This is a genomic window from Brevundimonas sp. (assembly GCF_016463485.1).
Taxonomy (GTDB): domain Bacteria; phylum Pseudomonadota; class Alphaproteobacteria; order Caulobacterales; family Caulobacteraceae; genus Brevundimonas.
The window spans coordinates 1-57,671 of sequence record NZ_JAEMRD010000006.1; the positions used below are offsets into that span (position 1 = coordinate 1).

General features: G+C 64.8%; 47 protein-coding genes and 4 pseudogenes (1 of these 51 running past the window's edge). 28 read left to right on the top strand and 23 right to left on the bottom strand.

Going from position 1 to position 57,671, the window contains the following annotated elements:
• Positions 1 to 12: 12 nt before the first annotated feature.
• Positions 13 to 420, bottom strand: coding sequence for a nuclear transport factor 2 family protein (locus JHC99_RS02105; protein WP_292151816.1), 408 nt, complete (start codon positions 418 to 420; stop codon positions 13 to 15).
• Positions 421 to 489: 69 nt separating this feature from the next.
• Complete coding sequence (locus JHC99_RS02110) at positions 490 to 729, bottom strand: helix-turn-helix transcriptional regulator (protein WP_366927699.1); 240 nt, start codon at positions 727 to 729, stop codon at positions 490 to 492.
• Between the two features lie 519 nt (positions 730 to 1,248).
• On the opposite strand from JHC99_RS02110, the gene JHC99_RS02115 reads away from it, so the two are divergent.
• From JHC99_RS02115 to JHC99_RS18715, 4 genes are all read left to right on the top strand, one after another.
• Positions 1,249 to 1,731 (top strand): RNA polymerase sigma factor, encoded by a 483-nt coding sequence (locus JHC99_RS02115; protein WP_292151864.1) that lies wholly within the window; start codon positions 1,249 to 1,251, stop codon positions 1,729 to 1,731.
• 10 nt (positions 1,732 to 1,741) lie between these two features.
• A complete protein-coding gene (locus tag JHC99_RS02120; RefSeq protein ID WP_292151817.1) occupies positions 1,742 to 2,737 on the top strand; it encodes a FecR domain-containing protein in 996 nt (331 codons plus the stop codon).
• 71 nt (positions 2,738 to 2,808) lie between these two features.
• Positions 2,809 to 5,763 carry a TonB-dependent receptor gene (locus JHC99_RS02125; protein WP_292151818.1) on the top strand — a complete coding sequence of 985 codons (2,955 nt, stop codon included), beginning with the start codon at positions 2,809 to 2,811 and terminating at the stop codon, positions 5,761 to 5,763.
• Entirely contained in the window at positions 5,763 to 8,255 is a 2,493-nt protein-coding gene (locus JHC99_RS18715) for a prolyl oligopeptidase family serine peptidase (RefSeq protein ID WP_366927700.1), read from the top strand. The genes JHC99_RS02125 and JHC99_RS18715 overlap by 1 nt, the downstream gene beginning before the upstream one ends.
• Before the next feature lie 9 nt (positions 8,256 to 8,264).
• Here JHC99_RS18715 and JHC99_RS02135 read toward each other — a convergent pair.
• From JHC99_RS02135 to JHC99_RS02150, 4 genes and pseudogenes are all read right to left on the bottom strand, one after another.
• Positions 8,265 to 9,884: pseudogene (locus tag JHC99_RS02135) on the bottom strand (asparagine synthase-related protein); the annotation flags it as partial.
• Positions 9,881 to 10,513, bottom strand: coding sequence for a lasso peptide biosynthesis B2 protein (locus JHC99_RS02140; protein WP_292151820.1), 633 nt, complete (start codon positions 10,511 to 10,513; stop codon positions 9,881 to 9,883). The pseudogene JHC99_RS02135 and the gene JHC99_RS02140, both read right to left, overlap by 4 nt.
• Before the next feature lie 281 nt (positions 10,514 to 10,794).
• The gene (locus JHC99_RS02145; RefSeq protein ID WP_292151821.1) at positions 10,795 to 11,037 is read right to left on the bottom strand and encodes a hypothetical protein; all 243 of its coding nucleotides are present in this window, start codon (positions 11,035 to 11,037) and stop codon (positions 10,795 to 10,797) included.
• Positions 11,038 to 11,125: 88 nt separating this feature from the next.
• Complete coding sequence (locus tag JHC99_RS02150) at positions 11,126 to 11,779, bottom strand: GntR family transcriptional regulator (RefSeq protein ID WP_292151822.1); 654 nt, start codon at positions 11,777 to 11,779, stop codon at positions 11,126 to 11,128.
• Positions 11,780 to 11,987: 208 nt separating this feature from the next.
• On the opposite strand from JHC99_RS02150, the gene JHC99_RS02155 reads away from it, so the two are divergent.
• The 15 genes from JHC99_RS02155 (at position 11,988) to JHC99_RS02225 (ending at position 24,965) form a co-directional block, all read left to right on the top strand.
• A complete protein-coding gene (locus tag JHC99_RS02155) occupies positions 11,988 to 12,470 on the top strand; it encodes a helix-turn-helix transcriptional regulator (RefSeq protein WP_292151823.1) in 483 nt (160 codons plus the stop codon).
• Between the two features lie 84 nt (positions 12,471 to 12,554).
• Positions 12,555 to 12,824 (top strand): helix-turn-helix transcriptional regulator, encoded by a 270-nt coding sequence (locus JHC99_RS02160; protein WP_292151824.1) that lies wholly within the window; start codon positions 12,555 to 12,557, stop codon positions 12,822 to 12,824.
• Between the two features lie 77 nt (positions 12,825 to 12,901).
• Positions 12,902 to 13,552 (top strand): lytic transglycosylase domain-containing protein, encoded by a 651-nt coding sequence (locus JHC99_RS02165; RefSeq protein WP_292151825.1) that lies wholly within the window; start codon positions 12,902 to 12,904, stop codon positions 13,550 to 13,552.
• Entirely contained in the window at positions 13,549 to 13,848 is a 300-nt protein-coding gene (locus JHC99_RS02170; protein ID WP_292151826.1) for a TrbC/VirB2 family protein, read from the top strand. The genes JHC99_RS02165 and JHC99_RS02170 overlap by 4 nt, the downstream gene beginning before the upstream one ends.
• Positions 13,848 to 14,027: a hypothetical protein gene (locus JHC99_RS02175; protein WP_292151827.1), complete on the top strand. Its 180-nt coding sequence runs from the start codon at positions 13,848 to 13,850 to the stop codon at positions 14,025 to 14,027. Before JHC99_RS02170 ends, JHC99_RS02175 begins: the two co-directional genes overlap by 1 nt.
• Positions 14,028 to 14,034: 7 nt before the next feature.
• Positions 14,035 to 14,355, top strand: a complete 321-nt coding sequence (locus JHC99_RS02180; RefSeq protein ID WP_292151828.1) for a type IV secretion system protein VirB3 — start codon at positions 14,035 to 14,037, stop codon at positions 14,353 to 14,355.
• Positions 14,348 to 16,720 carry a VirB4 family type IV secretion/conjugal transfer ATPase gene (locus JHC99_RS02185; RefSeq protein WP_292151829.1) on the top strand — a complete coding sequence of 791 codons (2,373 nt, stop codon included), beginning with the start codon at positions 14,348 to 14,350 and terminating at the stop codon, positions 16,718 to 16,720. The genes JHC99_RS02180 and JHC99_RS02185 overlap by 8 nt, the downstream gene beginning before the upstream one ends.
• On the top strand, positions 16,717 to 17,433 hold the full coding sequence (locus tag JHC99_RS02190; protein WP_292151830.1) for a type IV secretion system protein: 717 nt from the start codon (positions 16,717 to 16,719) through the stop codon (positions 17,431 to 17,433). Before JHC99_RS02185 ends, JHC99_RS02190 begins: the two co-directional genes overlap by 4 nt.
• A 217-nt stretch (positions 17,434 to 17,650) precedes the next feature.
• The gene (locus JHC99_RS02195; RefSeq protein WP_292151831.1) at positions 17,651 to 18,574 is read left to right on the top strand and encodes a type IV secretion system protein; all 924 of its coding nucleotides are present in this window, start codon (positions 17,651 to 17,653) and stop codon (positions 18,572 to 18,574) included.
• Between the two features lie 232 nt (positions 18,575 to 18,806).
• A complete protein-coding gene (locus tag JHC99_RS02200) occupies positions 18,807 to 19,490 on the top strand; it encodes a virB8 family protein (protein WP_292151832.1) in 684 nt (227 codons plus the stop codon).
• On the top strand, positions 19,487 to 20,317 hold the full coding sequence (locus JHC99_RS02205) for a TrbG/VirB9 family P-type conjugative transfer protein (RefSeq protein ID WP_292151833.1): 831 nt from the start codon (positions 19,487 to 19,489) through the stop codon (positions 20,315 to 20,317). Before JHC99_RS02200 ends, JHC99_RS02205 begins: the two co-directional genes overlap by 4 nt.
• A gap of 308 nt (positions 20,318 to 20,625) precedes the next feature.
• Positions 20,626 to 21,483 (top strand): type IV secretion system protein VirB10, encoded by an 858-nt coding sequence (gene virB10 / locus JHC99_RS02210; RefSeq protein WP_292151865.1) that lies wholly within the window; start codon positions 20,626 to 20,628, stop codon positions 21,481 to 21,483.
• On the top strand, positions 21,480 to 22,487 hold the full coding sequence (virB11, locus tag JHC99_RS02215) for a P-type DNA transfer ATPase VirB11 (RefSeq protein WP_292151834.1): 1,008 nt from the start codon (positions 21,480 to 21,482) through the stop codon (positions 22,485 to 22,487). The genes virB10 and virB11 overlap by 4 nt, the downstream gene beginning before the upstream one ends.
• Complete coding sequence (locus JHC99_RS02220) at positions 22,453 to 24,327, top strand: type IV secretory system conjugative DNA transfer family protein (protein ID WP_292151835.1); 1,875 nt, start codon at positions 22,453 to 22,455, stop codon at positions 24,325 to 24,327. The genes virB11 and JHC99_RS02220 overlap by 35 nt, the downstream gene beginning before the upstream one ends.
• Positions 24,328 to 24,341: 14 nt before the next feature.
• The gene (locus JHC99_RS02225) at positions 24,342 to 24,965 is read left to right on the top strand and encodes an LPD7 domain-containing protein (RefSeq protein WP_292151866.1); all 624 of its coding nucleotides are present in this window, start codon (positions 24,342 to 24,344) and stop codon (positions 24,963 to 24,965) included.
• 98 nt (positions 24,966 to 25,063) lie between these two features.
• Here JHC99_RS02225 and JHC99_RS02230 read toward each other — a convergent pair whose 3' ends face one another.
• From JHC99_RS02230 to mobC, 5 genes are all read right to left on the bottom strand, one after another.
• Positions 25,064 to 26,653, bottom strand: coding sequence for a tannase/feruloyl esterase family alpha/beta hydrolase (locus JHC99_RS02230; RefSeq protein ID WP_292151836.1), 1,590 nt, complete (start codon positions 26,651 to 26,653; stop codon positions 25,064 to 25,066).
• Between the two features lie 10 nt (positions 26,654 to 26,663).
• A complete protein-coding gene (locus JHC99_RS02235; RefSeq protein WP_292151837.1) occupies positions 26,664 to 28,772 on the bottom strand; it encodes a TonB-dependent receptor in 2,109 nt (702 codons plus the stop codon).
• 63 nt (positions 28,773 to 28,835) lie between these two features.
• On the bottom strand, positions 28,836 to 29,237 hold the full coding sequence (locus JHC99_RS18720; protein WP_366927701.1) for a DUF2946 family protein: 402 nt from the start codon (positions 29,235 to 29,237) through the stop codon (positions 28,836 to 28,838).
• Positions 29,238 to 29,422: 185 nt separating this feature from the next.
• On the bottom strand, positions 29,423 to 30,436 hold the full coding sequence (locus tag JHC99_RS02240; protein WP_292151838.1) for a relaxase/mobilization nuclease domain-containing protein: 1,014 nt from the start codon (positions 30,434 to 30,436) through the stop codon (positions 29,423 to 29,425).
• Positions 30,436 to 30,954 (bottom strand): plasmid mobilization relaxosome protein MobC, encoded by a 519-nt coding sequence (gene mobC, locus JHC99_RS02245; protein WP_292151839.1) that lies wholly within the window; start codon positions 30,952 to 30,954, stop codon positions 30,436 to 30,438. The genes JHC99_RS02240 and mobC overlap by 1 nt, the downstream gene beginning before the upstream one ends.
• A gap of 232 nt (positions 30,955 to 31,186) precedes the next feature.
• On the opposite strand from mobC, the pseudogene JHC99_RS02250 reads away from it, so the two are divergent.
• Positions 31,187 to 32,058: pseudogene (locus tag JHC99_RS02250) on the top strand (SDR family NAD(P)-dependent oxidoreductase).
• Between the two features lie 19 nt (positions 32,059 to 32,077).
• On the opposite strand, the gene JHC99_RS02255 reads toward JHC99_RS02250, so the two are convergent.
• From JHC99_RS02255 to JHC99_RS02265, 3 genes are all read right to left on the bottom strand, one after another.
• Positions 32,078 to 32,971, bottom strand: a complete 894-nt coding sequence (locus tag JHC99_RS02255; protein ID WP_292151840.1) for a zincin-like metallopeptidase domain-containing protein — start codon at positions 32,969 to 32,971, stop codon at positions 32,078 to 32,080.
• A 65-nt stretch (positions 32,972 to 33,036) separates the two neighbouring features.
• Positions 33,037 to 33,330, bottom strand: coding sequence for a DUF736 domain-containing protein (locus tag JHC99_RS02260; protein ID WP_292151841.1), 294 nt, complete (start codon positions 33,328 to 33,330; stop codon positions 33,037 to 33,039).
• A gap of 333 nt (positions 33,331 to 33,663) precedes the next feature.
• A complete protein-coding gene (locus tag JHC99_RS02265) occupies positions 33,664 to 34,242 on the bottom strand; it encodes an SOS response-associated peptidase (protein ID WP_292151842.1) in 579 nt (192 codons plus the stop codon).
• A 217-nt stretch (positions 34,243 to 34,459) separates the two neighbouring features.
• Here JHC99_RS02265 and JHC99_RS02270 point away from each other — a divergent pair, with 217 nt between their 5' ends.
• From JHC99_RS02270 to JHC99_RS02300, 7 genes and pseudogenes are all read left to right on the top strand, one after another.
• Complete coding sequence (locus JHC99_RS02270) at positions 34,460 to 35,218, top strand: damage-inducible protein (RefSeq protein WP_292151843.1); 759 nt, start codon at positions 34,460 to 34,462, stop codon at positions 35,216 to 35,218.
• Positions 35,133 to 35,837 (top strand): hypothetical protein, encoded by a 705-nt coding sequence (locus JHC99_RS02275; RefSeq protein WP_292151844.1) that lies wholly within the window; start codon positions 35,133 to 35,135, stop codon positions 35,835 to 35,837. Before JHC99_RS02270 ends, JHC99_RS02275 begins: the two co-directional genes overlap by 86 nt.
• Positions 35,719 to 38,709: pseudogene (locus JHC99_RS02280) on the top strand (error-prone DNA polymerase); the annotation flags it as partial. The gene JHC99_RS02275 and the pseudogene JHC99_RS02280, both read left to right, overlap by 119 nt.
• A gap of 118 nt (positions 38,710 to 38,827) precedes the next feature.
• A complete protein-coding gene (locus JHC99_RS02285; protein ID WP_292151845.1) occupies positions 38,828 to 40,054 on the top strand; it encodes a cysteine desulfurase family protein in 1,227 nt (408 codons plus the stop codon).
• Entirely contained in the window at positions 40,029 to 40,958 is a 930-nt protein-coding gene (locus tag JHC99_RS02290) for a DUF4007 family protein (RefSeq protein WP_292151846.1), read from the top strand. Before JHC99_RS02285 ends, JHC99_RS02290 begins: the two co-directional genes overlap by 26 nt.
• Positions 40,955 to 44,290, top strand: a complete 3,336-nt coding sequence (locus JHC99_RS02295) for an ATP-binding protein (RefSeq protein ID WP_292151847.1) — start codon at positions 40,955 to 40,957, stop codon at positions 44,288 to 44,290. The genes JHC99_RS02290 and JHC99_RS02295 overlap by 4 nt, the downstream gene beginning before the upstream one ends.
• Positions 44,287 to 45,135: a phosphoadenosine phosphosulfate reductase family protein gene (locus tag JHC99_RS02300; protein ID WP_292151848.1), complete on the top strand. Its 849-nt coding sequence runs from the start codon at positions 44,287 to 44,289 to the stop codon at positions 45,133 to 45,135. The genes JHC99_RS02295 and JHC99_RS02300 overlap by 4 nt, the downstream gene beginning before the upstream one ends.
• Here JHC99_RS02300 and JHC99_RS02305 read toward each other — a convergent pair whose 3' ends face one another.
• From JHC99_RS02305 to JHC99_RS02340, 8 genes and pseudogenes are all read right to left on the bottom strand, one after another.
• Complete coding sequence (locus JHC99_RS02305) at positions 45,136 to 47,451, bottom strand: DUF262 domain-containing HNH endonuclease family protein (protein ID WP_292151849.1); 2,316 nt, start codon at positions 47,449 to 47,451, stop codon at positions 45,136 to 45,138.
• Between the two features lie 110 nt (positions 47,452 to 47,561).
• Positions 47,562 to 49,553: a hypothetical protein gene (locus JHC99_RS02310; protein WP_292151850.1), complete on the bottom strand. Its 1,992-nt coding sequence runs from the start codon at positions 49,551 to 49,553 to the stop codon at positions 47,562 to 47,564.
• Positions 49,550 to 51,931 (bottom strand): sensor histidine kinase, encoded by a 2,382-nt coding sequence (locus tag JHC99_RS02315; RefSeq protein ID WP_292151851.1) that lies wholly within the window; start codon positions 51,929 to 51,931, stop codon positions 49,550 to 49,552. The genes JHC99_RS02310 and JHC99_RS02315 overlap by 4 nt, the downstream gene beginning before the upstream one ends.
• Positions 51,932 to 52,036: 105 nt before the next feature.
• Positions 52,037 to 52,690, bottom strand: a complete 654-nt coding sequence (locus JHC99_RS02320; RefSeq protein WP_292151852.1) for a hypothetical protein — start codon at positions 52,688 to 52,690, stop codon at positions 52,037 to 52,039.
• 49 nt (positions 52,691 to 52,739) lie between these two features.
• The gene (locus tag JHC99_RS02325) at positions 52,740 to 53,651 is read right to left on the bottom strand and encodes a HEPN domain-containing protein (RefSeq protein WP_292151853.1); all 912 of its coding nucleotides are present in this window, start codon (positions 53,649 to 53,651) and stop codon (positions 52,740 to 52,742) included.
• A gap of 61 nt (positions 53,652 to 53,712) precedes the next feature.
• Positions 53,713 to 54,189 (bottom strand): thermonuclease family protein, encoded by a 477-nt coding sequence (locus JHC99_RS02330; RefSeq protein ID WP_292151854.1) that lies wholly within the window; start codon positions 54,187 to 54,189, stop codon positions 53,713 to 53,715.
• Between the two features lie 151 nt (positions 54,190 to 54,340).
• Complete coding sequence (locus tag JHC99_RS02335; protein WP_292151855.1) at positions 54,341 to 56,431, bottom strand: ParB/RepB/Spo0J family partition protein; 2,091 nt, start codon at positions 56,429 to 56,431, stop codon at positions 54,341 to 54,343.
• A gap of 264 nt (positions 56,432 to 56,695) precedes the next feature.
• Positions 56,696 to 56,947, bottom strand: a pseudogene (locus JHC99_RS02340) (hypothetical protein); the annotation flags it as partial.
• A 218-nt stretch (positions 56,948 to 57,165) separates the two neighbouring features.
• Between JHC99_RS02340 and JHC99_RS02345 the strand changes: the two are divergent.
• A complete protein-coding gene (locus JHC99_RS02345; protein WP_292151856.1) occupies positions 57,166 to 57,450 on the top strand; it encodes a hypothetical protein in 285 nt (94 codons plus the stop codon).
• Between the two features lie 30 nt (positions 57,451 to 57,480).
• On the opposite strand, the gene JHC99_RS02350 is transcribed toward JHC99_RS02345, so the two are convergent.
• Positions 57,481 to 57,671, bottom strand: partial view of a MucR family transcriptional regulator gene (locus JHC99_RS02350; protein WP_292151857.1) — the 3' end only. It continues 277 nt past the right edge of the window; 191 of the gene's 468 nt are visible here — the last part of the coding sequence; the start codon falls outside the window, past its right edge; its stop codon occupies positions 57,481 to 57,483.

Below are 57,671 nucleotides of genomic sequence, written 5' to 3' on the forward strand. Positions count from 1 at the left end.
TCTCGCAAAAGCTCACCAACGCGCGGAGCCTAGCCGTCTCCACCGATCCGTTTCGGACGCCGGCACCTCGCTCAGATCAGCGTGGTCGCGCCACAGAGTGATCGCGCCCGCCTCGACCTCGAAGACCGAGATCGCCTTGACGGGCAAAACGCCGCCACGGCGGCCGCCAAGCAGATAGACGCTTTCAGCGAGCACCAAGTTGTCCTCGATAATGGTCCTGACGATGTGAAGCTCGAAGAGGACGTAGCTTTGGAAGAGCCGGCGCCAGAAGGCCAGGAGTGCGGGGCGACCGGACAGCTCGCCGGCGACGTCAAACCTCGCCGCGACGTGATCCGCCAAATAGGATTCCAGTCGGCGAACATCGCGGGCGGCGATCTCCCCCGCGAAAGCTTTGATGATGTCTCCAGCGTTTTGCGACATGATCACCGTTCAGTTAGCAACCATGCTCCGATTCTCGCTACGATATCGCGCCCAACGTGTGAGCCAGGTTCACTCTATGTCGATGATGCCGGTTCGCACCGCCAAAGCGACCGCTTCGATACGGGTCCGGACGCGAAGTTTAGCGCAGACCTTCTCGAGGTAGCTGTCGACGGTCCGAGGCGAGAGCCCCAGGATATCGCCGATATCGCCGGAGCTTTTGCCACGGCTGACCCAAGCGAGGCACTCGAGCTCGCGAGGGCTCAGCGTCGAGGCTTGCGAAGTCATCTTAATCTGAGCGCTTGAGGTCATGTTTTCCCCGGGTTTGCGATCCCCACGCTGCGCCGGAGGCCCCGCCCCCGCAATGCCAGGATCCTGCGGACAGTCCGCAAGAAACTTGCGCAGTTTCCGGTGATGCCACCCGCTTCGGCCGAAGATCGCCACCCCGCTTACGGCTTGCCTTCCCCGTCCTCTATCCGTAGATCAACGCGGGTCGGGCGCCGCCATATAGGGGCGGAGCGAGAGCCGGGGGTCCGTCATCGGCGGAGGCGGCGCTTCACCCTGAAGTAGCGGGCCTCTTCGCGGAGGATTCCTCGCCCGACCCCTCCACCTTGCACCGCGCCGCCGTTTGATTCATGCTTCGACTGTCGGCGCTTGCGTCGATAGGGGCCGGGAATCCCCTGTGCGAAGCTCACCTTTACGACCGCGCCCTTAAAGCGCGGCGTTCGTTCGCGGTCATGCGCGGCGCGCCCTTCGGCGCGCGCGTGTAATCTCGGGCGCGCGCCCGGATTCCCTCCGCCCCAGAACCGGCTGGAGGTCGCCTTGAGCGATGTGAAGGAGATGGACACGGGCGCTGCGGCGAGTCTCAACGGGCTCTACCGTCGCTACTCGGGATGGCTGGGAAAGCGGCTTCGCGCCCGCGTGGACGCCGACGAGGCCGCCGATGTCGTCCAGGAGACCTATCTGCGCATAACCCCCTACCTTCTGGACGACATCCGCCACCCCAAGGCCTTGCTGCTGCGGGTCGCCCTCAACCTGGTTCGTGACGAGCGTCGGCGTCTGATGCTGAGAGACAGGGCGCTCCAGCAGTCAGCGCCGATGCCGCAACCAAGCGCGGTCACCGCGGTGGATCGCATCCATCTCAAACAGATTCTGCAGACCATGCCGCCGCTATACCGTGACGTCTTCGTCTTGAGCCGGTTTGACGGTATGACATACTCCGAGATTGCTCTCGCTCACGGGATCAGCCTGGCGACGGTGGAACGGCGCATGGCCAAGGCCGTCGAGCACTGCATGGCGCAACTGGACGTCTAAGGCACGCACGATGACTGCCGACACCGATCTGGACGTAAGACGACGCGAGGCCGCGTCCTGGTTCGCCACCCTCAACCAGAAGCGGGTGGCGGCTGCGGATATCACCGCCTTCAGTCAATGGCGCCGGAAACCCGAGAACGCCGACGCCTACGCCCGGATCGAGACGATGTGGGAAGCGGCGGGAACGCTGCGCGGCGATGCGGACATTGCGGAGTTGACGCAAGGCGCCCGCGCGAGGGCGGATGCGTCACGCAAGAGCCGTACGCGGTCGTCGAAAATGCTTGTTCCGATCGCAGCGGTGGCGACGGTTGCAGCGCTCAGCGTGGGCGGCGTCCTCTGGTCGGTGCGAACTCCAGCGTATGAGACCGCACTGGGCGAGCGGCGGGTCATCGTTCTGGCCGACGGCTCAAGGGTGACCCTGGACACCGAGTCGCGCATCACCGTGAAGCTGACCGGGAGCCGCCGCATGGTCACTTTGACCGAGGGTCAGGCCTTCTTCGAGGTGAAGGGCGACCGCGCTCGCCCGTTCGTTGTCACGGCGGGAGGCACAGACGTCACCGCCATCGGGACGCGGTTCGATGTCCGACGCTCCGGCGACGGCGCCCAGGTGACGCTCGTTGAGGGCAAGATCGACGTCAGCTCGCGCACAGACGGCGCGCCGCGCTGGTCGCTTGTTCCGGGAGAGCAGATCGTCACGACCGCGCATCGACCGGCGGTCAAGGCCGTGGACGCAGCGTCTGAAACGAGCTGGACCGGAGGGCGACTGATCTTCGCCGGCGACACGGTCGAGGCGGCAGTCTTCGAGGTCAACCGCTACAGCCGCGCCAAGATCGTCCTGCGGGCGCCAGCGATCGCCAATATCGCGGTGAGCGGTGCGTTCAATACCGGCGACGTCGACGGGTTCGTGTCCGCCCTCACAGAACTCTACCCAGTCGTCGCGGTTCGGACAGCGGTCGATGAGATCGTCATTCGTGACGCGCCCTCGAAAAATGTGGCCGTGCGCTGAGGGGTTTTATCGCGCCCCTTCGTCTCTTCCCCGACCCGCGTCTGTGCGGATATCCATATCGGGGGATTTTTATGCGTTTCGGTCTCTGTTCTTCTGCGCTTGGGGCGCTCGCTCTCGCGGCGGCCACGCCTGTCGTGGCGCAGTCCCAAGCCCCGTCGATCCAGTTTCGGGTGCCCGCCGGCCCACTCAACGCCGCCCTTCCGCTGTTCGCCGCACAGAGCGGCGAGCAGATCCTCTATTCGACCGATCTGGTCGCCGGTCGGCAATCTCCCGGCGTCAGCGGCGCTCTGGGCACCGATCAGGCTCTGACCGCTCTGCTGCAGGGGACGGGCCTGAGGGCGCGCCGATCCAGCCCGAACACTCTCGTGGTTTTCGATCCCGGGGCACGGGCCGAGACGTCGGATGACGCCACTCAACTCGCAGAAATCGTCGTCACGGGAAGCCTGATCCGCGGGGTGGGCGACGGGCCTTCCCCGGTCATCACGGTGACGCGCGACGACATTGATCGCCAAGGGCACGGGACGGTGGCGCAGGCGCTGGCCGCCCTGCCCCAGAGTTTCGGCGGTACGGGCAATGACGCCGCAATGAGCAACGGCGGCGACAGGACCGGCACAAACAGTTTCTACGCCTCGGGCGTCAATCTGCGCGGGCTGGGCAGTGACGCGACCCTTGTGCTGGTGAACGGTCGCCGCATGGCAGGCACAGGAAACAAGGGCGATTTCGCCGACGTCTCCACCATTCCAACCAGCGCCGTGGCCCGGATCGACGTCCTACTCGACGGCGCGTCAGCCTTGTATGGTGCGGATGCTGTGGGTGGCGTGGTCAACATCATCCTGCGCGATGACTACGAGGGTGCGGAAACCCGCGTCAGATATGGCGCGACTTCAGACGGCGCGAGCGATGAAGTCCAGATCGCCCAGACCTTCGGCCGCCGCTGGACCTCAGGGTCGATCCTGGGCACCTACGAGTTCAATGATCGCAGTCGTCTGTTGGCCTCCGAGCGTGATCGGGCGAGCGATGCGGACTTGCGCAGGTTTGGCGGCTCCGACCGGCGCCGGATCTTCAGCAACCCCGGCAATATCGTCGTGTTTGACGCCGCTGCGGGCGGCTACGTCCCGACCTACGCGATCCCACGAGGTCAGAACGGGGTCGGCCTTCGGCCCACCGACTTTGTGGCCGGCCAAGGCAATCTCTACAATCACCGCGAGGGCCTGAACGTCATACCGGAGCAGACGCGGCACAGCGCCTATCTGGTCCTCAACCAGGACCTTGGCGACCGGGTCTCCGTCAACGCAGATGTCCGCTATGGCCTTCGCGATTTCGAAGCGGTTTCCCAAGGCTTCCCGACGACCTTTACGGTAACCTCGGCAAATCCGTTCTTCGTCTCTCCGACAGGGGCGAGCTCGCATATCATCGCCTATAATTTCGGGCAGGATCTCGGCAATCCGAGAATTAAGGGACGCGCCGAGAGCCTAGGGGCTTCGGTCGGCGCCAAGATCGACCTGGTCGGAAGCTGGCGGCTCGACACCTACGCCGCCTATGCGCGCGAGCACGGCGAGAACGACAGCAGCAACCAGCTGAACTCCACATTCCTCCGCGAGGCGCTGGGCGCCATCGCCGACAACCCGGCAACCCCATACAGCGCGCCCCGCGACGGGTATTTCAACCCGTTCGCCGACGGCTCGAACAGTTCGCCCGCTGCTCTGGCGTTCATCGGCTCCGGCTGGTCACGCGGTGTGGGTGAGACAACGATCTCGTCCATCAATGCTCTGGCGGACGGCTCCCTGTTCACGCTGCCCGCCGGCGAGGTCAAATTGGCCGTTGGCGCGGCTTTCCGTCGCGAAACCTTCGAGAGACAGGACACGAGCTTTACGTCGGGCGTCGCGCCCTCGGTCGGCGCACCCGTCGCCTTCGACCGCGAAGTCGCTTCCGCCTTTGCCGAGCTCCGCATTCCCCTCTTCGGTGCGGAGAACCGCCGCGCCGGGTTCGAACGGCTGGAGCTCTCCATTGCGGGACGCTTCGAGGAGTATTCAGACGCCGGGCAACCCACCAGTCCAAAGGTCGGGATCCTGTGGCAGCCCTATTCCGAGCTGGTGCTCCGCGCCAACTACGGCGAGTCCTTTCGCGCGCCTGCGCTTCGCGAACTTCATGAAACCGCAGATCAGAGCCCGAGCTTCCTGCCTCGCGGATCTCAGCAAGTGCTCACCGAGATTCTCTACGGCGGCAATCCCGATCTGGAGCCCGAACAGGCCAGGAGCTGGACGCTCGGCGGAGACTATCGGCCAGACGCCGTCCCGGGTCTTCGTTTAGGCCTCAATCTGTTCCGGATCGAATTCGACAACCAGATCGGCCAGCCTGCCTTCACCGCCATCACCACAGCGCTCACCAACCCTGCGTTGGCGGACTTCGTGCGGATCATCGATCCGATCAACAATGCGCAGGACCGCGAAGACATGCAGGCTCTGCTGGATTTGCCGACAACGGCTCTCGCGGACCTGTTCCCGGCCGAAGCCTATGGCGCGATTGTCGATGCGCGCTTCGTGAACACCTCCAGCGTCCTGCTCGAGGGAATAGACGCCAATCTCGGCTACGCGTTCGACCTCGGCGATCACGCCTTCGAGCTGGATGCCAACCTGACCTATATGGACCGGTTCGATACCCAGGCGACGCCCACCGCTCCTGTGCAGTCCGGGATTAACGGCCCCAACCTCCCCGTCGATCTGAGGGGGCGTGCATCGGCGAGCTGGAGCCGTCTCGACTGGGGGGCCTCAGCCGCCCTCAACTATGTCGACGGCTACCCTGACGTCACGGGACGCCCGATCGGATCCTGGACGACGGCGGACGTCCAGGTCCGCTATGCGCCGACCCACGGGCCGCTTGAAGGCACGACCCTGACGCTCAATGTGCAGAACCTTCTGAATACGGATCCGCCATTCTACGATGCGCCCGAAGGCGTCGCCTATGACGCAGCCAACACCAATGTTCTCGGCCGGTTTGTCTCCATCCAGCTAACCCGGAGCTGGTGATGAAAAATCTTGTCGGCCTTTTGGCTGCGGCGACCGTTCTGGTCGCCGCAAGCCCGGTCCTGTGCCAGACGGCTGCGCCGCCCGACGCCCCAGGCCCCTTCACACTCGATGACCTGCTCGGTCAGGAGGATGTCGGCAATATCCGTATTTCTCCGGACAGCCGCTGGGTCGTGCTTGAGCGACAGACTGCGTGGAACACGGCGAGCACGTACAAATACGACTACCAGACCGAGACCCTGTTGCGCCGACTGGAGGTGTTCACTTCGGCAGACGGCGTCCGTCGGCACACCCTTGCAAATCCCGGCCACTCGGAGGGATTTGCTTCGGGCCCATTCTCCCCGAGCGGCACGCAGATGGTTGTCTACCGACTGTCAGAGGCTGGATGGAGCATGGGCGTCATGACGCTCTCCACCGGCTCGGTGCTATGGCTCGATCTCTCACCGGAGTTGGCGCGCTTTGGCGAGACCGTGACGTGGTGCTCGGAGAAAGAGCTTCTGGTCGTGGCCCGCCGAAACGGTGCGCTTCCCTACATCATCGGGGTCTATGCCCAATCGGTCGAAAAGCAGATCGACCTCTGGCGACGTGCCGAGAGCGGCCATTCGCCGTCGTCGATCTCCGTGCCCAGCGGCTCGGCGCGCGATAGTCGCGACAAGGGGACATCGCTCCAGCTCGTCAGGGTCAATCTGACGACCGGCCGCGAGACCATCCTCCTCGAGGGCGCGATCATTGACATCGCGCTCTCGCCGGACGGCCGCTCGGCCGCCGCGTTGCTGGACGGTCCCGACATCCAGTATGGTCTCGATACGGTAATGTTCACCGGCACGCCAAAACGGGTACGCCGCGTAGTCCTGGCCGATCTGGAAACGGGCACGACCGTCGAACCCCTGCCCGACCAGGATTTCACTTCGCACCTGCTGTCCTGGTCGCCGCACTCCGACCGCTTGATCACCTTCGCACGCCCGCTTGGCGGGCGTTTCGAGGCTGGGCGATTCTGGCTGCTGAATCGGTCGGGCTCCGCTACCGCCATCGATCTGGGCGACGCTGAGCCGTGGATCGATGGAGACAGCCAAACCATTCCCATCGCCAGAGCCAGCTGGAACGCCGATCGGCCCGTCATCCAGGTCCGCTTGGGCAATGGGTCGAAAGCTTGGATGTCGATGGATCGCGGGGGACATCGCCAGACGGTGGCCCAGGTCGAGGATGGAGAAGCTCTCGTCCGCTTCGACGGCGCAGCATTCCTCAACCGCAGCAGCGGCTTGGTTCCCTTCCAGAACCATAGCAAGTTTGGCGGTCTCCGGGGCCGCCTCATCGATGCCGGGACATCCGCTGACCTCGGTGCGCGTGGCGCTCAAAACCCGACAGCGGAACGTTTTGGTCAAACCGTCTTGCTCGATCCGGAAGGTTGCGTACGACCGTCCAGCGGTTCGCCGCACTGCTTCGGCCCACTTCCTGCCAACGAAACGATCGTGGCTGCCAGCCCTGACGCCACCGCGATCGTGAGTCGGGGACGCTCTCCGGGCGGCGCGACGCAGGTTCGACTTCGAACCCCGGTCGGAAGCTTCGATCTGGCGACCGTCAATGAGGAGCTTGATCATCGCGCATGGGGCGATGTCGTCCCAGTCGAGACTACAGGATCGGACGGCCGGCCGCTGCGAAGCTGGCTGCTGCTACCCTCACGCCCCGCTTCCGGTCCTCCTCCAGTGGCCGTCATCGCCTACCCTGGCAGGGTGTTTCAGACCCCGCCTGCACGATTGCTGCCTGGCTCGCTGCAGCTGCACATCAACGCGGCCATCCTTTCTGCTGCGGGCTACGCGGTGCTCATGCCCAGCTTGCCTGAGCAGGCCTCTTCGTCTTCGGATCTGGGGAACCTCGGTCCGGAACTCGCGGCCATCGTCCGGGCGGCCTGCGCCGACTCCCGGTGTGACGCCGAGCGCGCGGCCCTCATTGGACACAGCTTCGGCGGCTATGGCGTCCTGCTGGCGGCGACGCAGACCGGAGCTTTCAAAGCCATCGTCGCTTCGAACGGCTACGGCGATCTCAGCGAAGCGTACGAGCCCAGGCTATACTCCAGCTTGAGCGGAGAAGCCGGCGTCTCCATCCAAAGCGGCTGGCTAGAAGGCGGTCAGGGTGGCCTCGGCGTCCCATTGGGCATGGAACCACGCCGTTACGTCGAGCGGAGCCCGCTTTATGCGGTCGACAGGATCCATACACCGACCCTGCTCATCCAGAGCGACTTCGACGGGTCCCGTTTCGACTCGATCTTCGGCGCTCTCTACCGCTTGAATCGGGAGGCGGAACTGGTGACCTATCTCGGCGAAAGCCACGAGTTTGTCAGTCCCGCCAATATCAGAGACCTGCATCTACGGATTCTCGGCTGGCTCGACCGCTACCTTGGCCCGCCGCACCCGCTCGATGCGAACCTCCCAGGTCAGGGCCCAGACCTCGAGGGCGCAGAGGATCAGGAAGCGGTTGGTCGCGGGATCCCAAATTAGCCGCGAGTCCGCGAGATCCTGATCAAACCCCCGGGTGTCGATCAGGCCGTTCGCCGCCAACCGACCGCCCACGAGCAGCGTCTTGACGACATCCACGCTCTGCCGCACGACCATGGCGTAGAAGCGACTGAGGTCGCCCTTGTCCCGTCGCTCGGCGATGACCGGCGGCAGACGCTCCTTGAAAGCCGACCGCGCCAGCCCGCGATCCCTCGCCCCCAGAGTAAGGCGATCGGTGGGAATGGAGAGGCAATGTTCCATCACCGGCTGGGTCAGAAGCGGATGAAGCAGGGTCGCCGAGCGGGCGCGAAGGCAGTCGCTCCAGTATGTCTGGCAGTTGGCGAGCTGCAAAACCTGGCGCGCCTTGGCCGGCGGCAGCGTCTCCGCTCCAGCGAGCCATTGGTGTCGTCTGGTTGTCGACGGCGGGCGAGGCTTGGGAAACAGACTGTGTCTTGCGATTGTCCAGACCGAGTGTCGTGTCCAGCGCGCCACCGACGCCACGTAGATAGGGTCCAGCCCCTTTAGCCCTTCCCGTCGGACCCGGTCCGCCACCACCAAGGGGTCCGGCGACTGGAAGAAGACGGCGTCTCCGCCCTGTCCCGTCAACAGACCGGTTGCCCGCCTTTCTCGCGCCCGACCGGCCATGTCGGCGTCATAGACCATGTCGATGCCGTGGAGCGCAGGGCGGACACCCTGGCCGAGCGGATCGAACTGGCGACGGCTCACAGGTGCGATCGGCTTGTGGATCTCCTCAAGATCGACGCCGAGCCGAGCCGCGGCTGCGCGCGCAAAAGGCCGTTCGTCACCCTCGGGCTGGTCATCGTAATAGTTGATGTACCGCGACTTCGCGCCTCCGCCGTTCCCAATGAGGCTGGCGGCAACGATCGCCGAGTCCAGACCGCCCGAAATTTCGGTGACGATCCGGTCGTGGTCAGCCACCAGCACCGACACAGCGCGATCGACGACCTCGACCAAAGCCTCGGGTCTGTCGTCCCAGTCGCGGGCATCCGCTGCATACAGCGTCGGCGTCCAGACGGCCTCCTGTGTCACCGCTGTGCCCACCCGCGCCAGACTTCCCGGCATCACAGCGCTGAGCCCGGTCAGGGCCAATCTATCCGAGGCCAGATTCACGGCGCCGACGATCTCGCCGAGAACCGTCCAGTCGATGGCGAGATCGTCCGGCAGGATGCCGTTCAGCGCCTCGGGCGGTTGGCTGGACGCCAGAGCGGCGGACCCGGAGCGCCAACAGATGCAATCGAGCGCGCCGCTGGGATCACGCAACAGCCTCAGATCGCCGTCATCATCCCGCCAGATAAAGACGTAGCGGCCCCAACCATGGGACACGACTGCTCGCGCCAGTGCACCGGCTGAGCGGTGAAGCGCGACAAGGGTCGACAAGAACGTGCCGTCCGCCTGCCAGTCGCCGATCAGAATGTGTCGGCGGTGCACCTGGGTAGCCTTTAGCGGAGAGTCAGGACCGAGGTAGACGCTCAGTCCCTCGACCTCCAATGCCTTGCGCCAACCTGCGGCGAGCAGCCTCCGGACCGCGTCGGCCAGATATCCGGACGGTGCTTCCGCTCCGTGCTCGTCGATGACGACATAGCCCCGAAGGTCGGGTGTGGTGACGGTCATCGGCAATAGATCGGCGTGTAGGCCGCGAGCCGCTCGACATCGTCGTTGAGACAGACATCGTCGATCTGAACCCAGCAATGCGCCGAGAACGGCCAGAGACGGATACCGAAGACCCAGTCGGCCGACAGACCACTTCGCCGCAGATAGCTCATAAGCAAAGCCGACCGCACGAGGCATTCGCCTTCTTGCGGGAGCCAAGGCGCGATCCGCCAGAAAGCTCGGGCCGCGTCTGCGACCTTCCCGGCGATTGCCGCATTATCTCGGGCTGGAGCGACAGCAAGGATCGGATGCAGTCCCGTACTGCGTAGCGCGCGACGGACATCCCACACAGCCCCACAGCCCTTCACGATCTGACCGAACGAAACTCTCGTCGGCGTATCGTGGATGATGGTCTTCACGGGCAAGGGCGGCGGGATCCTCGCCGGGGCGCGGCCGCGATCCGCGGTCAGACCTGCTTCAACGATGGCAGCCTCCGTCGGACCGCTTAGTTGCAGGACGGCGCCATTCTCGGTGCGAACACCGACTGCACCGCCTGGAAGGCACAAATACGCGTCTGCATCGAGATCGATCAGGGCAAGGTCCTCGCCCACCACCACCGCATGCACGCCGCTCTTGAGGAACGACCCCATTTCAAATCCCCTGGGTGAATTATATGCGCAGCCTTTGGCTGTGCCGCCTGCGGTCGAAGAGAGTTCAGGCGCGTCGATGCCTGCTCACTTGAAAGTTTCCCTCAAGCCGGTCGGCAAGCTGTAGAAGCTGGGCGGGATCAGCTCGACCCGACTGCCGCAATCGCACGCGCGCGTTGTCCGTCGGACGGAGCCGCAGACGACAAGGTTTGACACGATGAACTTCATGGTGATCTCCGTCGGCGAACGGAGCCCACGGCGGTGCCGTAGGCTCCGCCGACCGCTCAGCTGAGGCGGACTTCCGCGTTGGTGTAGCGGAGCTCGGGAACGAGCTCGGCCCGCTTGCCGTCCTCGACCGCCCGCGTCTCGTCCCGGGCCGACCCCAGGCGGGTGACCTCGGCGCCCACGCCGGCCTTGGTGTAGAACTGGCCGCCGATGAGCTCCATGTGGGTCCCACCGGAGTCCGCGCGGGTTTCACGCCGCGCAGAGCCCAGTGCGATCAGGCTCGACATCGTTTTCTTCAGCATGGCTTACCTCCTTCTTCCGACCGGAATGGCCGGTACTGACAGAAGGAAACAGGCGCACCGTATTTTCAAACTATATTTGAAATATACTTCATGCCGACTGACGCATCACAGCTTCAAGCGATTGAGATGCCGCATATCTGCTTTCGTGATAGGCCAAGAGCGCCTCGCCGAGCTCATCAGGCCGGCCCTTTGTGCTGATGCGTTCAATTTCGAGCACAATGTCCAATCCCGTATTTTGTAGCAGCGCTTCAATGCGGCGGATCGGTCTCAGCCGAGCAGAGACACGGCGATAGGCCTCGACGACTGCGCTGTTCTTCCCCTGCCCCGCGAGGTGATCGAACACCGCCTCAATCTGGAGGATTTCGTCAGTCGGATCGTCTCCGGCCGGCCACTCCACAATGACGACAGGGCGTGAGGACCATCGGAGAAACTGCTCGTGCAGCTCGTAAAGTCCAACGATATCAGCCGCCGTTGGGCTAGGCGCGAAATAGCCCCGACCGGGCCGATGCTCGACAATCCCTTCACCGGCGAGATGGGCCAGCGCTTCGCGGACCGGCGTCGGGCTAAGGCCGAGCTCCGCGGCGAGGCTGGTGGCGACCAACGGATGGCCCCAACCGAACCGCCCGGCGGCCGCATAGCCGGACAGGGCCTTTCTGGCGACAGCGAAGTGATCCCTTTCGCGCATCACAGAACGACCCAGCAGGCGCGCCGCGCAACCGGCTGCCGGACCGGAGCGCGGCATCCGCGCAAGTCGCTATCTGAGCGAGTAACCCTAAGGCAAAGGTCAGTTTTCATACAAGAACCGCATGTTCTTTGCGCACTTTACGCAAGACTCGGGACACCGTGAGCTTCCCGTCTTCCATTTGATGCTCAACTGCCCCATTTTTCAACCACCGGGAGTACGGCGTAGGGAATCGCGTTGACCTCCACAACCCGAGGCAGCCGAGCTGATGGAAAGCGATCGTCCCCGCTCTCAAAACGAAATCCTGGGCGCGGCCCTGAGATTGATCCGCCTGCACAGGCGAATGAAGCCGGCTGAAGTCGCCGACGCCATGGGCATGGCCAAGCGGTCCTACGAGCATTTCGAGGCCGGAAAAGGAAAGGTCAACCTAGAGCGAATCCACCGGTTCGCCGAGGCCACGGACAGCGATCCCTACGCGATCATCGACTGCATGGCGCTCGGGTCTCCTGAGTTCGCGGTCAGATGCGCAGACAACAAGGCGATGCTGGCGATGCGGGTCGTCACCCAGGAGTTTGACGAGGAGGTCGGCGACGCCATCATGGAGCTCGACACGCGATCGATCATCAACGCGTTCACCAGGACGCTGAAGGACCTCGGGATGCAGGCCGTGCGACGCGACGACGCGGCGAAGGAGTGGCTGGAAGAGCGGATCGGGCGACTGGTCAAGCCGTCGGCGGACGACGAAACCTGAGGGCAGGACTGACTCACACCGTAAATCTTCGACCGAAAACTTGCGGACTTGCCGCAAACTCAGATCCGGGTCTGGCTTGAGTCCATGTCCCAGTCCCCTCCCCCCCGTGCTGACCAGGACCATGTCGGACTCGCCGACCGGCTGTCCACACGGCAGTCCGATTGCCTCCGCCTGGCCGCAAAAGGTCTGTCTTCACGCGAGATCGGCCAACGTCTGAACCTCTCGGCTCGAACGGTGGACGACCACATCCTGCTCGGATGCCGGCTCCTCGGCGTCAGAACCCGGGTGCAGGCCGTCGCCCGACTGGCTCGCGATGATCGCCGCGCGCCGGAGCCCCGGTCCTTCACACCGTAGTCCTCCGGTGGCGCCCTAGCGGATCGAATGCCGACCTCTGATCCGCTTTTCTGAAGGCTCCCGAATGGAGCCTTGCCTTGCTCGATCTTGCTCTTGTCCTCGCGCTCTCGACCCAATGCGCGCCCGGCGTGTCACCCCGGACGATGGCCGCCATCGCCCATGCCGAAAGCCGGTTCGACCCGCTCGCGATCGGGGTCAACGGCAGGAGTGCGGTGCGCCAGCCCCGCACGCGCGACGAGGCGATCAACACCGCGCGGCACCTGATCGATTCCGGGGCCAGCATCGATCTCGGGCTCGCGCAGATCAACAGCGCCAATCTCGCTTGGCTAGGCTTGACGGTTGAAGACACGTTCGACCCGTGTCGCAATCTGGCCGCCGCGGCGACCGTTCTGCGGGCGGGGTTCCGGCCGGCTTCAGACCGCGTCGACGACCGTCAACATGCGCTTCGCGTCGCCCTGTCCCGGTACAATACGGGCCACCCGGAGCGCGGCTTCCGCAACGGCTATGTCGCTCGCGTCGAAGCGTCGGGTGTTCGTCTCGGTCTCTCTGACCCGACGGTCGCCGTCGGGTCAGGGCCGGAAGGTCCGGTGGAACCTGTGATGCTGGCCGCCGGACGCTCGCCGCAAGCCGCGCCGCCCGCCTGGGACGTGTTCGCCCGAGCGGCCGTGAGCCCCGCCACCGCCTTTCCCCCCGCTGCCCAGAACCAGACCAGGAGCGTTGTCCCATGACCCTGTCCGTTGATCACCGCCGCCGCGGCGCAACCGTCGCCATAGCCGTGGCTGCGACCTTCATGAGCGTTCAACCGGCGTTCGCCTCAGCGAACGTCGAGGGCCTCCTGCAGAATGTCGTGGACATGCTGACCGGCAATACGGCTCGCCTGCTGGCGATCCTCGCCGTTGTGGTGGTCGGGATCCTCTGGATGTTCGGCCTGTTCGACCTGCGTCGCGCGGCCATCGTCATTCTCGGCATCGTGGTGGTTTTCGGCGCGGCGGAGATCGTCGGCCTCATCACTGGCGGCGCCTGATGAGCCGGTCCGACCACCTGGTTATGATCGCTGGCGCCACGGGCGTTGCGGCATTGGCGTTGATGCTCGGCCGCCGGCTGATTTCGCCGACCCGGTTCGCCCAGGCGCTCGCCGCCGGATTGGTCAGCCTGGGTCTGGCCAGGCTGGCTCTCGCCCTGAGCGGCACCGACCATGTCTGAGGAACGCTTGATCGAGGACCCGCTGTTCCTCGCCTGCACACGCCCCGCGATGATCATGGGGGTGCCGATGGAGGCCATGGGGGTCAATGTTATGATCTCGGGTCTGGCCTTCCTCGTCGGCGGAAGCCTTCTCTACCTGCTCATCGCGCCGGTCCTGCACCTCGTCTTCCGCGCCGTCTGCAAGGTCGATCACAACGCATTTCGCCTGCTGCTGGTGTTTGTCGACACCAAGGGCCGTGCGCGCAACGGCGCCCTCTGGGGCGGCAGCTCACCCACCCCGCTGCCGGTCATTCGCCGATACACGCTCGGGGAGGTCGCCCGTGGCTGAGACTCACGCAACGTCGCGCCTGCGCAAGGAGCCGGACGCAAGGTCCGGCCTTCCCTACGCCCGCCATGCCAGCGATGACCTCGTCGTCCTCGACAGCGGCGCGTTGATGATGGCGTTCCAGATCCAGGGCGCCGCGTTCGAAACCGCCGATCTGCGCGACCTCAACGACTGGCATGTGAAGCTGAATCAGGCCTGGAGGAATCTGGCCGATGATCGGCTCGCCGTCTGGCATCATATCGTCCGACGCGAGGTTATTCCGGCCACGGCATCGGGTTTCCGGTCCGCGTTCGCAACGACGCTGACCGCAGCCTATGAGGCCCGTCTCAGCGGCCGTCGGATGTTCGTCAACGAGCTCTACGTCACCCTGATCCTCCACCCGGGCCGAGATCCCGGCGATCGCGCGGCGGCGCTGATGCGACGGCTGAGGTCGGCGAGGCGGACCGATGAGGAGGTCTCGCTCGAGGCGATCAAACGTCTGACGGATGCGGGACGTGATCTCGAACAGTATCTCGGCCGCTATCAACCTCGACGCCTTGCCCTTTACGAGCACCGCGGAGTCTGGTGCTCCGAACCCATGGAGCTTGTCCGGCTGATCCTCACGGGCCAGCCGGGCCGGGTTCCGATCGTTCACGGCCATCTGGGATCCGCAGCGTACACCGTGCGCGCGATCTTCGGCAGGGAGACGCTGGAGATCCGGGACGTGGACGGCGCCCGTTTCGCGGGCATTCTCGCGATCAAGGAATACCCCGCGACCACCCGCCCCGGGTTATGGAACGCCTTGCTGAGCGCGCCCTTCGGGTTTGTCGTTACCCAGTCCTTCGCCTTCCTGTCGAAGGCGGCCGCGCGCGCGGTCATGGAGCGAAAGCAGAACCAGATGGTGTCGGCGCGGGATCGCGCGGCGTCACAGATCGACGGGCTCTCCCAAGCCCTGGACGACCTCGTCAGCAACCGGTTCGTTCTCGGCGAACACCAGGCCTCGGTTCTCGTTTATGGCGACGACCCGTCGCAGCTGGCAGATCACCTGTCCAAGACGCGCGCGCATCTGGCCGATTCCGGCCTCGTCGTCGCCCGTGAAGATCTCGGTCTCGAGGCGGCGTTCTGGTCGCAGTTTCCGGGCGGATTTTCGCGACGCACCCGACCGGCGGCGATTACCTCGCGAAACTTCGCCGCGCTGGCGCCCTTCCATGCCTTCCCGGTCGGCCAGCCTCACGGAAATCACTGGGGCCCTTCCGTTGCGACCCTGCGAACTTCGGCGGGCTCACCCTTCTATTTCAACTTCCATGTCGCCGACCTCGGCCACACCTTCATCTGCGGCCCTTCGGGATCCGGCAAGACCGTCGTCCAGAACTTCATGCTGGCGCAGCTCGAGCGGTTCGACGCCCAGCAGCTGTTCATCGACAAGGACCGCGGCGCCGAGATCTTCGTGCGCGCCTGCGGAGGGACCTACCTCGCCCTTCGGAACGGCGAACCGACCGGCTTTGCCCCCTTTAAGGCTCTGGAGCCCTCCGCCGCCAATCGCGCCTTCCTGAGCCGGCTGGTGCGCGCCCTGGTGATGCGTCCTGACGAAACCCTGTCGGTCCCTGAGACCCGAGCGATCGATGAGGCCGTGGCGGCGCTGGAAGCCTTGCCGCGTGATCGCCGCTCCCTGACCGCGCTGCGTAGTCTGCTCGGTCAATCCGACGGCGCGGGCGTGGGGGCGAGGCTGGAACGGTGGACGCGAAGCGGCCCCCTCGGCTGGGCGCTCGATGGGGAGGATGACGCCCTGTCTCTGGACGCCCGTTTCGCCGGCTTCGACATGACCGACGTCCTGGATCATCCCGAGGTTCGCAACCCGATGATGCTCTACCTCTTCCACCGGATCGCACAACGCGTGGACGGCCGCAGGCTGGTCCTCGACATCGACGAGTTCTGGAAGGTCCTCGGCGATCCCGCCTTTACCGATCTGGCGCAGGACGGGTTGAAGACCTGGCGCAAGCAGAACGCCTTGATGGTGTTCGGCACCCAGTCGCCTGCGGACGCCCTGCGCTCCCCGATCGCCCACACCATCCTCGAGCAATGCGCGACCAAGATCTTCCTGCCCAATGCACACGCCCAGGCACGCGACTACGTCGACGGCTTCGGCCTGAGCCAGGAGGAGTTCCGGCTGATCCGTGACGAACTGACGCCCGAGTCCCGGCGGTTTCTCGTCAAACAGGGCCACGACAGCGTGGTGGTCGAGCTCGATCTCAAGGGCTTGGATGACGAGCTCGCCGTCCTGTCCGGACGCACTGAAACCGTCGCCTTGCTGGACCGGCTCAGGACGGAGTTCGGCGACGACTACGCCGACTGGCGGGGCCCATTCCAAAACCAGAGGAGACTGACATGAGAGCGACATTCTTCGCCCTGAGCGCCGCACTGAGCGCCATACTGGCCACTGCCGTGGGGGCGCCGGCCCACGCGCAACAGGTGGTCTACGACCCGACCGCCTTCGCCCAGATGGTCAAGGACGCCCGCACGGCGATCGACCAGCTGGACGCCATGAAGACCCAGGTCCAGCAGGGCGCCGAACTCTTCGAGAGCCTCAACGAGCTGTCGAACGTCAACGCGATTGCAGAGCGTCTGGGATTGCCGGAAATCCGCAATCCGCTCCCGGACATGGCGACGCTGAGATCCGCAGCCAGCGGCGATCTTTCCGCGCTCGGCGATCTGGCCGAGCGCGCAGACGCCATCCGGCGCGACACCCGGCTTTATACAGCTGACGAAGAGACGGCGTCTTCGGCGGCGCTGGAGAGATCCGGCGCGCTGGCGGCCCGTGACCTCGCGATCGGAGAGACCATCGACCGGGCGGCGGCCGACCGGCTCGAGGGTCTGGAGACGCTGCGACGCGCGCTCGACACCGCGCCGAACGCACGCGCAGTCATGGACCTGGAAGCCCGGCTTACAGCGGAGCAGGCGATCATCCAGAACGAGCAGGTGCGCCTTCAGGGGCTTGCCCTGACGCAGGCGGCTGAAGCCCGGCTGGAAGAGCAGCGCGCCCGGGAGCGCGCTGAGGCCAGTCGCTCGACCCGCATGGACGCCTATCGCCAGGCCTTCCAGTGAACCGGCTTCTGATCAGCCTTTGCCTTCTGGCCGGCGGCTGCGACGCGCCCGAACAGACGGACCGCCGCCCGGAGCACGAGCGACTCCGGTCCGTCGTCGCCGCTTGCGACCGGGGCGCACAGCGACCTGACTGCGATGCCGCGCGCCGATCCCTCGCCGAGGTCCGGCGCGAGGATCGGATGTCCGCCTACCGCGAAGCGTTCTGAGGGAGGGCGGGATGTCGTTCAGGGTCTTCGAGCCGGCCTACAATTTCCTCGACGAACGACTGAACGCCTTCCTCGGTGATCGGCTCGGCTCGGTGATCGCGGAGGTCGAGGGACCGCTGCGGGTCGCACTCGTTCTCTATGTCGTCCTCTACGGCTTCGCGATCTTCAGGGGCGCCATCAGCGAACCGATCATGGATTTCGCGATCCGGGCGATCAAGCTCCTCTTCATCTACGTCCTGGCGACCACCCCCGCCTATTCAGACTTCGTCACCGAACCCCTGTTCCGTGATCTGCCCAACTTCCTCGCGCGCGCCGTGAGCGGCTCTGAGACCCCGAACGTGGGCGCGGCCTTCGACCAGTTCCTCGCCTATGCGGGCTATCTCGGGGAGAAGATCGGGCGCGAGGGGACCGCCTTCGATCTGGCTCCGTTCATCGTATCGGCGGTCGTCTTCCTCGTCGGCGCCCTGGCTTGCGCCCTCGGCTTCGGGGTCGTGCTCGTCGCCAAGCTCGCGCTCGCCCTTCTCGTCACCCTGGGGCCCATCTTCATCGCCTGCGCCCTGTTCGACGCGACCCGTCGGTTCTTCTTCGGATGGCTGTCGCAGGCGGTGAACTACCTCGTCCTGTTCGCCCTGATCATCACGATCTTCCAGCTCGTCCTTTCGCTGGTCCGCGATCAGTGGGGCGCCATCGAGGGCGGGGATCCGATGGTTGGCGGGCTCATCTTCATTGCGCTCTGCTTGCTCGGCGCGATTTTCTTTCTCCAGACACCGGCGATCGCCGCCGGCATCGCCGGCGGGGCCAGCGCCGGCCTGGCGGACTTCGCCAATGCCGCCTCGCTGGGGTCGAGCCCCTCCGGCGCCGCGCGTGGTCCACTCGAAGCCAGCCGCCAGCCTCCCAAGGGCGGCGGATCCATTCGCCCCACAGGAGCTCGCTGATGCCCGCCCATCGAAGTTTCAGAACTGCCTTGCTGACGGCTGCCATCCTTCAAGGTCTGTCGGCATGCGCCAGTCTGCGATCTGAAGAACCACCCGTCTGCGATGGCCGGCATCGCCGTCCCGCCAACCCCTACGGATCGGTCCTGGTTGCGCCGCAGCAGGCGCAGCCCCCGATCTCCACCCCGCCCGGCGGCGCAGCCGAAGTTGAGGCCGACGGCGCGGGAGGCTGCGCATGACCGGCGTCCCATACTCCGACCTCAAGACCTATTTCACCGAGGCACGCCGCTGGGATCAGGACAGGCTCGCCACAGCGATCCGATCCAGACGCCTCGCCTGGACCGTAGCCGGCGTAGCCTCCGGCCTCGCGGCGGCCTCTGTCGTCGCGGTCATTCTCCTGACGCCCCTTAAGACAACAGAACCCTTTGTCGTGCGGGTGGACCGCTCGACGGGGGCGGTGGATGTGGTTCGGGGACTGTCTTCTACAGAAGGGCCCGCGACCTACGATGAGGCGGTCAGCAAATACTTCCTCGGCCAATACGTCCGCGCCCGGGAAGGCTATCTGGATCCTGCGGCCGAAGAGAGCTTCGCCCTCGTGTCGATCCTGTCGAACGGCTCCGAGCAGAGGCGTTGGGCGGAGGCGTATCGGGGCTCCAATCCCCAGAGCCCGCAGAACCTCTACGGTTCCGACGCGGAAGCGGTCGTCTCGATCCGGGCGATCGGCTTCATCAATGAAGGCGTCGCCAACGTCAGATTCCACCGCACCGTTCGGATGGCCCAGCAGGTCACCGAGAGCGACTGGATCGCCACGATCGCCTTTACCTACACCCGCGCGCCGATGTCGGAGCCGGATCGCCTGCGCAATCCGCTGGGCTTTCAGGTCACCTCCTATCGCGCCGATCCGGAGGTCGTCCGATGAAAACATTTCTGCTCGCAGCCGGCGCGGCGCTCGCCCTGGCGCTCGCTCACCCCGTGTTCGCCCAGTCCGGACCCGACCCGCGCATGATCGAAGTCGATTACGCGCCGGGTGCGGTCTATCGGCTTTCCGGCGCCTACCGCACCGCGACCCAGATCGTCTTCGGCGCCGACGAGGTCATTCGCCACGTCGCGGTGGGCGATAGCGTCAGCTGGGAAATCGCCGCCGAAGGCTCGGTTCTGTTTCTGAAGCCACGCGAACGGCTGCAGGCGACCAACCTGCTGGTGGTCACGGACCGCCGCGGCCTGTCGCGTCATTACGCTTTTGAACTGGCGGCCCGCGATCCCGGTGACCGGTCTGCGATCGCCTACCAGATGCGTTTTCGCTATCCGGCGGACGTGCAGGCGGCAGCGGTCGCCTCACTTCAAATCGCCGCCGAGGCGATCGAGAGCCGTCTCGTCGATCTGGCGCTCGAACAGGGCGCTGTCGAGGGGCCTCGTAATCTCGCCTACAGCGTCCAGGGCGCGACAGAGCTCCAGCCCAGCGAGGTCAGCGACAACGGCCGCTTCACCGTCCTCAGGTTTCCCGCGTCCCAGCCCATCCCGGCGATCTTCTCTGTCTCGGCAGAGGGCGAGGAGAGCCTCGTGCCCTTTGACGTCAGGGGTGAGTTCGTCGTCATCCACGCCGTGAGCCCGGGCCTTCGGCTGCGTAGGGGACGCGCCGTTCTGTGCATCTTTAACGAAGCCTTCGATCCGCGTGGCGTTTCCACCGGGTCCGGGACGTCGTCGCCACATGTCGAACGCAGTCTGTCGGACGGAGCACACCCATGATCCCGCAAGAGCCTCAACCCGACGCCCCTGAACCCGATGCGGCGACGAGAGAGGTCCCCCGGCCCACAGCTCCCGCTGCGGATCGCGGCATCTCGCCGATTGCCGGACGGTTCGGCTCACGCAATTCCAAACTCGTCACGCTCGCGGCCCTTGGCCTCGGCTGCGGCGCGTTTCTCTTCGCGACCTGGGATCGTGGCGATCGAGACCCGGACGGGACCGCAGCCGCAAGCGAGCCCGCCCGACAGGTCGTGCCCTTCGAGCCTGCCCGGCGCGAAACCGCGCCGCCGCTCCTGACCGATCCGGCGCAGATGCCCGGAGCACCGACGCTATCCGCAGATGAAGAGCAACTACCCGCACTCGAAGGCTCAACCACTCCGACATCGGCAGGCCCCTCACCAGCCGACCGCCGGCGCGCCCTGGCGGAGAATGCGCAGCGCGCGCCGGTTCTCGCCTACAGCCGCCCCGGGGGAAGCCCCGGTGCTCCGGCGTCGGCGTCTCCGACGAGCCTAACGCAGGCCCCGCCCGCGCCTTCCGGGGGGCAGGTCCGCCCTCTCGATGCCCTTCGGCAATCCTCAGCGATCGGCGAGGCCCGCGCCGGGGTCCTGGCCGATCGGAACCTGCTTCTGACCGCCGGAGCCAGCCTGCCCTGCGTACTTCAGACAGCGATGGACAGCGCGACACCGGGCTACGTCAGCTGCATTCTTCCGCGTGACATCTATTCCGAAAGCGGGACGGTCATCCTGATGGAACGGGGCACCCGCGTGCTCGGCGAGTATCAGGGCGGTCTGCAGCAAGGGCGGACACGACTGTTCATCCTGTGGACCCGGGCCGTCACGCCGGAGGGCGTCACAATCGCCCTCGCCTCCCCGGCCTCGGATGCTCTGGGCCGTGCCGGGTTCGATGGCCGGATAGACAGCCATTTCTGGGACCGGTTCGGCGGAGCGCTGCTCCTGTCTCTGGTCGACGACGGTCTCTATGCCGCAGTCGGCCAGGACGATGCGGCCCGAAGCACCGCGCGGGTTCCCTCCGACGCCGCCGGCGTCGCCCTTCAGAGTTCCGTCGGCATCCCTGCGACGCTCCGCAAGGCGCAGGGTTCGGAAGTCTCCATCTTCGTGGCTCAGGACCTCAACTTCTCCGGCGTCTATCGGCTGAGCGCGCGGCGATGAACGACACCGCCGTCCTCGACCACTACCTCGCACCGCTGAAGGCCTTGCTCGCGCCGGACGATGTTACGGAACTCGTCGTCAACCGGCCGGGAGAGGTCGGGATCGAGCAGGGAGGTCAGTGGCGATGGCACGAGGAACCGATCCTCACCGAAGCCTGGCTGAGAACGCTCGCTGTCGCTGCGGCCGCCTTCACCAAACAGGATGTCAGCGACGCACACCCGATCTGCTCGACCGCCCTGCCCGGCGACGAGCGGTGCCAGATCGTCCTGCCCCCCGCCGCACCGCCCGGAACCGTCTCGCTGACCATCCGAAAACCATCCCGCCGTCATATCGGCTTGGAAGACTTCGCGGCCACGGGTCTGTTCGACGGCGTCCTGACGGATGACGCGGCCGCCGCCGATCCCATCGATGCCGAACTCACTGCCTTGAAGGCCGCCGGCGACTGGCCCGCCTTCTTCCGTCTGGCGGTCGTCTCCCGGCGCAACATCCTGATCTCGGGCGCGACGGGTTCCGGCAAGACCACATTCGCCAAGGGACTCGTCAAGATCATTCCCGAACACGAGCGTCTGCTGACGATCGAGGATACCCGCGAGTTCGTCGTGCCCCACCGCAACGTCGTCCACCTGACGTATTCCAAGGAAGGCCAGGGTCTGGCGCAGGTGACCGCCAAGAGCCTGCTCGAGAGCGCCTTGCGGATGCGGCCGGATCGGATCCTTCTGCAGGAACTCCGCGACGGAACGGCCTTCTTCTATCTTCGCAACGTCAACTCGGGCCATCCCGGCTCGATCACGACGGTCCACGCCGATTCCGCCGCCCTCGCCTTCGAACAGCTGACCTTGCTGGTCCGAGAATCCGAAGGGGGGCGCGATCTGCCGCGCGACGACATCCGGGCCCTGTTGCACCTGCTCATCGACGTGGTTGTGCAGATGAAGAAGGTCGACGGCCGCTTTCGATTGACGGAGGTCTGGCATGACCCGGCTCGAAAACGCCGGCCCGGCCGCTAAGGCCGCCCTGATTGGGACCGGGATCTCCTGTCTCCTGGCCCTGGGCGCGATCGGCACGGTCCTGATCGCGCTGGCCGGGGTAAACCGCCTCTCCCCCGACATCGACTTGGTCCGGGTCCCGGCCTGGCTCTGGTACTATCGCCATGACCCGGACCTTCAGCGCTGGCTCCGCATCGGCATCCTGATCAGCGGCCTTGCGATCATCCTTATCGCCACAGCCGTCGCGCTCAATCAGAGGCGCGCCTTGCACGGCGCAGCGCGATGGGCGTCGCGTTCGGATCAGAAGGCGGCCGGCCTGCGGGCGCGCGAAGGGATCCTTCTCGGACAGACCGGCGGCGACTTTCTGATCTCTGGCGGCTCCGACCATGTGATGCTCTATGCCCCGACGCGCACCGGCAAGGGCGTGGGCGTCGTCATTCCCAACCTGCTGACCTGGCCCGGCTCGGTCGTCGTGCTGGACATCAAGCGCGAAAATTACGAGGCGACGGCGGGGTTCAGGGCCGCAGCCGGACAGCAGGTGTTGCTCTTCGATCCCTTGGCGCTCGACGGCCGAACGACGCGGTTCAATCCCCTCGGCCACATTGACCGGTCGCAAACCATCGCCGTCCTCGATGAGCTGCAGCGGATGAGCGTCATGCTCTTTCCGGGACACGATCACGCGGACCCATTCTGGTCGGAAGCCGCTCGCACCGGCTTCATCGGGGTCGGCGCCTATGTCGCCGAAACACCGGCCCTCGCCTTCTCCATCGGTGAGATCTTCCGCCAGCTGACGCGGGGCGATGCGCGAAGCCGCTTTCCGGAGATTATCAAGATCAGAGGCCAAACCGACGCCCCCCTGTCGGCCGGCTGCAGGTCCGCGCTGGAGGATTTTTGTGGCTCCAGCGAAAACACCTTCGCCTCGATCCGGCAGACCATCACCAGCCGGATGGGGCTGTGGCTCAACCCCACCGTCGACGCCGCCACGACGGCCAGTGATTTCGATCTCAGGGACCTGCGTCAGGGGCGCATCTCGCTCTATCTCGGCGCCTCCCCCGACAATATGGTCAGGGTCGCCCCGCTCTACAGTCTCCTGTTTCAGCAGTTGGTCGATCTCAACAGCCGAAGGCTCGTCGGTCCTGAAGACAAGCCGGTGCTCGTTCTCCTGGACGAGTTCGCCCGTCTCGGCCGCGCGCCCGTTCTGGCGCATGCCTTCTCCTATCTCGCCGGCTATGGCTTTCGGCTCCTTCCCGTCATCCAGAGCCCTTCGCAACTTCGCGGCCTGTACGGCCCCGAGGTTGCTGACGAGATCATGACCAACTGCGGGATCGAAGTCGTCTTCGCTCCCAAGGAACTGAAGATCGCTCAGGAGCTCAGTGAACGGCTTGGATATTCGACGGTCGTCTCCAAGAGCCGCAGCCGGCCGATGGGTCTCGGCTCCGGCCGCCGTAGCACGACGGCGTCGGATCAACGCCGCGCCCTGATGCTTCCGCAGGAGCTGATGCAGATGCCGACCCGCACACTCATCGTGCTCAAGGCGGGCGTCGCGCCGGTGCGCGCCTCGAAGATCGTCTTCTACCGCGATAGGCGCTTCAGCCGGCGGCAACAGCCAGCGCCCGTGCAGCCCGCCGTTGTAGCGGCCACCGTGGCCGACCTCGCCATCGACGCCGCTCCGAACCCCGACGCGTCGCCACTCTCCAGGGAGATTTCTGACATGGATTACGACGCCATCGTCCAAAGCTTTTCCGCCCAAGGCTGCCCTCCACCCGAGATCGGCGCGTCAGAAGACGCGGTCGCGGAGTGGCTCGATCGTATGGTCGATGCGGTGGCGGCCTCTGAGCGGGATTTCGGAGCAGACAGATGAAAGCGCCCAGGTCGATGTCGACAGACCCCGCCCCTCAGAACACTGTCTCGCCGTCCCCCCAAGCCAGAACCGCCTCACGCTCCACGACCAAGGGGGAAGTTCCGGCGTCCCTGCTGGATCGGTATCTGATCGAACGCGACCGCCAGGGACGGCCCGAACGCTTCTATCGGGACCATCGTGCTACAGACCCAATGTTCCGCGATGAAGGCAAACGGCTGGTCACGAGCCAGGCCTACCCCGATACTGTCGCCGACATGCTCAGGATTGCGCAGCACAGGGGCTGGACCCAAGTCCGGGTTTCCGGAGATGAGGCCTTCCGCAGAGAAGCCTGGATACAGGCCAAAACCATCGGCATGGACGTCAAAGGCTATCAGCCGCGGGACCGTGACAGGCAGTCCGCGGGAGAGCGTTTCTCGCCTGACCGACCCGACCAGCCCGCTGCTCCATCGAAACCGTCACCGGAGCAGCGCCTGAAAGACGCCGCTGTCGTAGTTCGCCGCCTGGTGACCGATCCGGCAGCCCAGGCCCGTCTGATCGAGCGGGTCTACGACCGCGCCATGGAAGTGATCCCAGGCCTGTCGCACCATCCACGAGAGAGCCGCAGCCAACCGGAACGAGGTAATCGGGGTCGAGATTAGAGCGTACCTGAGCCCTCGCTCAAGTTAGGCTTTGGATTGGCTGATTTTGACTCATAGCCGCGCTTGGTGATGTCCGCTTCCGAGCCCAGCCCACGTTTCTATGGCTCGGCTGAAATCGACCTATCGCAGTTGAAACTGGAGGCGAGCTTAGCTGCATCAAGGTCTTCGGCGCGCCCTGCAAATCGTGGGTAACGAGGGTAACGGCAGAGTGGCATGGACCTGCCCGGCTTGTTGGCTATTTCGATCTTCTGAGCGACCAAGGTCTCCGGCGTGGCTACGTCCATGACCCACTGGTCGAGGGCCAGCAGTAGATCAGTCTGGTCAGGGCCCGCGCCGCCACCACAGTGGTTTACGCCCGGCGCGACGTAGAACCGCGTTCCAGCTTCGGCGCGGGCTGTACCAACAGCGGCCTCCATCGTCGTCATGTAGCTGATCGTTGAGTTGACACTCACTGCGGCGTCCGATCCGCCCTGCCACACGATCAGCTTTCCGCCACCGTCAATGAAGGCGCGGATGTCCGGGTCAGTCGCGTCGTTGAGCGCAGCCATTTCGTCCAGCGCTTCGGGGTTACGGTCCCAAGGCGCGTAGGCGAGCGAGTCGGCGGTCAAATCCTTCGCCAGATAATACTGGACCGTGCTGTCCTGCATGACGAAGTAGCCGCTCTGGCGTACGTCGCCGTTTCCGGTGACCCAAAGCCCGAAACCGGCCGGATCGTCCTCGTTGCCAGAAAGCGGATATCCCCTGCTGGCGTAAACCCCTCTGGCGCCGTGGAAGACGACATCGGCCGTCCATGATCTCACCACGGCGAGCTGCGGGTCTGACAAGCAGATGTCTCCAGCGTCCCCGCCATCGGCGCAGCGCAAGGCCGCAAGACCGATGACCTCGGGCGTGCAGGCGGCGCGATTGGAAACCACACCGTCCACGAGACCGTCGAGACCATCGCAGGCGTTGCGCACATGCCGCGCCAGCAGAGCCGCCTTGGCCGGGCCGAAGGCGGCGCCCGGTTCGGCGGCCGCCCGGGCCGTCGTATGGAACGCGCCCATAAAGCCGACCCAGTTGAAGGCGGGTGCCCGGGCAATCACGCCGTCGAAGAGGTCCGGGTTGCGTTGGACCGCCATCAGGGCCTCGCGGCCTCCGGTAGAGCAGCCTTCGAAATAGGATCGGGACGGGGGCGCGCCGTAGGCGGTGGAGATGATCTGAAGGGTGGTCGTCATGACCGTCGGGACCGCCTCGCTGCCGAACAGACGGGCAGCGTGCGGGTCGCCGTCTACGAAGGCGGCTGACATTCCGGTCGGGTCCTGGTGACCGGAGTCGCTGACCACCTGGGCGTAGCCCTGCACGAGAGGCGCGACGACCAGTTCCGGCATGACCCCGTTGTAGCCACCGCCACCGCCGTAATAGAGCTTGCCGTTCCAGCTCTGGGGCAGCCGGATTTCAAAATTCAGTTTCGGCGCAATCGTACCGCTGACCTTGCAGTAGGTCGGAGCCGCCTCGGTTGCGGCCACCAAAGTTGTCACGAGGGTCGATCCGCCGATCTCACGGCCCGACAGGGCGTCGCAGGCTGCCGTCGCCGTAGTGGAAAGGTGCGCGACCGGGTCGCTTCCTGCTACTCCCGCCGCGTGGGCGGAGGTGGCGAGAAGCGAGCTGACAGCCGCGACCGCGAATGGAAGGCCGAGGGTGCTGCTCATTTGCACGTCCCTAGAAACGGGTCTTCAGCGTGACAAACGCCGACCGGGGCTGAGTGGGCATGACCACCGGGAACCCGAAATACTGGTAGGTGTCGAAGGCGTCGTCGTCCGTCAGATTGACTGCGGACAGCTCCACCGTGACCCGCCCGAAGTCGTAGGCGGCCTGGGCGTCCACGGTGGTGTAGCCCGGCACCCAGACGGAGTTCGGCAGGGTGTCCTGACGGGCTCCGAAGGTGGTGACGCCTGCACCGAACGACAGCCCGGCGGCGGCGCCGTCCAGCACGCGATAGCGCGCGGCGATCCGCCCGCTGTTCTTCGGAATACGGGGCAGCGCATCACCGACCGGCAGGGCGTTATCCCGCGTCACTTCAGCGTCCGTGTAAGCGTAGTTAGCCAGCAGCGAGAAGGCGGGCGTCGGCTCCCAGATGAAATCGGCCTCCAGACCACGCGCCCGTTGGGTTCCGGTCTGGACAGACAAGAGCGGATTGCTCGGGTCCGGCGTGGCGACGTTATCGCGGGTCTGCTCGAAGACAGCGACCGTGCCGGACAGACCCAGACGGGTCATGGCCAGCTTCACGCCGCCCTCAACGTTTTCAGAGGTTTCGGGCTCGGGTGTCTCCAAGCCGATGAAGCCGAACGGCGCGCGGAACGCCGTAGCATAGCCCGCATAGAGGGCGATGCCGGGCGCGACCTCGAACGTCGCCCCGATCCGGGGAGACAGGTGGTTGTAGCTCTCGTCCGTGCCCTGTTCGGCTTCCTTGAAGTTGAGGTGGGTCAGGCGCAGCGAGCCGGTCAGGTGAAGCCGACCGTAGCTGACCTGATCCTGCACATAGATCGCCGACGTCTGATAGCGATCCGTCTGCGCCATGCCCATCGGCTCCAGTGGACCGAAGGGCAGGGTGTAGGTCGGGTTCGCAAGGTCGATCTCGCCGACCGGAATACCGGTGAAGGCCATGCCGGAATAGAATTTGGTGTGGTCGTAGCTGACCCCGACGAGAATCCGGTGATCGCCGCCGAAGGCGTTCGCCGCGATCTGCAGGTTCGCGTCAAGCGCGCCCTCCCTGGTTGTGGTGAACATGTTCATCGGCAGGATGAGATAGACAGTCGGCGTGGCGGGATCGGGGGCGTACATCGCCGGGAAGACGAAGCTGCCAGCCTCAACCACCTCGCTGTCGTAGTAGCGCCCGGTGACCGTCAGCTTGACGTTATCGCTGAAGGCGTGACGCAGAGTGACGGTCTCAAGATGGTTTTCCATGCGCGTGTGGGGTTGGCCCACTGGCGCGCCCGGGAAGGCGTTACGGTCGATTTCGCCCGCGAGGGCCTGTTCCGCCGGAAGGCCGGAGTATTCCAGCTGACTGTTGCGATTGATCTGGGCCTGGAACAGCAGCTCCGTGTCCGGGCCGAGCTGGACGGACAGGCTGGGCTTGATGGTCCAGCGTTCGCCCTCGACCTGATCAATCCAGCTCTCGCTGCTCTGGTACTCCGCCGAGATCCGCGCAGCCACGCCTTCAGCCAGAGGTATGTTCACGCTGCCAAAGGGGTTCCAGGTCGAGAAGCTGCCCGCGCGAACGCCGAAATAGCCGCCGAAGGTGTCTTCCGGCCGCTCGGTCACGATGTTGATCAGGCCACCGAGGGGCGAGCCCAGACCGCCGCCGTACAGGGCCGAGCTCGGTCCCTTGAGCACCTCGATCCGTTCGATGCCGACCAGACCGGCAGGATCAAACGCCTGCTGGTTGCCGCCGAAGATAGGCAGGCCATCAACATAAACCTCACCGGGGAAGCCGCGCAACAGGGGCGGGGTAAACAGCACCTCCTGCGGCTGGGTGGCCGTCACGCCGGAGACGTTCACCAGCGCGTCGGACAGGTGGCGAACGCCCTGTTCTTCCAGCAGGCTGCTGGTGAGGACCTGCACCGACTGAGGGACCTGGATCAGCGGCGTGTCGGTGCGGGTGGCCGAAGTGCTGTCAGGCGAGGCGTAGCGTTGCCGGGCGCCCGTAACGACCACCTCGCCGATCCAGCTGGGCGCGGTCTGGACGGCAGGTTCAGTCTGGGCGAAGGCGGGGGCCGCGCAAGCGGCGAGAAGCAGCGCCAGGGGCGCAGCGGAGGTCTTGAGACGCATGGGAGAATGATCCTGATCGGAAAGACGTAAGCCGCCGGGCAGGCGGCGTTCGGACGTGTTCGATCAGGCGGCGGGCGGCGCCGTCGGAGGGGGGAGTCTTCTCGTCCAGGGGCTCGGCTCAGCGTCTTGCGCCACCCGGAGAGGATGCGTCTTCGGGGCATGAATGACCGGCGCTTGAACTACATCACCCAGTTCGGGCGGGGGCAACATCGGCGTAGCGGTCCCCGCCAACACACACAGCGGACACTTCATGGCATCCAGCGGCGCGGGCTCGTCCGGGGTCGGGCGACCGTCCGCGTCCAAGGCGACCACCATCCGGTCACCCGAACACAGCATCACCGTCGTGGCCGAGCCTACCGCCAACGCCGTGGACGGCAGCAGCGACCCGAGCATGATCGCGAAGATCGCGGCGAGGAACGCCAGCGACCGCGTCAGCGACCATTGCTCACATGAAGAAGACTGCACGGCTTCGCCTTAACGGGATGCCTGATGATTGGGAAGTGTCGGGACCTTCAACGTCGGCTTTGTCGCGCCTTGCCGAAGTCTGCTCCTGGCGCGATCCAGACTTCGACGATAGCTGACCCGTTCCCCTCAGCTCTGCCAAGTGGATTCCCACAGCGAAAAACACCCGGTCACGCTCCGCCGAGCGTTCACCGGCGCCGGATCGGCTCGCGGTCCTTCGCCGTCGCCTTGCCGGCCCGGCCCTCGATCTCCCTGGCTAACACCTCCTGTCGCGTCTCGACCGGCGGCATGGTTTTGACGAAGGTCTCGAGGGTCTTGGCCAGGCGCTGATCGTCTGCCTCCGGGGAGCGCGAGAGTGCGACAGCCTGGGCGACAAAATACTTCCGCACCGCAGACTGCCGCTCGCGGATCGCTTCAGTCCATGGCTGCCGGCGCGGCTGCTCGAGCGCCGCCTTCACCACACCGATCTCGACCTTCGCAGGAGCCCCCTGCCCCTTGTCGAAACGATCCCGCATTCTCCGGACAGCTCCAACTTCCGCCTTGCGAACCACACCCCGCGCGCGCCTCGGTGTCGCCTCTGCTTCCACACCTCGATCACGAAGGACAGCCGCGAAAATCTGGCGCCACTGCTCCAAATCCGCCTTGCGTGGATTCAGCTTGCGGCCGTCATGGCCCAGGGTGCGCACCGTCAGATGAACGTGCGGATGCCGCTCGTCGGTATGGAAGGCGAACACATAGGGATGGGTCTCGCCGAAGGTTCGGGTTGCGAACGCACGGGACGCGTCGTGCATCCGGAACGGGTCGGTTCCAGGCGGCATGCTGAGCACGATCGAGAGACTGACGGACGCATCCTTGCGTCGCCGAGGATCGGCCTCCAACTCCGCCATCCAGTCGGCCGCAAGGCTTCTCACCGTCTCGCGGGTCTCGAGCCGTTCCCCGTCGGGTCCCTCAAGCGGCAGTGCGGAGTTGCGGGAGATATAGGCGAGGTGGGCAGCGAGATGTCCCCCATCCTTAGTTCGCCCTGTGATCTTGACCATCACCTCCGGGACGCGGCGCGCGATCCGGTCCAGTCGGGCGCGCGGAGCCATGTCCGCCCGCGACCTCGACGCCACGGTCGCGCGATCGGTGATGCGTGCGCGTTTCGGCCGGACCGGCGAACGGATGGCGTCCTCGAATCCTCGGACCTGGATGAAATCGGTCATCAGCGGTCGGACCAGTAATCGAGATTGCCGCGAAACGCTTCCTGGAGCCCGGACAAATGACCCCGGATTTCGGCGGCGAAGGCATCCAATTGAGCCAGTTCAAGCTCGAGGACCTTGCCTTCGAGAACAGCTGTGTTCAGCGCCCGGGCGATCTGATTGACATTGACCCCGATGCGCCGGAGCTCGCGCTGGATGCCGATGAAGGCCAAGGCGTCGGATGGCGTCAGCTGGGGTCGATCATAAAGTCGACGGCGGATCAGAGCGACCGCCCACTGTGTGCGAGACAGGCCCGCATCCGCTGCAGCTGCCTCCAGCAAGCCAAGGTCGTCGACGCCCAACCTCAAGGTCAGCTTGGCGCTGAACGGGCTCACAGAGGCCGTCTCGGCCGTAGGAAGACTGGCCTGTGCAGCGCCTTCGATCAGCCGACGCAGCAGCCGCGACCGACCGCCCTGTACGGCCGCCGCAGCGTCGAAACGGCGGGCCAGGTCGGGCGAGAGGCGAACGGTGAGGCGGTCCATGAGGGCGGTCGCTTGTCTGACAATGCCGGCGCAAAGCCTATCCTGCCCTAGACCCTCACATCCTTCGCCCCGTAGGCCTCCGGTGCGACCCGCCCTCCCCTCGGCGACCGAATCCGGCCGCTCGCCCGCCGCCTGATGGCGCCCCAGCCTGGCGGGAAAACCCTAGCGCCTTGCTCCGAATCTACGCCTCGCTCATCGATGATGACGCCCCCCATTCTCCAAGGAGTCCGCCATGCCTCACGCCGCCCTGGAACCCGGCGCCGTCGCCGTGATCACGGGCGGTGCGTCCGGCATCGGCCTGGCCGCCGCGCGTCGGTTCGCCAGTCTCGGTCTCACTGTCTGCATCGCTGACCTGGGCGCAGACCGGCTCGGTCAGGCGGCGCGCGCCATTCGGTCAGAGGCGGTGATGGGCGCGGACGTTTTGGCGATCGAGACCGATGTCTCCGATCGCGCCGCCCTCGAAAATCTGGAACGCACGGTGGCCGACCGTCTGGGCGGACCGACGTCCTGATGAACAACGCCGCCATCCAGATCGCCACGGACGCCCTCGGCCCGAACCACGACTGGCGTCGGCTCATGGCTGTCAATCTGTGGGGGGTCATCGAAGGGTGTCAGGTCTTCGCGCCGAATATGATCGCGCGTCGTCGGCCCGGCCTGATCATCAACACGGGCTCGAAACAGGGCATCACCACCCCACCCGGAAATCCGGCCTACAACGTCTCAAAGGCCGGAGTGAAGGCCTATACCGAAGCGCTGGAACACCAACTTCGCAACACGCCGCACTGCCAGGTCTCGGCGCACCTGCTGATCCCCGGCTATGTCTTCACGGGTCTGACTGTCGGAGCGCGGACGGAGAAACCGGCCGCCGCCTGGAGCGCCGATCAGACCATGGACTTCATGCTGGAGAGTCTGACCCTGGGTGACTTCTACATCCTGTGCCCGGACAACGATGTCGATCGCGCCCTCGACGAGAAGCGCATCGCCTGGGCGGCAGGCGACATCATCAACAACCGGCCGCCGCTCTCGCGCTGGCATCCGGAGTATACGGCGCTCTTTGACGCCTTCATCGCCGGCGACAGCGAGGATCAGGGGCGCGACGCCTGAGCGTCGCGTCCCTGTCGGCTCACGCCGCTCCGGGTTGCAGACCGTGGAGATGATCGACTGCCCTTTGCGCATGGGCGGCGGCGGAGACAATGAAACGCTTGTCGTTACGCAACACCTGCAGCCAGGACGCCAGATAGGCGGCGTGGTCCTCCCGAGGCTCAAGAGCGAGACCCAGGTCGGCGCATAGGAAGGCGGCGCCGAGTTCGGCGACCAGCTCTTCGCGGGCATAGCCTTCGTCGCCATGACGCTGCCGACCGAAGTCGCGATCCAGGCGGCTGGAATGCCGGGTCCAGTGGGTCATCTCATGACCGAGGGTGGCGTAGTAGCTCTCGGCGTCACGGAAGCTTTCGAACGGCGGCATCTGCACGATGTCCGGTCCGGACGAGTAGAAGGCCATTCCGCCCCCATGGCGGATGTCAGCCCGGCACGCGGCGAAGAAGGCTTCTGCCTCGGTGATCCGCACCTCCGGATTGATCGCGAGCTGCGGTTGCGGCGCATACCGTTTGGGTAGGTCCTCGATCTGGTCGATGTTGAAGACCGTATAGGCCTTGAGGAATGGAATGCGGCTGGTCGCCTCCTCGCCGGCATCCGACGTCTCCGTGCGAACCAGGGTGTTGGCGTAGACCACAGTCGATCCACGCTCTCCCTTTCGGACGTGCCCTCCAAGTGCGAGCGCCTGGCGGAAGGTCATCCAGGTCGGGGCGGTGAACCCCCGACTGGCGGCCTCGGACCAGAGCAGAACGACATTGATGCCGTTGTAGGGCGTGCCGTCGTGCCGGAGCGGACGGCTGACATTGCCGGTCGAGGTCCAGGGCTGGATCCAGGGCCTGACCCCGGCTTCGAGCTGGGCGAGGATCTGGTTGGTGATGCGGGTGTGGATGTCAGGGCGAGCGGGTTCGTTCGGGCGCGTCACGGCGACCTCCTCGAATGAAGTTGGAAGAAAAGGCGGCGGCGCGCGGGGCGCGCCGCCGGGCTGGGTCAGCGGGACCAGATCAGGCTGTGCCCGCCGTCGGCCTCGACCAGGGAAGCGTAGATCGGGGCCGGGAAGCTGGGATCGTCGAGCTTGACCGAGAGGTAGTCGCGGTTCTGCTGGCTCGTCTTCTTCCAAGCGGCGCCGAACTCGGTCTGGCCGGCGAAGATGCGAAAGTCGGGGGCCTTGTCGTCGCTCTTCTCGTTGGGCCGCAGGACCGCAGTCTTGACGTTGAGGGTGAGGGTCTTGATCGACCCGGTGTAGCCGTCGCCTTGGGCAGTGAAGGTGCCGATGGTAGCCATGTCAGTCTCTCCTTTGCTTCGGGCCACGCCTGCCGCGGCCTCGATGGCGATCGGGAGACCGGGGACCGGGCGGCGCGCAGGTCGAGCGCTTGCGAGACCCCGCAGCGAAGCGGAGGACGGCAGGGGAGACTTTCTTGTTGCGCGAGGAAGGCCGTCAGGCCGGGGAAGAAAGTCGAGCGCGCGGTTGCGTCCAGCCGACAGGGCTTCGGTCAGATCCGCCCATTCGAGAGGCCGCGCCGGCTGGCGCATCAAGGACAGAGACGTTGGCCTTCCACGGCTCTAAAGCCCCGAGGTCTGTCACACGCCGATCAGACGGCGTGCCTCCACGCGACCTCAGGCCGCGACCGGGAAGACCTTCTCGACGTCGAGGCGCCCTGCGGGCAACGCCCGCAACAGTTCCGCCTCGGGCTTCTGAAGATAGAGCCAGGCCGCACCGTCCTCGGGACGCAACACGACGATCTGCCGGTCATGATAGGGGGCGATATCCGGTCCCGGCTCGGTGGTGAGCATGGCGAAGGCTCCGTCCTTCACGATACCCGCAACCCAGAACAGCGGCGCGCCCGCCAGGCGGAACCGCCACTTCGTTTTCTTCTTCTGCCCGGGTTCCGCGTCGGTGAACTCGAAGAAGCCGTCCGCCGGGATCAGGCACCGGGCGCTGTTGGCGAAAGACCGATCGTCCGATCGGAAGTTGAAGACCGGTCGCCCTTGTGGTGAACGCCAGGCCCAGGGCGTGAGCGTCAGCTCAGCGCCGCTAGGCCCCAGGCTAATGACCGGCGACCGATCGCCGATCCGGATCGAAGCCATCGGTCCGAAGTTCGGCATGCCGCCCGGGAACACGAGCCGGTCCCCGTTCCGGTTGAAGGTCTCGATCACGTCGTCGAAGGGCAGGATCAGCTGATATTCATTGCACATGGCTGGCTTCCTCTTCGAGCCGTCCGAACGCGTCTGCTGCGACTGTCGTCAGTCTCCACGGCCGCGCCGACGTCATTGCCTGAACGTCACAACGCGAAACGGCCCCAAGGGCTCACCCTATTCGAGAGGGGATAAGACGCCATCGCCGTTGACTCTGCCCCGAAATGAGAACCAGAACATAACAGGAACATTACAGACCTCGGAAAGGAGGCCGTCCATGCAGTCCCGGCCTGTCGCCGAGCTTGCGGCCTTGCGCGCACGAATAGAAGGTCTCGAGGCGGCTGGACGACCGCGCGCAGGGGTCCTGCCCTTCGGCGTCTCATCCCTCGACGCGGCTTTGCCGCAAGGCGGGCTGGCGCTCGGCGCGCTGCATGAGGTCGCCGGCGGCGGCGAGGGGGCGGTCGATGGGGCCGCCGCTGCGCTCTTCGCCGCGGGCATCGCGGCGCGGCTGCCCGGACAGGTCCTCTGGTGCGTCACGCGACCTGACCTTTTTGCGCCCGCGCTGAAGCAGGTCGGTCTCGATCCGGACCGGATCCTCTACCTCGAGGCGGGGGACGAGAAGAGCCTCCTCGCCTGTTTCGAGGAGGGGCTACGCCATGGGGGCCTGGGCGCCGTGGTGGCCGAGGTCGCCCGGCTGTCGATGACCGCCTCCCGGCGGCTGCAACTCGCCGCCGAGGGGTCCGGGGTCACCGCCATCGCCGTTCGCCGATGGCGCAGGGCGGCGGAGGCTGCCGATTTTGGCCAGCCCACCGCAGCGGTCACGCGCTGGCGAGTAACGCCGCAACCGTCCTCTCCCCTTCCCGCCCCCGGCGTCGGCCGGCCCCGGTGGTTCGTCGAACTGATCCGCTGTCGCGCCGGCGACTGCGCCGATTTCTCCCTGGAAGCCTGTGATGAAGAGGGTCGTCTCGCTGTACCTGCCGAACTGGCCAATCGATCGGTTGCGCCGGCGGCTGGGCGACGCCGCGCCGCCGCCTGAGGCCCCGATCGTTCTGGTCGGACGTGACCGCCGCCGTCGCGTCGTCACGGCCAGCAATCCCGCCGCCCGTGCGCTGGGACTGAGATCAGGGATGGCGGCGAGCCAGGCCCATGCCCTGGTCCCGGGCCTCGAGCCCTTCGATGCCGATCGGCTCGGCGACGAGGCCGCGCTGAATCAGATGGCCCTGTGGGCGCTTCGCCACTACGCGCCGGTCTGCGCCGCTAACGCCCCGGACGGCCTGGCGATCGATGCGACAGGCGCGGTGCACCTGAAGGGCGGCGAAACCGGGCTCGTCGCCGATATGGAGACCCGGCTCGCGGCCGTCGGCGTCGCCGCGCGCGCCGTCGTGGCTCCGACCTATGGCGCGGCTCACGCCATCGCCCGATACAGATCGACCTGCCCGATCGTCGGCGAAGGCGAGATCGGGCAAACGATCGGCCCCTTGCCGATCATCGCCCTGCGCCTTCCGCCCGATCTGGTCGAGACCTTGGGCCGGATGCTCCCGCCTGTGCCACCTGCTCTCGCTGGGCAAGCGTCGCGGCGGCAAGGCCAACTGTCTGCTCGGCTGGGAGGACCTCAGCGACTATGCCGAAGGTCTGGTGGCCGTGCTTTCGGCTGACCGGGCCAATGCGGAAACGCGACGTCGGCTTGAACGACTGCGAACCCTGTTCGGCGCGAACGCCTATGTCGCCCTGAGCCTGCGGCGGCGCCCACGCGATCAGATGCGGCTCCACGAACTCTCGCATATGGCCATCGAGACCGGCGTCTCGACGGTCGTCACCAACGACGTCCTCTTTCATCATCCAGACCGGCGCATCCTGCAGGACGTCGTCACCTGCATCCGTGAGGGCTGCACGATCGACGGCGTGGGCTTCAAGCGTGAGCGGTCGGCTGACCGACATCTGAAGCGCGCCGCCGAGATGCACCGTCTCTTTCGCGGCTATCCGGACGCGCTCGCGCGCACCCTCGAGATCGCGGACCGATGCCGGTTCTCTTTGAACGAACTGGCCTACCAGTATCCCGAGGAGGCCTGCCTCCCCGGGATGACGCCCCAGCAGGCGCTGGAGCATTTGACCTGGGAGGGTGCTCAAGACCGCTACCCGGAGGGCCTGCCCGACAAGGTCAGGAAGGCGCTTGGGCACGAGTTGCGGCTGATCTCCGAGCTCGCCTACGCCCCCTACTTCCTGACCGTCCATTCCATCGTCCGGTTCGCCAGAAGCCGGAATATCCTCTGCCAGGGCCGCGGCTCGGCGGCCAACTCGGCCGTCTGCTACGTGCTGGGGATCACCTCGATCGACCCGGAGCGAAACGACCTGCTGTTCGAGCGTTTCGTCAGCCAGGAGCGCAAGGAGCCGCCGGACATCGATGTCGATTTCGAGCACGAGCGGCGCGAGATCGTCATGCAGTGGATCTTCGAGACCTATGGCCGCAATCACGCGGCCCTGTGCTCGACCGTGATCCGCTATCGCTCGCGTGGCGCGCTGCGCGATGTAGGCAAGGCGCTCGGCCTGTCAGAGGATCTGATCAAATCCCTGTCCTCCCAAGTCTGGAGCTATTCCAGCGAGGGCGTCGAGGACAAGCATGTCGAAGAGCTCAACCTGAACCTTGAGGACCGCCGTCTGCGGCTTGCCCTTGATCTTTCGCGACAGCTGATCGGTTTCCCCCGTCACCTGTCCCAGCATCCGGGCGGTTTTGTGCTGACCCATGATCGCCTCGACGACCTCGTGCCGATCGAACCGGCGGCCATGAAAGACCGCCAGGTCATCGAATGGGACAAGGACGATATCGACGCCCTGAAATTCATGAAGGTCGATGTGTTGGCGCTCGGCATGCTCAGTTGCATGAAGCGGGGCTTCGACCTGCTGGCCGAGCACAAGGGGGTCGCGCTCGATCTGGCGACCATTCCGGCCGAGGACCCCAAGACCTATGCGATGATCCGCAAGGCGGATACGCTGGGGGTCTTCCAGATCGAGAGCCGCGCCCAGATGGCGATGCTCCCCCGGATCAAACCTCGCACCTTCTATGATCTGGTGATCGAGGTGGCGATCGTCCGCCCCGGTCCGATCCAGGGCGACATGGTCCATCCCTATCTCCGACGCCGCGAGGGTCGCGAGGCTGTGGTCTATCCCAAGCCCGAGCTGGAGAAGGTGCTCGGAAAAACCCTCGGGGTGCCGTTGTTCCAGGAACAGGCCATGCGGGTCGCCATCGAATGCGCAGGTTTCACGGCCTCGGAAGCAGACCAACTCCGCCGCGCCATGGCGACCTTCAAGTTCACCGGCGGGGTCAGCCACTTCCGGGACAAGCTGATCAACGGCATGGTCGAGCGCGGCTACGCCGGCGAGTTCGCCGAGAAGACCTTCAGCCAACTGGAGGGCTTCGGTTCGTACGGCTTCCCCGAGAGCCATGCGGCTTCGTTCGCCCTGATCGCCTATGCCTCGTCTTGGCTGAAATGCCACCACCCTGACGTCTTCTGCGCCGCCCTGCTGAACGCTCAGCCGATGGGCTTCTATGCTCCCGCCCAAATCGTCGGGGACGCCCAGAAGCACGGGGTCGAGGTCCGGCCCGTTTGCGTCAACGCCAGCCGTTGGGACTGCACCTTGGAGCCTGCGGGCGACGGATACGCGGTCCGGCTGGGCTTCCGGATGGTTCGAAGCCTCGCCAATGCGGACGCGGCGCGCATCGTCGCCGCCCGCGAGGATCAGCCTTTCGCCTCGGCCGACGACCTTTGGCGTCGGGCTGGAGCCGCGGTCTCCAGCCTTGTTCGTCTGGCCGAGGCCGACGCTTTCCGGCCTTCGCTCGGGCTCGAGCGGCGCGAGGCCCTGTGGGCGATCAAGGCGCTCCGGGCCGAACCGCTGCCCCTTTTCGCCGCCGCAGATGCGAGGGCCCGGACAACCGAGCCGGAATTGCCCGAGCCGGCGCCGGACCTGAGACCCATGACGCCGGGCCGCGATGTCGTCGAGGACTACAGCCATCTCGGCCTGACGCTACGCGACCACCCCGTGACCTTCCTTCGCGAGGAACTGCAGCAACGTCATGTCATGACCTGCGCCGACGCGACGGGCATGCGCGACGGCCGGACCACGCGTGTCGCGGGCCTGGTGCTCGTGCGTCAGAAACCCGGCAGCGCCAAGGGTGTGATGTTCATCACCATCGAGGACGAGACCGGCGTCGCCAATCTGGTCGTCTGGCCCCGCCTTTACGAACAGCAGCGCCGGATCGTCCTCGGTGCCAGCCTCCTGATCGTGGACGGCAAGGTACAGCGCGAGGGCGAGGTGGTCCACATCGTGGCCACCCGACTTCACAACGGCTCGGACCTGCTCGCCTCCGTCGGCGACCGGGGCAGCCCTTTTCCTCTGCCGCATGGGCGGGGCGATGAGGTCTACCGAGGCAGCACGCCTGATCCGCGAGACGCGCGGCCAAAACCCCGGGACATCTATATCCCCGAGCTGCACATCGACTCGATCAGGCCGAAGACGCGGGATTTCCGATGACGGCCCGGCTGCAGTCGGGACTCACCAAGCGATCTTCATTTGCGGGTGGCAGATTGTGATGCGACCGCTTCTGTCCAACCGGGTAGGCTATGAGAGACCACCCCGGTCGGAATCAGCGATGTCTGTCATCCCCAACCCTGCTTCGAGCGCAATCTATCTGGACGGTCACGCAACGACGCCGCTGGCGCCCGAGGCGGAGGCCGCCATGTCAGAATGGTGGCACATCAAGGCAGCCAACGCACATTCCCCTCACGGCGGCGGCCATCGGGCGGCGACCGCTGTCGAGACGGCGCGCGAGCAAGTAGCCGGCTTGGTCGGCGCCTCCGCCAATGAGATCATCTTCACGTCCGGAGCCACCGAAGCCAACGCGATCGCTCTTCTGGGCACGGCAAAGGCGGCCCGGCGGCGCGGCGACCCGCGACGTAAGATTCTCGTCTCCACGATCGAGCATAAGAGCGTTCTAGAATCCGCTGCCGAGCTCGCGCACGAGGGGTTCGACGTTCAACACGTCCCCGTGGATTCCAACAGCGTCGTTGACCTCGCGGCCTTGGCTTCCCTGACCGACGACACGACACTGCTCGTCTCAATCATGGCGGCGAACAACGAAGTCGGCGTACTGCAGCCACTTGCAGCCATCGCGGCCATTGCTCGAAAGTCTGGGGCCGTGGCCCATACTGACGCCTCGCAATTGGCGGGAAAGCTCGCGACCGACCTCGCCGATTTTGATCTGGCCAGCCTCTCGTCACATAAGATGTACGGTCCCGCGGGCGTTGGCGCCCTATTCGTCTCCTCAGCCTGTCCGATACGTCCGTTGCCTCTGTTCGCCGGTGGTTCTCAAGAGCAAGGCATTCGGCCCGGAACCTTGCCCGTTCCCCTGATCGTCGGCTTCGGCGCAGCAGCCGATCTGGCCCGCGACAGACTGATCCTTGACGCGAAGGCCAGCAAGGGTCTCGCCGACCGCCTGGTGGTAGCGCTTCGTAATTTTCAGGTCGACTTCAAAATTAACGGCGAAGGTGCGGATCGCTTGCCGGGCAGCTTGAACATCCAGATCTACGGATGCTCCGGATCATCGATCGTCAGTAGACTTCAGGGCTGCGTCTACTTAGCTGAGGGCTCCGCATGCACAAGTGGTCAAATAATCCCATCACACGTTTTGAAAGCCACAGGCCTCTCAAACTCTCAGGCTTCGGAATGCATCCGGATTTATTGCGGTCGATATAATACTGAAGCCGAAATTGACCGCGCAGCCACGATGATCGCCGCCGCCGCTCGCGAAGAAATTGCTTCGCGCTGGACCGATCCTCCAGTAGGATCGCGTCATGAGAAATACGCGGCTCGAATCTGAGTCTCGCCTGCAGTTCGCCGGTCATGAGACATTTCCTCTGCGCCTTCTATGGCTGAAGAAGACCTATGACGCCGTACGCGCTGACGCCGAAGGCGCCGACGGCGCGCCGCGAAGAACATTTCAGGAACATGACGCTATTGCCCGCTTCGGCATCGGCAAGAATATGGTCATGTCCATGCGCCATTGGGCGCTTGCGAGCGGTATGATTGTACCGACCGGGTCAAACTTCACGCCGACGGCGATCGCCCACAGACTCCTGTCTGATGATGGTCTCGACCCATTTCTGGAATCGTCCGCCACGCTTTGGCTGATCCACGCGATTCTCGCGGGTACGCCCACGCCTTGCACAACGTTTTACTACGCGTTCAACATCCTGAACCAAGCGGAGTTCGACCGCGATGGGCTCAATGAGGCGATGCTCGACCTTGCCCGCAATAACGGCGCGCGGGCGACCCCCGAGACCATCAAGCGTGATGTCGAGGTGTTCCTCCGCAGCTATGTCAGCCGCACTGGTGACGGCGGCGAGGACGCTGCCGAGCCCTTGCTGGCCGAGCTCGGGCTAATTCGTGAAGCGCGCCTGTCGGGCCGTTATGAGTTCGTACGCGGCCCGCAGCCGAGTCTCCCGGATGGCATTTTCGCTCTCCATCTGTCGCGCTTCTGGACGGCGAAAAAGTCACCGCCAACTTTGACCGTGGAAGCGATTGCCTACGAGCCGGGCAGCCCCGGGCGGGTCTTCAAGATGGACGAGGACAGCGTCGTGACCCGCCTGACCCGCCTTTCTGACGTTACCCGAGGGGCATTCCAGTGGACGGACACCGCTGGCCTGCGCCAGGTCAACTTCCTTCGAGCTGTCGACGACATGCCCCTGATCGCAGCATCGTTTGGCGCGGGAGACGGCGAATGACGGCGCTGGCGAAACAGGTATCGGTTGAGCGGCGCTTCGCCCTATCTGCCCGCCTCGATTCCGATCTGAACGGCACACCGCCCCTGAGCGGCTATGTAATGCAGGAAAGCGTCCGCAAGGCGCTTCAGACGATGACCCTCGCCCTGACCGAAACGGACAGGCGCGCCTTCACCTGGACCGGGCCGTACGGCGGCGGAAAATCCTGCGCCGCACTCCTCGTAGCCAATCTCGTGGCCGGATCGAAGGCGCAAAAAGCGCTCGCCGAAGAGATCGTCGGCGTCGATACTGCAGCGGAGTTCAAACAAGCCTTTCCCACCGGGCGGGCCCCGTGGAAAGCCATCGCGCTGACTGGCCGACGCGCGCCTCTTCTGAACGATCTGGTCGACAGCGCCCGCGCCGCGCTCGGCTGGTCGGACGAACAAGCTGCGCGCGCTCTGGCCGATGATCGCGCCCTGATCAAGATGCTCGAAGCCGAAGCGGTCGAGCGGAGCGGCCTGCTCATCGTTCTCGACGAACTCGGGAAAAGCTTCGAACATGCCGCCGCGACGGGCGGCGACATCCACCTGCTTCAGGACTTGGCGGAACGCGCAGGTCGAAGCCAAGGCCGGATCGTCATAATCGGCATACTGCACCAGTCCTTCGATCAATACGCCGATCGTGTGAACCGGAGCGCTCGGAAAGAATGGGCGAAGGTCCAGGGCCGCTATCAGAACATTCCGTTCGTTGCTCATACCGATGAAGTCGCTGCCCTGATCGCCCACGCGATCGACGCCAAATCGGCACCGGCTGACGCGCACACCTTGGCCAACGCCGTCGCCCACGCAGTCGCTGCGCGCCGGCCCGTCGATACGGCATCCCTGTCCGAAACCCTCGCAAGGGCTTGGCCGCTCCATCCGATCACAACCCTGATCCTCGGACCGGTCTCTCGCCAACGCTTCGCCCAAAACGAACGAAGTGTGTTCGGATTCCTATCGTCGGCTGAGCCTTTCGGATTCAAGTCCCACCTGGAGAACACCCAAGACGACGACGCCGACGTCTGGTTTGGGCCAGACCGTCTCTGGGACTATCTGGTTGCTAATCTGGGCTCGGCCCTTTCCGTGGGGCCGGACGGCAGTCGGATGAGCCTCGCCCTCGAAGCGGTGGAACGCGCCTCCCTCAGGGGTGCGCTTCATGCCCGCCTCGTGAAATCCGCCGCCTTGATCGAGTTCTTCCGCAACGGCTCGGGACTGGCGGTTAGCGACGACTTCCTTGCGCTGAGCGTTCCCGAGTTCAGCCCCAACGACGTCGAGGCTGCCCTTCGGGATCTGACCGAACGGGCCATTCTTATCCGCCAGCCCCGATTGGGGGGTTACGCGCTGTTCGCCGGGAGCGATTTCGATCTTGAGGAAGCGCTCGGTCTCCAGACCGAGGTGCTAAACGCGGCGAGCTTAGTTGAACTCCCTGCACGCGTCGCCGTCGGCCCTTACGCCGCGAAGCGCCACTATTTCGAAACCGGCGCGCTTCGCACCTTCGACGTTGTGGTCCAGTTCGGCGAAGACACTGGAGAAAAGGCGTCGGATTGGGCGCAATCCGCAGCTCAACGCCTCGCCAAGCGCCCGCGCAAGTCCGCAGGACTCCTTGTCATCCTCGTTCCCGACGGCGAGAAGTTCGAGATCAAGCCCGAAAAGGCTGCACTTGAGTTGAGCAGGGCGCTGGAGGCAGAGGGGGTCGTCGCTGCGGTCGCGGCGGCGAAGTCTGTGATCATGTTGCGAGACGTCGCCACGGAGCTTTTCGCTCTGGACAGGATCGAACAGAACCATCCGGCGCTGGAAGGCGATAGGATCGCGCGCCGCGAAGTCGCCGCCCGCAGAGCCCAGCTGATCGACGCCGTCCGTACGGAGCTTCTCGCGACCTTCGGAAAGGCCCAGTGGTGGAGTCTCGGCATGAAGACCCCGGAGCTCGATGGCTCCCCACTCAGCGTCATCGCTTCGGCGGTCGCCGGGGAGGCCTATTGCGACGCGCCGATCATACACAGCGAACTTCTGTGCCGGGACAAGCCATCCACCAGCGCTATGGCGGGGCTGCGCGCTTTGGCGCACGCGATGGTCAACCACGCCCCGGACAAAGACTTAGGCATGACCGGTTTTCCCGCCGAGATGGGGCTTTATCTGACGATTCTTCGGCCGCTGGGTTTGCATCGCCCCGACAACGCGGGCGTCTGGCGCTTCCAGGATCCCGCCGAGAGCCGGGAGGGCAAGTCTCTCGAAAACGCTTGGCGACAGTTGGCGAAGACCGAGCGCTACACGCTCGAGGATATTTACAAGACCTGGGGCGCCCGCCCCTATGGCATTAAGCGCGGGGTCATGCCGGTTATCGCCTTGGCTTTCATCCTCGCAAACCGGAGCAACCTCGCCGTCTATCTTGACGACCTGTACCAGGCGTCGATCGACGAGATCTTCGTCGACAAGATGATGCAGTCGCCGACGTCGATCGGACTACGGATGATCACCCGCGCCAAGAAGGACGAAGCGCTCATCCACCATCTGGCCCTGCTTCTGAGTCGAGAGAACGCTCCTGTCGATGCCGACGCCCTGCCCGTCGCCTCGGCTCTGTTCCAGCGCTTCCGGGCCCTGCCGCAATGGGCGCAGCGAACCGCGACCCTGTCGCCCCGCGCCCGCAAGGTCCGCGATATCGTCCTGAAGGCCAACGACCCGGAAGCGCTTCTGTTTACCGACCTAGCGGATGCGCTGTCGGAGGTAACGGACCCTGCCGTTACGATCTCCCACGCCCTTGCGGAAGCGGAGGCCGCTTATCCGGCGATGCTCGCTGACCTCACCCGCGACCTTGCGAACCATCTCAGCGTCGATCCCGCAACGTTCGCAGGCCTCGGCCCTCGCGCCCTTACTGCTGCGGGGGTGACGGCGGACCTCCGGCTAGACGCTTTTGCGACGCGGGCAGGCGCATTTGACGGCGGGACTGGCGATATTGAAGGCTTGGCCAGCCTGCTCGTCCATCGCCCTGCGCGCAGCTGGTCGGACCGGGAACATGAACAGGCGTTGTTCGAAATGGCGCGGCTTGCAGTCCGCTTCAAGGAAGCGGAGGCATTCGCTGGCCTGAAAGGCCGAGCGCCTACGAGCCGAGCGATTTCTGTGATGGTCGGCGTCAACCCCGAGGACAAGCCATTGGTGCAGTCCTTCGCCGTCACCGACGCCGAACTTGATCAGGCCGACCAACTCGCCAAGGAATTTATCGAGCGGATCCTGTCGCACGCCGGGCCCTCCACGATCGGCATGGCGGCCCTCGCCCGCGCCGTTGAACGGCTTTCACTGTCCGAACCCGAGGAGACCGCATGACCGACGTCACTGAACGTCATATCCTAGGCATCTCGGGCGGACGCGACAGTGCAGCTCTCGCGGTGCACATGCGGCAAACCCGTCCCGAACTGCAACTGGAATACTTCTTCACCGATACCGGCAAGGAATTGCGTGAGGTCTACGACTTCCTGGACCGTTTGGAAGGTTTTCTGGGCCGTCCCATCGCCCGACTCAATCCGGATCGCGATTTCGATTTCTGGCTGGAAGAATACAACCACTTCCTGCCTTCCGCGCGCACGCGCTGGTGCACACGCCAGCTCAAGCTTAGACCGCTGGAAGACTGGCTGAAGCCCGACCTGGCCAAGGGTGTGAAGATCCACTCCTATGTCGCGATCCGATCGGATGAGCCACACCGCGACGGCTACCAGTCGACCCACCCAAATATGAAGGTGCACCTGCCCCTGCGCGAGGCGGGCATTGATCGTCGCGGCGTGATCGAGCTTCTGGAGAGCGCGGGAGTGGGCGAGCCCGCCTACTACCAGTGGCGAACCCGATCGGGCTGCACCTTCTGCTTCTTCCAGCAGAAGATCGAATGGGTCCGGCTAATGAGCGCGGACCCGGACGCTTTTGCAGAGGCAAAGGCCTATGAGAAATCCGCGCTCGAACACGGATCACCCTTCACCTGGAGCCAAGGTGAAAGTCTCGATGACTTAGCCCGGCCAGAACGGGTGACCGAGATCGAGCGCGACTATGAGGCGCGCAAGCGTCGCCTGATTAGTCGCCGCCGACCTAACCCTCTCGCCAGCCCGGAGACCGACCTCACCATCGACGACGTCTACGGGGTCGATGAAGCCTTCGCGAGCTGTGTGACCTGCCACAAATAGCTAGGGTTTCAGCCAATCGACGATGCGGTCGTAGGCGAGCTCGGCGATACGTGTCGAGCGCTGATCGATCATCGCAAGCGACCACTCGCTGGGACAGCCGGCGATCGCCTTGCACATCCGCATGTAAGACGCGTTGCCCAGCACGCTCTCCGCACGCTTGCTGACCGTTAGGCCCTTTCCGCCGAACGATCCGTAGATGGCTTCAGCTTGCTGAGGGGTTTCGGCGCACAGGTACTGGTAGATCAGACGCTTGTGATCCCATCCCTTATTGCTGAGCATGGTGTTTTCCGCGCTCGGCAGGAGGATAAGGTTGCCCAGCCGGTGAATGGTTTGAGGATCTTCGTAGATCGCGTCCTCCCAGTTCCCACTCTTCGGCGATTGGGGCGCGATGTGCTCGGCGGAGACATGGCTATCTGCGCCCCAAGCCCGGGTTTGGACCGTCGGCGCCAATCCCTTCGTGCCGCGAATGATCAAGCCAGCCGAAGAGGGATCGGCTGTGGCGTCGTCACTGGCGGCCAGAAGAAGGAACTTGGCGACGTCGCGTGACGCTTCGTAGACCGGTGAACGGGCGGCGCTTTTGACCCAGGCGTCTCTGTCGGGGAAGGCCGCTGTCAACTTCGTCCACAGCATGCGTTTGTAGCCGCTCAGGGACACGGCGCCGAGCTGCTCCTTGGGATGCTTGGCAAGCGGCAAGATGCCGTCTGCCGACTGGCCGTTCCACATCACCGACCGATACACGGAATCGATGTTCTCAGTCGTCCGATAAGCCCCTCGCCACAGCATGGAGAAGGCCGTCGTGGCCCGCACGGCGCCTGCGAAATCTGCCTTACGTTGCTCGGCGACCTCAGGCCCTCCCTTACGATACTCGTCATAGAAGCGAGACAGCGCCCCAACCGTGACGTTATGCTTCAGCGCCCGTAGCGCTTCGAAGCAGAACCCGGTCTCATCATCGAACTTGCCAAAGCCTTCCAACTCCGGGTCAGAGCTCGTGCTGGACCATCCGGTGCGCATGAAGGCAGTGAGGTTGGCCAGCGATTTGACCACGCCGCGTTGCTGCTCGAGTTCAAGCTTTTCGAAATACTCCCGCAGGTACCGTCGTTGATCGCTAAGGTTCTTGGGCAGTTTTTCGCCGGTCTCGGCCAGGGCGAACGGAATGAACAGCTCCATGGTCGCCTTCTGACGGTCGCGGGCCTTATCGAAACCGTTGAGGTAGTCCTCAATCCTTTGCACCTGTTTGAAGGAAGGCGAGTCCTTGTAGGCGTGTAAGCCCTCAGCTTCGATGACCTTGGGCTTGAAAGTCTCAAAAGCCGTCAGCGGCTCGCCTGTCGTGTTCAGCGCCTCGAACATATCGAAGGCGTCGTCCTCGGAGCCTGTCGTTACGACTGTCAGCGCCATGCGGGTGTTGAAGTATTTGTGGAATACCAAGCTGCGCAGCAAAGCCGCGTAGGTCCCGAAATGAGCGTGGCCGGACTCCTGCGTCACGAACGAAACGACGGTGGCGGGCGGTGCAAAGCCCCACAGGGCCTTCATGAAGCTTTCGCTCTGTATTGCCTGTTGAATGTCTGGAAAATCGACGTCCGCTGGCCGCCGGTTCGTGAAGATGTTCAACTTCGACCGGATATAGCCAAACACCTCGGCAACCGACTCGTGGCCCGGCTCCGTCAGACCTTCACTGTCGGTCAGAACGTATTTGAAAGCGTCGCCCGGACTGTCCTGAAGATGGTTGATGTAGCTCCAGATCAACCGGGCGACGGGCGAGTTGTAATAGGCTTGCGAGCCCTTGGTCGACCAGACGTCGTCGTAGGCGCGAATGATCCGGGGATAGTAGCGATAGACTTCCGGGCTTCCGATGTTTTGATCCAGAACGAAGGTTCCACGCAGCTCGGCGAGAACCCTCCGGGACTCGTCGCGGACCCATTCGAAGGCCTCACCCGTCTGTTTGGCGATCTTGGCCAGCAGGGCAGACAAATGGGCGTGCATCGCCACATTCATCATCACGGCCGTACTGATCCGCTGCTGGCCGTCGATCAGCGTCATCACCCGCGGCGCCACTTCGGATTGATAGACGGGCTGGACCGTTACGAGGTTCACGTCGTGGATCGCGATGATCGTGCCCAGGAAGCTGATCGCCGTCGGCCGCGTCATGAGGTGGGTCAGACCATTGACGGCGTCATCGACCAGCCGGTCCACGTTGCGCTCGTCCCACGCATAGGAGCGCTGGTAGGCCGGGATGTAACAGCCCTGCCCCTGTGTGTTCAGGAACTGCCAAAGGTTCTCCGGCTTGGCCTTAAAAATCTGATCAATCTGCGCTGACATACCGTCCCCTTGCGGCCGGCGTCGCCGACTCGTTTTCCGATCATACTCGTTCTGGTCGATCCGGCAGTCCAATCCGGGCCGGAAATCCATGCCTCGCCGCTAGGGTCGGGTCAGGCAACCCCGTCACCGTCCGGAGGCGCGACCAAACCGTGACGGACCGCATCGGTTCGCCCGGCGCTTTCGCCTTCAGGTCGGTCTGTCAGATGAAGCAAGAACCCCGCCTTGCCCCAGTCACCGCGTTCGAGAGCCAGGCTTGGTTCCGGCTTGTTCCAGGCGATCAAGCCAATGATGACTTTTGCAGCTTCCGGGCCCGTCACGGCGTCAATCCTGGACCACTTTTCAGCGACATTCTTCAGTGGAAGCCCGCGGGTCAAAACGGTCGTCAGGTCCGTGGTCCCGACAACGTGGCGATAGGCTCCACGACACTCCTGCGCCACCGCCTGTTCGCCGACGTTCCGAAGGGCGGCCTGCAGATCGTCCACGGCCGGCTCCGTCATCGCCAGACGCAAGAGCTGATTTTGCTGGGCGTCCCGCCCGACGAAACAGACAGCACCGTCCGCCAGGCCTCCAACCTGGATCTCTATCGGACGCTTATCGGCGCCCAGATAATAGGCCGCAACATCCACCTCGAAGGTCGCAGGCATAGCCGCCACAAGGCCGACGCGCCCGAGACCGGCCAGGACCTTCTGCTGTATTTCTATGGCGTGACCCTCTCGCAGGCGGGACACCGTTCGCAACACGCCATTCTGGGACGCGGTCTCGAGCTGCGCCCAGGAGACGGTTTCGACGTGTTTGTCATTCCAGCTTATCCAACGCCTTTCCCCCTCAATGGTGATGACCGAGGTGCGAGCATCGTTGCGATAGGTCCAATCCTTGACACCGAACTGGCGGATCTTCCCGACCAGCATCAACACCCGTGGCGCCGCATCTCGTTGGAGGTCGCAGGCCGGCGTGAGGACGAGCAGGACGCTATCGGGTTCTAGATCGACCAGCAGGTCGCGCTTCGCTGCTTCAACGCCGGCAGCGTCTTCTAGGCGGATGACGTCACCGAACGACACCAATCCCTGCTCGGACGACGGGAGCCGAAGGCGTTCCGTGTGTTGCGTCAGGGTCTTGGCGACGAGGCCCTGCAGTTCGGGAGACCCCGCGATATAGGGGGCTGGATAGTCTGCGGCAGAAAATGAGTTGAGAGCCCGCGCCGCATCGATGATACCGGCCTCGCCTTCAATCTCATGGGCGAGCACCCTGTCGAAGACATCGACAAGATAGCTGCCGATGGGCTCGCCCTCCACTTCAAGCAGTAGCTGCTGGATCTGTCCTACGTCCGACAGCTTGAGGCGCCGGAATTGCGCCAGGGTCCGTCCTGCGGCTTGGGTCAAACCGGCATCGAGTGCGGCCACGAAGGCCCCGAGCTTTCGTGTATCCTCGACGTGAGCGGCTAATCTCTGAAGTTGCTGCTCGAGCCGTTCGCCTGCCTCGAGGTCGTCTTTGCGGATGATGCGAAACCCGCTGTCGAGCAGCCCGACCTCGTCTCTGAACTCGTCGCGGCGATCTTCAAGGGCGGCGCTGCGAGACATCAGGATGACGAGCGGATGCGGCAAGCCTCGCGCGTCGAGCGCCGCCTTCAGCGCCGATTTGGATGTCGTAATCGCGGCGTCGTCCTGGGCGTTGCCGAGGAAGAGATCGATGAGAACGATATCGGCGCCCTGCAAGGGATCTGAGAACTCACGACCGGCCAAGACCACTTCCAGACCGAGCGCTTCAAGCTGCGCCTTGGCCAACTCGACGTAATGGGTGTCTGCGGCCTGGGCGGACACATAGGCGGCGAAAAGGGGCTCCAGAAGCTTCGGAAGCTCTTCGCGCAGCCCCCATAGAGCGGCGACAAACCCATCCCGAGACTTCAGCTCGTCGAGCCTCACCCCATCGAGCGACCCGAAAGCGTCGGCGATCACCTTCCTGTGGGGACCCCAGTCATCTCCGAAAACTGCCCACTCGCCGGCCCCCGCCCCGATGTCTGAAGCGGTTGGAACGGGGTCGCAGGCGTCATCGACAATCAGTGCGCGTCGAAGTTGCTTTGCTTCCAGCAGCTCATTCAAGCTCATTGCTGGAGGTCCTGCGGCAGTTCCAGGACAAAGCGGTGGAGGCGCCGGGTTTCGGGATCCGGCTCCTCTTCGAGGCTGAGGCTTCCGCCGTGATGCTCGGCCGCTTCGCGGGCGATGAACAAACCCAAGCCACGCCTCCGCTTGGTGTCACGCAGCGAGAAGAAGAGTTGGAAGATCGCATCGCGGTTCTCGATCGCGACGCCTCTCCCGTTGTCCTCGAAGATCAATGTCGGCGGACCGCCGCTGACGCTGATGCGGATTTCACGATCAAACGTCTCGCGCTTGCCCCGGATATCGAGCCAATAGACTGAGTTCGAGATCAAGTTCTCCAGGATCTGAACGATCATGCCTTTGACAGCACGTACGCGTACCGGTCGCTCGGGCAGGTTGATGATCGCACGAATCCGGTGACGCTCGAATTGCGATGCGTGCGCCTCCACGGCGTCCTTAACGATTTCGTCGAGACTGAACAGTTCCGTGCGTTGCCGCCCGGAAACGCTCATGGGGTCCAACACGCGGACCCTCTTGTTGATGCTTTTCATCTCGGCCCGAAGGGTTGCGAACTGGCCCCTCAGGCGTACCGGCACATCGTCGCCTTTGAGCTTTTCCAAGGCCTTGAGCGCGTTTTCCGTAGACCGCGCCAGTTCGTGGGCCACTACCTCCACCATGAGACCCACGCCTGCCATCTCGACCATCTGGCGGCCTTCCTGCTCGACCTGCGCGATCCTCTCTCGCGCCTGGGCCGCGAACTGCGAGAATTCTCGGAGCGTCTGCTGGATATCCGCGATCGCAGTTTCAGCGTCAGGGGGGCTCAACTTCCGAATACGCGTCAGCGCGGTCCTGGCCCGATCTTCGAGGCCCGCTATCTGCTTTTGAGCGTCGCCAAGATCGATCTTTTGAGCTTTGTACTGTTTCTCCACATCACCGATCGCCCACCCAAGAGAGTCCTGGACGGCGTATCGCATGACCAAGAGGAGGACCTGCTGCTCGGGTGTGACCCGCAGACCTTCCCGGTTGGTCTGGTCGAGAAGGGCCGGGTTTCCGACCCTTGAGATCCGGGTCCGGCCGATGAACTGGGTCCGATTGAGCGTGTAACCCGAGCGACGCAGGGCGCGGCGGTCGAGCTCGAGCCAGTCGTCTTCCTCCTCGCCATAGGGGAAGACCCGAAAGAGATCGCGGAAGACGAAGATGCCCGACCATCGCTCCTGTTCCTCCCGGATAGAGAGTTTCTCCCCCGTGGCGTCTTTCAGTGGCAGTCGGCGACGGTTGAACCAGTGCGCTTCGAACGTGAAAGGGCCGACATTGACGAGCGCATCGTCGTCAATGTGATCGTCCTTACCGAGGATCGCGCCTTCGAGATCGCCTCGATTGAGCGTGATAGTTCGAGTCTCTCTGGGATGCGGAAAGCCCAAGTCGACGATGTCGGTCGTGATTTCGAGCTTCGGCTCTCCGTCTACGATGGTGTAGGTGCCGCTTACATGGGCATGCGCAGCGTCGAGAAGATCGCTCGGCATAGCGCGAACGGGCAACCGGTCGCCGTTCCAGAAGAGAGCGATGCGGGGACGCGCGCCGGAATCCTCAAAGGGGTCCGTCAGGCGCGAAAAATCCTGATCTCCCATCTCGGTCACGCGCGATTGCGACCAGTTTTCCGTGAGATCACTGATGATGATCGTGGTACCGGACCAAGACGCAGTCGGCTTGGCCCCTCCGACAGTCGGCTTGACGTCGATCTCGTCGAGCATGGCATCGACAGTGTTGAAGCTTCTCCAGTTGATATCGAGCAGGTTCAGATGCTGTTCTTGCGTCTTCGCCGTCTCCACACGGAGTCGCTCGCCAAGCCGCATGGCAGACAGGCGCCCTATCCCCTTCTCGCCCAGGTACGGCGTCTTGCTCGCGCCTGACAAAAGCGCTGCATCAATCGCCTTCTTGCGCGAGCCGGTGCCGATGACGAGGAAATTGTCCTCCAAGTCCTTCTCCGTCATCCCGTCGCCGGTGTCTTTCACCGTGATGGTGTTGAAGCGACGCATGCCTTCGGCGACGGCATCGGCGAGTTCGTCGGCCGTCGCGGCGCGCTCGATGAGCCGCCGGAATCCATTCCGCGCGTCGTCGGACGCGCTGTCGAGGATCTCCTCGTCGATCCTCTCCTTGAGATCGGCCAAATCCCTGTTGGCTGACGCCAGGGCGGAATCGATCTTTCCTGCAAGTTTGGCGAACCGCTGACCGGTCGCTTTGACCATGACAATGTCGAAATAGACCTCGACGCCATCCTTCGTCCCGGCGTCGAAACCGTTCTTGATGAGCTCGTAGAAAGCGATGATGTCGGAGCTGATGAGCTCGGACCCAAGCTCAAGGACGGTTCGCGCCGTTATTCGAAACAATTGATGGAATCCTTGAAGCGCGCGTGGTGCGACAAGGTTATCCGCGTCCGCCAGACAAACCAAGACAGGTGTTGGGACCCCCATCGAGTCGCCATGGCGCAAAGGCTAGATGCCCGTCAAAAAGCGCCGTATCGACGGGTCGTCGGCGAGGTCACCCAGATCCGCATCCAGTACCGTGGCAGGGTCCGCGCCGGCACTGAACGCGGCCCAGAACGGCGACCGGGCGCCGGGCTCGGCGTTCAGATAAAAGGAAAAGCCCTCCACCTCGAACCGGTAGGCTTGGTTCGATTCCAGGGTGCAGGGGCTCGGCAGAACACTGACGAGCATTGGGGCGCCGGCCCGTTGACGAGACGTGCGGATGACCATCGTCGGGCACGGCGCGCCACCCCGAAACAAGGCAGCTTCGACCACAGCAAACGTTTGATCGGTTACCACCTCCACACGTTTCGGATCGGCCGCCCAGTGGCGCCACAGCACCGCATGGATGAAGAGGACGAGGTCTCTTCCACGAGGGTTGGCGACTGAAAATCCGTTTCCCGCTAGACGAGGCGATGAGCCAACGGACCGGACGAAGCGCGCCGCCGCGTCATCGAAGCGTTCCGTGGCGTGCTCATGCTCGTGACAAAGGATGCGTCTGCTGATCTCGCCGGACTGGGATATCCGCGGCCGCCGGTCGTCCGGCTTCAGTACCAGGACGCTCTTCGCCAGGCCCCTGACCCGCCCGATCATCGATTTCGGCAGGAGGTGCGAGGCGGCCATGTCGGTTCGTCCGCAAATCAGGCAAGACGGCGTGGAGTTCTCGGGTGGATCAGCCTGCGATGGATGCATCGGTCTTCAGCGCGGCCAGGCGCTCTTGGCAAATCCGCTCTACGATCTCACGCAAAACGCCGACCCGTTCGGTCAACCATACCAGCTCTTCGGCACTGATCTTGTAGTGCTTTGAGTACCGCGCCTTGACGTAGGCCTCGCGTAGCAATTCGAAGCAGCGGCGTTCAAACTTGGTCTCTCTCGGCCAGGCTTCCTCGAACCGGGTGTCGATCGCCTCAGCCTTCTTGCGCAGGAATGCGAGGTTGTGAGCCTTTCCGCTGTACAACGTCACGACCAACAGAACGCAGTGATACAGATGCTCACTGGCTTGATGGAGGTTGAACGCTGCGAGTTTAGGCTCGTCAGTGGCCATGCAGAAGGCGGCGACTTTCGTAAAGCTCGCTGAGCTCGCCATCCAATCGCGGAAGAACCCTTCCGCCTCGGCGAGCGCGACTTCGGCCTTGAGGTCCGCCGGCTGGTGCAGTTTCACGCCGGGCGTGTCGTAGAGCAGCACACCGTCACGAACGATGTCCGCGAAGAAGTATCGACCTCGGTCCAGTTGTTCGTTCACGTCCTCCAGACTGTGAACGATGATGCTGACGGGCGTGCGGATTTCGCCCTCGCCCGGCATTGTTCGGTTCTCTGCGTCGAACCAGAACTCGCCGTCGGTGAGGTCCTCGTGGTCCACCACGACCAGCAGGTCGAAGTCCGAGAAATACCGGCCCACAGGGTCATGCACCCAGTCGCCGCGGGCGTAGGAGCCATAGAGGATGATCTTGAGTATCTTGCCGTTCTTCAGGCGCGCGGCCCGACGCGTCGAGATCGCCTCCTCGAAAGAGGCCCGGATCACATCAACGACGTGACGCAGCTCGGACTGCTTGCGCAGCGGCAGATGATCGAGGGTCTTCTTCATCGTCGTCGAGTCTCTCCGATGGGGCGTCCGACTGCAAGCGCCCATAGGCTCGACCGGTCGCTCATCCGCCTCGGCGCTCGCGGCGCCAGGTCTCGGGTTCGGTGAAGCGTCCGGCCCAAACGCCCGCGCGGCCGCCCCTCGCGACGGCCTCCTCGACGACATAGGCGGTCCCGGCGTAGCGGGCATAGCGGACCGCGTGTCCCTGTCGCACCGTCCACGCGCCGATATCCTCGCCGCCGACTTCACAGCGGGCGACCAATCGTCCGTAGCGGTCGATGTCCTCCTCGAAACAGGAGACAGGGCGGCCTTGAATATGCTGGTCGAGCCGGTTGGCCGCCACTCGACCGCAGGCATAGGCCTTAACCTGCGCGTCGTCGCAGGACTGTCGGCCCTCAGGCGCGTCCACGCCCCAGAGCCGGATGCGCTGGTCGTGGATTTCGAAGGTGTCGCCATCGATCATTGAGGCGCGGCCGACCACCGTGGGCGGCGCCGGAGCGCAGGCAACGAGGCAGACCAGAACGGGAATCAGGACACGCATGGACAACCTTCATACCGCAGAGCTGCCGAGGATCGCCCCTGTGTTTCCGCGAGCGGCGCCGAAGGCGGCGCGAGCCCCCGAGCCACCACTAGCCCCAAAGCAGACCGAACAGGCCGCGCGCCCTCAAGGACGCGCAGCCTGTCTCCGGACCCTACTCCGCCGCGAACGAATAGGCGTCGTCGTCGGGCGTCAGAGCGGGCGCCTCCTCCTCCCCGACATCATCCGGCTTCGCCACCGGCGGGACGGTTCTCAGCAGGGCGGGAAGCCAGCCCTTGCCTTCGACCAGCCGTTCCGCCGCCTCGGCCATGTCGGCCTTCTTGAACCCGGCGATCCGGTCGGCGTCCGCCTTGCCGACGGCCTCTTCAACGGCCTCCAGCATCCTCGCCTTGGCGACGCGGGAGAAGTAGCTGGCGGCGGTGGCGGTCCAGGTGGTGGTCATATCCAGTCCAACCGCCGTGGCCAGCACCTCGGCCTGAGCCCACGCGGCGGGACGCCGGTCATGCGGATCGCGCACGGCGTTGATCGCCGCCGACGCACAGTGGGCCATAAGGTCGAGCAGGTCCGAGCCGGGCAAGGCGACCAGCGCCGACCAGAGGTCATCCGCACTCGACGGCAGCCGCTTGATCCATGCCGACCCCCGCGCATTGATCCGCCGCATCGCCGGGCTATCGTCCACCCCCGGCGCCAACCGCTCCAGTCCCATGAAGCCGAGCCGAAGCTGCAAGGGCGAGGACACCGCATGGCCGGGGTAGAAGGCCTGCAAGGCCATGGCGTGAACCACGACCGTCAGGCACAGGGTCGCGTCCTGCGCCAGCGCATCGCGCAGACCTGCCGTGCGGTGGGCCGTCAGGTCGATGACCAGACGCTCGGACAGGGGTGCCAGCCCCTCATCGGCCTCTGGCTCTTCACCACGGACCGCGCCCTCCCCCGCGAGTTCGCCGCCGTGGGTGTCGCCTTCCACCCCCGCGTCAGCCTCTAGTGCTTCGGGAGACGTCTCGACCGGCATGTCCTCGGGTCGGACCAGACCGCGTTCGAAGCGGGCGAGGCCGTCATAGCCGAGGGTGACGATCACGCCCGACCGGGCCAACTCATCCGCCGAATAGGCGAAGTCAGGGCCGTAGGCCTGAAGGGCCGCGTCGATCTCCTCCAGACGCGCGTCCCGCTCGGGCGACGGTTCCTCGGCGTCCTCGATCTCGATGACCAGTTGGTCGTATTCCTCCGACAGAGCGACGATGGCGTTCGCCGCCGCCTCGGATCGTTCGACCGCCTCGGCATAGACCCGGCTGTAGGTCTCGCCATAGGGGAAGTCGAAATGGGCGCTCGCCCATTTCCAGCCCTCCCGCTCGCGGACCTCCTCGGCGAGCGCCTCCAGCCTGTCCAGAACCAGCCGGTCGAGCAGGCCGACGTCTTCCAGCCACCCCGCGCCGTCCTCGGTGAACAGGTCGCGTAGCACCACGCCGCCCGCCGCCTCATAAGCTTCCAGCCCCACGAACCGCACACGGCGGTCATCCATCGGCGCCTTGGCCTCGGTCATGGCGCGCCGGATAGCGTAACCCGGCGAATGCGGACCGATCCGCTCGAACACCTGACGCTGGCGCTCTTGATCCTCGCTGACTGCGAAGCCCATCAACTGGTCCATGGTCAGCCCGCCCGCTCGATAGGTCTCGATCAGCTCGGGCGCGACCGACGCCAGCCGCAGACGCTGGCGCACCACATGGGCCGACACGCCGAACCGGGCGCCGATTTCCTCCGGCCCATAGCCCTTCTCCACGGCGAGCCGGTTGAACGCCTCGAACTGGTCCGCCGGGTGCATGGCCTCGCGGGTGATGTTTTCGTCGAGGCTGATCTCATGGGCGTCGTTCTCGGTGTCGAGGATGACGCGCACCGGATGGGTCTTCTTGATCGACTTCCTCTTGGCCAGGAGCCGAAGCCCCTGACGGCGCCCCTCCCCGATGGTGACGAGGTAGTTCCCGGTTGGAGTCCCGTCCTCCTTGCGCTCGATCTCGACCACGGGCGGCTGCAACACCCCCTTGGCCTTGATGGAGGCCGCGAAGGCCTCGATGGTCGCCGCCGCATGCGGCGTCTTCCTCGCATTCTTGGGCGAGGCCTTGAGCCTGTTCAGCGGCACGGTGATCTCCGCACCGTGTGTCGGCTCCGCCACAGCTACAGCCACAGCGCCAATCGCAGGGGGCGCCGCACTCGCGGCGCCGGTCGGGGTCGTTTCGATGGATTGAGCAGTCATGTCTCTGCCTCCTTTGGGCATGGGTTGCAGGCACGCGAACTGCGCGCCTGAAACCCTGCCCCTCGGCGAGAGCGGGGTAGCAAAGGCCAGGGGGGCCGGCCGGAGGGGGATCGCCCGACCTGCACAAGCGTGACGCCCATGAGATCGTAATGATCCTTGCCGGCGCGGAAGGTGGGGGAGACCGGCCGGTCCGGCGGCGCAGCCGCTTCACCCTGGCCTGCGCGAGGGCGGAGCCCTTAGCGCTTCACTTCCTGTGGATTGCCGTCAGGCGGCGACGTCCCAGACCTGGTTGAGAACCTTGGCGGCCAGAGCCGCCTTGTCCTGAGGCAGGAAGCGACCGTAGTGGCTTGCCACGGTCTTCGGCGTGTCCTGGATGGCGTAGCTGGCCTGCTCGTAGGAGCCGGTCACCTTCAGGACATGGGTCGCCAGGACGTCGCGGACGCTGTGCGGACCGTGGGGCAGAAGGCCGGCGATGACGCCGCGTCCGGTGTAGGGATTGTAGATCCCGTAGCGCTGAGGAAGCCGTAGCCCCTCATCCTGCTCCCCCAATGCGTAGGGACACGTTCATGCTGTTGCCGTGCAGCCGGGCGCCGCCATCCGCTAATCTCCGCAAGATATGCGGAGATTGCCTGGCTTAATCTCCGCAACGCACCGGAAGCCGCAACCCACGCTTGTTTAGATCGGCTAGGCCCGCCAAGGTCGCCCTGTCGTTATGACGCTCCGGGGAGAGGCTTGTGTCCCACGATCACGCGACCGAGAACGAAGACGCCATTATGGCTGACCTGTTGGAGCGTGCCGGTATCGTCGCCAAACGTCTCTTGGCCGAGCGCGGCCTGATCTATCTCAACGACCTGAACCCCGACGAAAGCACCGCGGTCCTGAAGGAGGCTTGGCATGAGGCGGCCCGCGATCGCTTCCCCGATGCCGACCTGGCCGAGCTCCACGCCGAAATCGATGCAATGGTCGAAAGTCTAATCGACTTCCCGCTGCCCGATGTCCCTCGGTCGGCCTTGAACTAGATCGCAGGTCGGTGACCCTGCTTGCGCCGGCTAAGCCTTGGCCTTGCGCGCAAGCTTGACTGGGCGCGATTTCTTGGCCTGACGACCGCCCTGACCCAGGCCCATGGACTTGGCGAGCGCCGACCGGGCGGCGGCGTAGTCCGGGTGAACCATTGGGAAATCCGCCGGGAGACCGAAATGCTCTCGGTAGCTTTCGGGCGTGTAGCCGTGTGTCGTGATGT

Coding starts and splice junctions, on each gene's coding strand:
- JHC99_RS02105 (WP_292151816.1), bottom strand. CDS start 420: ATGTCGCAAAACGCTGGAGACATCATCAAAGCTTTCGCGGGGGAGATC.
- JHC99_RS02110 (WP_366927699.1), bottom strand. CDS start 729: ATGACCTCAAGCGCTCAGATTAAGATGACTTCGCAAGCCTCGACGCTG.
- JHC99_RS02120 (WP_292151817.1), top strand. CDS start 1,742: ATGACTGCCGACACCGATCTGGACGTAAGACGACGCGAGGCCGCGTCC.
- JHC99_RS02125 (WP_292151818.1), top strand. CDS start 2,809: ATGCGTTTCGGTCTCTGTTCTTCTGCGCTTGGGGCGCTCGCTCTCGCG.
- JHC99_RS18715 (WP_366927700.1), top strand. CDS start 5,763: ATGAAAAATCTTGTCGGCCTTTTGGCTGCGGCGACCGTTCTGGTCGCC.
- JHC99_RS02140 (WP_292151820.1), bottom strand. CDS start 10,513: ATGGGGTCGTTCCTCAAGAGCGGCGTGCATGCGGTGGTGGTGGGCGAG.
- JHC99_RS02145 (WP_292151821.1), bottom strand. CDS start 11,037: ATGCTGAAGAAAACGATGTCGAGCCTGATCGCACTGGGCTCTGCGCGG.
- JHC99_RS02150 (WP_292151822.1), bottom strand. CDS start 11,779: ATGCCGCGCTCCGGTCCGGCAGCCGGTTGCGCGGCGCGCCTGCTGGGT.
- JHC99_RS02155 (WP_292151823.1), top strand. CDS start 11,988: ATGGAAAGCGATCGTCCCCGCTCTCAAAACGAAATCCTGGGCGCGGCC.
- JHC99_RS02160 (WP_292151824.1), top strand. CDS start 12,555: ATGTCCCAGTCCCCTCCCCCCCGTGCTGACCAGGACCATGTCGGACTC.
- JHC99_RS02170 (WP_292151826.1), top strand. CDS start 13,549: ATGACCCTGTCCGTTGATCACCGCCGCCGCGGCGCAACCGTCGCCATA.
- JHC99_RS02175 (WP_292151827.1), top strand. CDS start 13,848: ATGAGCCGGTCCGACCACCTGGTTATGATCGCTGGCGCCACGGGCGTT.
- JHC99_RS02190 (WP_292151830.1), top strand. CDS start 16,717: ATGAGAGCGACATTCTTCGCCCTGAGCGCCGCACTGAGCGCCATACTG.
- JHC99_RS02195 (WP_292151831.1), top strand. CDS start 17,651: ATGTCGTTCAGGGTCTTCGAGCCGGCCTACAATTTCCTCGACGAACGA.
- JHC99_RS02200 (WP_292151832.1), top strand. CDS start 18,807: ATGACCGGCGTCCCATACTCCGACCTCAAGACCTATTTCACCGAGGCA.
- JHC99_RS02205 (WP_292151833.1), top strand. CDS start 19,487: ATGAAAACATTTCTGCTCGCAGCCGGCGCGGCGCTCGCCCTGGCGCTC.
- virB10 (WP_292151865.1), top strand. CDS start 20,626: ATGCCCGGAGCACCGACGCTATCCGCAGATGAAGAGCAACTACCCGCA.
- virB11 (WP_292151834.1), top strand. CDS start 21,480: ATGAACGACACCGCCGTCCTCGACCACTACCTCGCACCGCTGAAGGCC.
- JHC99_RS02220 (WP_292151835.1), top strand. CDS start 22,453: ATGACCCGGCTCGAAAACGCCGGCCCGGCCGCTAAGGCCGCCCTGATT.
- JHC99_RS02225 (WP_292151866.1), top strand. CDS start 24,342: ATGTCGACAGACCCCGCCCCTCAGAACACTGTCTCGCCGTCCCCCCAA.
- JHC99_RS02230 (WP_292151836.1), bottom strand. CDS start 26,653: ATGAGCAGCACCCTCGGCCTTCCATTCGCGGTCGCGGCTGTCAGCTCG.
- JHC99_RS02235 (WP_292151837.1), bottom strand. CDS start 28,772: ATGCGTCTCAAGACCTCCGCTGCGCCCCTGGCGCTGCTTCTCGCCGCT.
- JHC99_RS02240 (WP_292151838.1), bottom strand. CDS start 30,436: ATGACCGATTTCATCCAGGTCCGAGGATTCGAGGACGCCATCCGTTCG.
- mobC (WP_292151839.1), bottom strand. CDS start 30,954: ATGGACCGCCTCACCGTTCGCCTCTCGCCCGACCTGGCCCGCCGTTTC.
- JHC99_RS02260 (WP_292151841.1), bottom strand. CDS start 33,330: ATGGCTACCATCGGCACCTTCACTGCCCAAGGCGACGGCTACACCGGG.
- JHC99_RS02265 (WP_292151842.1), bottom strand. CDS start 34,242: ATGTGCAATGAATATCAGCTGATCCTGCCCTTCGACGACGTGATCGAG.
- JHC99_RS02270 (WP_292151843.1), top strand. CDS start 34,460: ATGCAGTCCCGGCCTGTCGCCGAGCTTGCGGCCTTGCGCGCACGAATA.
- JHC99_RS02275 (WP_292151844.1), top strand. CDS start 35,133: ATGAAGAGGGTCGTCTCGCTGTACCTGCCGAACTGGCCAATCGATCGG.
- JHC99_RS02285 (WP_292151845.1), top strand. CDS start 38,828: ATGTCTGTCATCCCCAACCCTGCTTCGAGCGCAATCTATCTGGACGGT.
- JHC99_RS02290 (WP_292151846.1), top strand. CDS start 40,029: ATGAGAAATACGCGGCTCGAATCTGAGTCTCGCCTGCAGTTCGCCGGT.
- JHC99_RS02295 (WP_292151847.1), top strand. CDS start 40,955: ATGACGGCGCTGGCGAAACAGGTATCGGTTGAGCGGCGCTTCGCCCTA.
- JHC99_RS02300 (WP_292151848.1), top strand. CDS start 44,287: ATGACCGACGTCACTGAACGTCATATCCTAGGCATCTCGGGCGGACGC.
- JHC99_RS02305 (WP_292151849.1), bottom strand. CDS start 47,451: ATGTCAGCGCAGATTGATCAGATTTTTAAGGCCAAGCCGGAGAACCTT.
- JHC99_RS02310 (WP_292151850.1), bottom strand. CDS start 49,553: ATGAGCTTGAATGAGCTGCTGGAAGCAAAGCAACTTCGACGCGCACTG.
- JHC99_RS02320 (WP_292151852.1), bottom strand. CDS start 52,690: ATGGCCGCCTCGCACCTCCTGCCGAAATCGATGATCGGGCGGGTCAGG.
- JHC99_RS02325 (WP_292151853.1), bottom strand. CDS start 53,651: ATGAAGAAGACCCTCGATCATCTGCCGCTGCGCAAGCAGTCCGAGCTG.
- JHC99_RS02330 (WP_292151854.1), bottom strand. CDS start 54,189: ATGCGTGTCCTGATTCCCGTTCTGGTCTGCCTCGTTGCCTGCGCTCCG.
- JHC99_RS02335 (WP_292151855.1), bottom strand. CDS start 56,431: ATGACTGCTCAATCCATCGAAACGACCCCGACCGGCGCCGCGAGTGCG.